Source organism: Acinetobacter sp. 809848 (assembly GCF_000581275.1).
GTDB lineage: Bacteria > Pseudomonadota > Gammaproteobacteria > Pseudomonadales > Moraxellaceae > Acinetobacter > Acinetobacter pittii.
Map to the genome: position 1 here is coordinate 1 of NZ_JEXG01000032.1, position 46,997 is coordinate 46,997.

General features: G+C 39.7%; 41 protein-coding genes. 20 read left to right on the forward strand and 21 right to left on the reverse strand.

Going from position 1 to position 46,997, the window contains the following annotated elements; translation table 11 throughout:
- Positions 1 to 2,007: AAA family ATPase (locus J536_RS19100; protein ID WP_050680447.1), on the reverse strand; the 2,007-nt coding region annotated here is incomplete at its 3' end.
- Positions 2,008 to 2,306: 299 nt separating this feature from the next.
- Here J536_RS19100 and J536_RS19105 point away from each other — a divergent pair.
- The gene (locus J536_RS19105; RefSeq protein ID WP_032056744.1) at positions 2,307 to 3,116 is read left to right on the forward strand and encodes a M23 family metallopeptidase; all 810 of its coding nucleotides are present in this window, start codon (positions 2,307 to 2,309) and stop codon (positions 3,114 to 3,116) included.
- Here the strand turns inward: J536_RS19105 and J536_RS19110 are convergent.
- From J536_RS19110 to J536_RS25430, 3 genes are all read right to left on the reverse strand, one after another.
- Complete coding sequence (locus tag J536_RS19110; protein ID WP_032056745.1) at positions 3,113 to 3,538, reverse strand: GNAT family N-acetyltransferase; 426 nt, start codon at positions 3,536 to 3,538, stop codon at positions 3,113 to 3,115. The two genes, J536_RS19105 and J536_RS19110, sit on opposite strands and share 4 nt — an antisense overlap.
- A gap of 95 nt (positions 3,539 to 3,633) precedes the next feature.
- A complete protein-coding gene (locus J536_RS19115) occupies positions 3,634 to 4,056 on the reverse strand; it encodes an OsmC family protein (protein ID WP_002121528.1) in 423 nt (140 codons plus the stop codon).
- Between the two features lie 78 nt (positions 4,057 to 4,134).
- Positions 4,135 to 4,254 carry a hypothetical protein gene (locus J536_RS25430; protein WP_002121587.1) on the reverse strand — a complete coding sequence of 40 codons (120 nt, stop codon included), beginning with the start codon at positions 4,252 to 4,254 and terminating at the stop codon, positions 4,135 to 4,137.
- Between the two features lie 240 nt (positions 4,255 to 4,494).
- Between J536_RS25430 and crp the strand changes: the two genes are divergently transcribed.
- Together crp and J536_RS19125 are read left to right on the forward strand one after the other, a co-directional pair.
- Positions 4,495 to 5,202, forward strand: a complete 708-nt coding sequence (gene crp / locus J536_RS19120) for a cAMP-activated global transcriptional regulator CRP (protein WP_005070320.1) — start codon at positions 4,495 to 4,497, stop codon at positions 5,200 to 5,202.
- A gap of 159 nt (positions 5,203 to 5,361) precedes the next feature.
- Positions 5,362 to 6,411: an NADP(H)-dependent aldo-keto reductase gene (locus tag J536_RS19125; protein ID WP_032056746.1), complete on the forward strand. Its 1,050-nt coding sequence runs from the start codon at positions 5,362 to 5,364 to the stop codon at positions 6,409 to 6,411.
- 54 nt (positions 6,412 to 6,465) lie between these two features.
- Here J536_RS19125 and J536_RS19130 read toward each other — a convergent pair whose 3' ends face one another.
- From J536_RS19130 to J536_RS19155, 6 genes are all read right to left on the reverse strand, one after another.
- Positions 6,466 to 7,245, reverse strand: coding sequence for a M48 family metallopeptidase (locus J536_RS19130; protein ID WP_002121572.1), 780 nt, complete (start codon positions 7,243 to 7,245; stop codon positions 6,466 to 6,468).
- A gap of 115 nt (positions 7,246 to 7,360) precedes the next feature.
- On the reverse strand, positions 7,361 to 7,678 hold the full coding sequence (locus tag J536_RS19135; RefSeq protein ID WP_002121533.1) for a hypothetical protein: 318 nt from the start codon (positions 7,676 to 7,678) through the stop codon (positions 7,361 to 7,363).
- 122 nt (positions 7,679 to 7,800) lie between these two features.
- On the reverse strand, positions 7,801 to 9,120 hold the full coding sequence (locus J536_RS19140) for an adenylosuccinate synthase (RefSeq protein WP_002121613.1): 1,320 nt from the start codon (positions 9,118 to 9,120) through the stop codon (positions 7,801 to 7,803).
- Between the two features lie 63 nt (positions 9,121 to 9,183).
- A complete protein-coding gene (locus J536_RS19145) occupies positions 9,184 to 10,350 on the reverse strand; it encodes an ATP phosphoribosyltransferase regulatory subunit (protein ID WP_032056747.1) in 1,167 nt (388 codons plus the stop codon).
- Between the two features lie 183 nt (positions 10,351 to 10,533).
- Entirely contained in the window at positions 10,534 to 11,625 is a 1,092-nt protein-coding gene (locus J536_RS19150) for a hypothetical protein (RefSeq protein ID WP_032056748.1), read from the reverse strand.
- A gap of 165 nt (positions 11,626 to 11,790) precedes the next feature.
- Entirely contained in the window at positions 11,791 to 12,810 is a 1,020-nt protein-coding gene (locus J536_RS19155) for a type I glyceraldehyde-3-phosphate dehydrogenase (RefSeq protein WP_032056749.1), read from the reverse strand.
- 269 nt (positions 12,811 to 13,079) lie between these two features.
- Between J536_RS19155 and alaS the strand changes: the two genes are divergently transcribed.
- The 3 genes from alaS (at position 13,080) to csrA (ending at position 17,563) form a co-directional block, all read left to right on the forward strand.
- Entirely contained in the window at positions 13,080 to 15,716 is a 2,637-nt protein-coding gene (gene alaS, locus J536_RS19160; protein ID WP_032037792.1) for an alanine--tRNA ligase, read from the forward strand.
- Positions 15,717 to 15,781: 65 nt separating this feature from the next.
- Positions 15,782 to 17,062 (forward strand): aspartate kinase, encoded by a 1,281-nt coding sequence (locus J536_RS19165; protein WP_002115333.1) that lies wholly within the window; start codon positions 15,782 to 15,784, stop codon positions 17,060 to 17,062.
- 246 nt (positions 17,063 to 17,308) lie between these two features.
- A complete protein-coding gene (gene csrA, locus J536_RS19170; RefSeq protein ID WP_000906487.1) occupies positions 17,309 to 17,563 on the forward strand; it encodes a carbon storage regulator CsrA in 255 nt (84 codons plus the stop codon).
- A gap of 67 nt (positions 17,564 to 17,630) precedes the next feature.
- On the opposite strand, the gene rnhB is transcribed toward csrA, so the two are convergent.
- Both rnhB and J536_RS19180 read right to left on the reverse strand, forming a co-directional pair.
- Positions 17,631 to 18,197, reverse strand: a complete 567-nt coding sequence (rnhB, locus tag J536_RS19175; protein ID WP_002163155.1) for a ribonuclease HII — start codon at positions 18,195 to 18,197, stop codon at positions 17,631 to 17,633.
- Between the two features lie 70 nt (positions 18,198 to 18,267).
- A complete protein-coding gene (locus J536_RS19180) occupies positions 18,268 to 18,657 on the reverse strand; it encodes a hypothetical protein (RefSeq protein WP_002163174.1) in 390 nt (129 codons plus the stop codon).
- 240 nt (positions 18,658 to 18,897) lie between these two features.
- Here J536_RS19180 and J536_RS19185 point away from each other — a divergent pair, with 240 nt between their 5' ends.
- Positions 18,898 to 19,455: a cytochrome b gene (locus J536_RS19185; protein WP_032063651.1), complete on the forward strand. Its 558-nt coding sequence runs from the start codon at positions 18,898 to 18,900 to the stop codon at positions 19,453 to 19,455.
- 44 nt (positions 19,456 to 19,499) lie between these two features.
- Here the strand turns inward: J536_RS19185 and J536_RS19190 are convergent, their stop codons facing one another.
- The 3 genes from J536_RS19190 to J536_RS19200 all read right to left on the reverse strand — a co-directional run bounded on the left by J536_RS19190 (position 19,500) and on the right by J536_RS19200 (position 22,484).
- A complete protein-coding gene (locus J536_RS19190; protein ID WP_032063652.1) occupies positions 19,500 to 20,498 on the reverse strand; it encodes an adenosine deaminase in 999 nt (332 codons plus the stop codon).
- Positions 20,499 to 20,614: 116 nt separating this feature from the next.
- Positions 20,615 to 21,934, reverse strand: a complete 1,320-nt coding sequence (locus tag J536_RS19195) for an NCS2 family permease (RefSeq protein WP_032063653.1) — start codon at positions 21,932 to 21,934, stop codon at positions 20,615 to 20,617.
- 322 nt (positions 21,935 to 22,256) lie between these two features.
- Complete coding sequence (locus tag J536_RS19200) at positions 22,257 to 22,484, reverse strand: hypothetical protein (protein ID WP_002163179.1); 228 nt, start codon at positions 22,482 to 22,484, stop codon at positions 22,257 to 22,259.
- Positions 22,485 to 23,088: 604 nt separating this feature from the next.
- On the opposite strand from J536_RS19200, the gene J536_RS19205 reads away from it, so the two are divergent.
- Complete coding sequence (locus J536_RS19205; protein ID WP_032063654.1) at positions 23,089 to 23,811, forward strand: pirin family protein; 723 nt, start codon at positions 23,089 to 23,091, stop codon at positions 23,809 to 23,811.
- 78 nt (positions 23,812 to 23,889) lie between these two features.
- Here J536_RS19205 and J536_RS19210 read toward each other — a convergent pair whose 3' ends face one another.
- Positions 23,890 to 24,510, reverse strand: coding sequence for a TetR/AcrR family transcriptional regulator (locus J536_RS19210; RefSeq protein WP_002163161.1), 621 nt, complete (start codon positions 24,508 to 24,510; stop codon positions 23,890 to 23,892).
- Between the two features lie 524 nt (positions 24,511 to 25,034).
- Between J536_RS19210 and J536_RS19215 the strand changes: the two genes are divergently transcribed.
- From J536_RS19215 to J536_RS19230, 4 genes are all read left to right on the forward strand, one after another.
- Positions 25,035 to 25,994 carry a metal-dependent hydrolase gene (locus J536_RS19215; RefSeq protein WP_005070390.1) on the forward strand — a complete coding sequence of 320 codons (960 nt, stop codon included), beginning with the start codon at positions 25,035 to 25,037 and terminating at the stop codon, positions 25,992 to 25,994.
- 65 nt (positions 25,995 to 26,059) lie between these two features.
- A complete protein-coding gene (locus J536_RS19220) occupies positions 26,060 to 26,893 on the forward strand; it encodes an SDR family NAD(P)-dependent oxidoreductase (protein WP_017386375.1) in 834 nt (277 codons plus the stop codon).
- A 22-nt stretch (positions 26,894 to 26,915) separates the two neighbouring features.
- Positions 26,916 to 28,439, forward strand: coding sequence for a flavin-containing monooxygenase (locus J536_RS19225; RefSeq protein WP_032063655.1), 1,524 nt, complete (start codon positions 26,916 to 26,918; stop codon positions 28,437 to 28,439).
- Positions 28,440 to 28,551: 112 nt separating this feature from the next.
- The gene (locus tag J536_RS19230; protein ID WP_014206177.1) at positions 28,552 to 29,430 is read left to right on the forward strand and encodes a class I SAM-dependent methyltransferase; all 879 of its coding nucleotides are present in this window, start codon (positions 28,552 to 28,554) and stop codon (positions 29,428 to 29,430) included.
- 56 nt (positions 29,431 to 29,486) lie between these two features.
- Here the strand turns inward: J536_RS19230 and J536_RS19235 are convergent, their stop codons facing one another.
- Complete coding sequence (locus J536_RS19235) at positions 29,487 to 30,407, reverse strand: LysR family transcriptional regulator (protein WP_032063657.1); 921 nt, start codon at positions 30,405 to 30,407, stop codon at positions 29,487 to 29,489.
- Between the two features lie 237 nt (positions 30,408 to 30,644).
- Between J536_RS19235 and J536_RS19240 the strand changes: the two genes are divergently transcribed.
- From J536_RS19240 to ttdB, 3 genes are read left to right on the forward strand one after another with little or no spacing between them, the layout of a single operon-like run.
- The gene (locus tag J536_RS19240) at positions 30,645 to 31,943 is read left to right on the forward strand and encodes an MFS transporter (protein WP_032063659.1); all 1,299 of its coding nucleotides are present in this window, start codon (positions 30,645 to 30,647) and stop codon (positions 31,941 to 31,943) included.
- A gap of 49 nt (positions 31,944 to 31,992) precedes the next feature.
- The gene (gene ttdA, locus J536_RS19245; protein WP_000356537.1) at positions 31,993 to 32,892 is read left to right on the forward strand and encodes a L(+)-tartrate dehydratase subunit alpha; all 900 of its coding nucleotides are present in this window, start codon (positions 31,993 to 31,995) and stop codon (positions 32,890 to 32,892) included.
- Positions 32,889 to 33,497: a L(+)-tartrate dehydratase subunit beta gene (ttdB, locus tag J536_RS19250; protein WP_032063660.1), complete on the forward strand. Its 609-nt coding sequence runs from the start codon at positions 32,889 to 32,891 to the stop codon at positions 33,495 to 33,497. The genes ttdA and ttdB overlap by 4 nt, the downstream gene beginning before the upstream one ends.
- A 42-nt stretch (positions 33,498 to 33,539) precedes the next feature.
- On the opposite strand, the gene J536_RS19255 is transcribed toward ttdB, so the two are convergent.
- On the reverse strand, positions 33,540 to 34,553 hold the full coding sequence (locus J536_RS19255) for an AraC family transcriptional regulator (protein WP_032063662.1): 1,014 nt from the start codon (positions 34,551 to 34,553) through the stop codon (positions 33,540 to 33,542).
- 135 nt (positions 34,554 to 34,688) lie between these two features.
- On the opposite strand from J536_RS19255, the gene J536_RS19260 reads away from it, so the two are divergent.
- From J536_RS19260 to J536_RS19275, 4 genes are all read left to right on the forward strand, one after another.
- Positions 34,689 to 36,176 carry a flavin-containing monooxygenase gene (locus tag J536_RS19260; protein ID WP_032063664.1) on the forward strand — a complete coding sequence of 496 codons (1,488 nt, stop codon included), beginning with the start codon at positions 34,689 to 34,691 and terminating at the stop codon, positions 36,174 to 36,176.
- A 44-nt stretch (positions 36,177 to 36,220) separates the two neighbouring features.
- Positions 36,221 to 37,075 (forward strand): SDR family NAD(P)-dependent oxidoreductase, encoded by an 855-nt coding sequence (locus tag J536_RS19265; protein ID WP_032056760.1) that lies wholly within the window; start codon positions 36,221 to 36,223, stop codon positions 37,073 to 37,075.
- Positions 37,076 to 37,147: 72 nt separating this feature from the next.
- A complete protein-coding gene (locus J536_RS19270; RefSeq protein WP_032056761.1) occupies positions 37,148 to 38,041 on the forward strand; it encodes an alpha/beta hydrolase in 894 nt (297 codons plus the stop codon).
- A gap of 27 nt (positions 38,042 to 38,068) precedes the next feature.
- Positions 38,069 to 39,739: a GMC family oxidoreductase gene (locus J536_RS19275; RefSeq protein ID WP_005077030.1), complete on the forward strand. Its 1,671-nt coding sequence runs from the start codon at positions 38,069 to 38,071 to the stop codon at positions 39,737 to 39,739.
- Between the two features lie 64 nt (positions 39,740 to 39,803).
- On the opposite strand, the gene J536_RS19280 is transcribed toward J536_RS19275, so the two are convergent.
- The 3 genes from J536_RS19280 to J536_RS19290 all read right to left on the reverse strand — a co-directional run bounded on the left by J536_RS19280 (position 39,804) and on the right by J536_RS19290 (position 44,913).
- On the reverse strand, positions 39,804 to 42,002 hold the full coding sequence (locus J536_RS19280; protein ID WP_032056762.1) for an OsmC domain/YcaO domain-containing protein: 2,199 nt from the start codon (positions 42,000 to 42,002) through the stop codon (positions 39,804 to 39,806).
- 252 nt (positions 42,003 to 42,254) lie between these two features.
- On the reverse strand, positions 42,255 to 43,535 hold the full coding sequence (locus J536_RS19285; protein WP_032063666.1) for an OprD family outer membrane porin: 1,281 nt from the start codon (positions 43,533 to 43,535) through the stop codon (positions 42,255 to 42,257).
- Positions 43,536 to 43,566: 31 nt separating this feature from the next.
- The gene (locus J536_RS19290) at positions 43,567 to 44,913 is read right to left on the reverse strand and encodes an MFS transporter (RefSeq protein ID WP_032063668.1); all 1,347 of its coding nucleotides are present in this window, start codon (positions 44,911 to 44,913) and stop codon (positions 43,567 to 43,569) included.
- 375 nt (positions 44,914 to 45,288) lie between these two features.
- Here J536_RS19290 and J536_RS19295 point away from each other — a divergent pair, with 375 nt between their 5' ends.
- The gene (locus tag J536_RS19295; protein WP_032063670.1) at positions 45,289 to 46,974 is read left to right on the forward strand and encodes an arylsulfatase; all 1,686 of its coding nucleotides are present in this window, start codon (positions 45,289 to 45,291) and stop codon (positions 46,972 to 46,974) included.
- Positions 46,975 to 46,997: the final 23 nt, after the last annotated feature.

The window sequence follows — 46,997 nt, forward strand, 5'->3', positions numbered from 1 at the left end:
ATATGGCTTACGGCGAACAGCTTCAGTTAAAACACCACCTTCTTCATAACCGACATATCCTGGAGGTGCGCCAACCAAACGGCTAACAGAATGTTTCTCCATGAATTCACTCATGTCGATACGAATCATGGCATCATCACTGTCAAACAAGAAGTTAGCTAAAGCTTTAGTCAACTCAGTTTTACCAACACCTGTTGGACCCAAGAACAAGAATGATCCACTAGGACGATTCGGGTCAGACAAACCGGCACGTGAACGGCGAACAGCATTCGATACCGCAACAACTGCTTCATCTTGACCTACAACACGGTCATGTAAAAACTCTTCCATATTAAGGAGTTTTTCACGCTCGCCTTGCATCATTTTAGCAACCGGAATACCTGTTGCAGCACTAACAACTTCAGCAATTTCATTTTCAGTTACTTTAGTACGAATGAGTTTTGGCTCTTCGTTCTCCTCTGCAACTTCATCTTGCTCCAGTTGTTTTTGCAACTCTGGAATTACGCCATACTGTAAACGTGCTGCCTCAGCCAAATCACCTTCACGCTGAGCTTTCTCAAAAGCAATACGCGCTTTATCAAGTTCCACCTGAGCCTGTTTAGTACCTTCTACCAAAGTTTTTTCAGACTTCCAGATTTCTTCAAGATCGTTGTATTCTTTCTCGACTTCAGCAATCTGTTTTTCAAGATGAGTGACTTCAGCTTTACTGCCGACATCTTCATCTTTTTTCACAGCTTCCAATTGCATTTTCAACTGGATTAAACGGCGATCGAGCTTATCAAGTGCTTCAGGTTTAGAGTCAATCTCCATTTTAATACGAGAAGCTGCCTCATCAATCAAATCAATTGCCTTGTCTGGTAATTGACGATCAGTGATGTAACGATGAGACATTTTCGCCGCAGCAATAATCGCAGAGTCTAAAATTTGCACACCATGGTGAGTGGCATATTTTTCTTTGAGTCCACGTAAAATTGCAATCGTATCTTCAACACTTGGCTCATCAACTAGCACTTTTTGGAAACGACGCTCTAAAGCTGCATCTTTTTCAATATATTGACGATATTCATCTAAGGTCGTCGCACCCACACAGCGCAATTCACCACGAGCCAACGCAGGTTTTAACATATTACCTGCATCCATCGCGCCATCACCTTTACCTGCACCTACGAGTGTATGTAACTCATCAATAAACAGGATGATTTCGCCTTCGTGTTTTGCCAAGTCTTTTAAAACAGCTTTTAAACGTTCTTCAAACTCACCACGATATTTAGCACCAGCCAGTAATGAACCTAAGTCGAGGGATAAAACACGTTTATTTTTTAATCCCTCTGGCACTTCACCATTCACAATACGCTGTGCCAAACCTTCAACAATAGCGGTTTTACCTACGCCCGGCTCACCAATAAGAACAGGGTTGTTTTTGGTACGACGCGATAACACCTGAATGGTACGGCGAATTTCATCGTCACGCCCAATGACAGGATCAAGTTTTCCAGATAAAGCACGCTCTGTTAAATCAATCGTATATTTATTAAGTGAGTCACGTTGGTCTTCGTGATTATTACTCATGACTTTGTCATTACCTCGAATATGTTCAATTACTTTGCGTAAGCTGTCGGGAGTTACACCTACCGCACTTAAAATATTTTTAGTTTCGCCTGTCTCTGCCAAACCTAATAAAACCCAGTCAGTTGATAAAAATTCATCACCTGCCTTTTGCGCATATCTGTCTGCCAAATTAAGCGCTTTAACGGCTTCTGGGTTTAAGTTGACATCACCCGTTGGGTTGGCAATTGTCGGCGCATCTTTTATAGCCTGTTCAAGTTTTTGTTTAAGTTCAGGTAACCGTGCACCTGCTTGTTGCAACAAACTAATATTTGATGGCTCTTCTAACAAGGTAGACAAAATATGAATACCTGCGATAGCGGTATGGTCTTTACCCATCGCTAAAGATTGAGCATCTGAGAGGGCTTGCTGCAAGCGGTTTGTAAATTTCTCAAAACGCATTCTTGTTATTCCTCACAACAAATTTGTACTTGTCTAATAGATGGGAACACTTCTTCGGATTTCAAATAAATTTTTATATATTTTTCATAATGTTATAAAAATAACAATGAGTAAAACTCCATTATAATATGGGATTGTTTTGTATATATTTCAAGTACAGTTCAGCTACATTTTATTAAAATGATTGAATATTTAGATTCATGCTTATTCTTACTACGCTTTTCACAAACTCTTCATTGAGAATTTAGTGATTAAGCTTTAGTTTATCTTGCTAGTTTCCTACTCGTTTTGAAATGAAAATGCACTTTAAACACATTATATTAACAACAACTTGTCTTTTTACTTCGGCACTAGCAATCGCTCAGCTTCCACAAGACTCCAGACGACCTGGTGGAATTGCAGTTGTTCCTCTAAGTACTGATATTACTCAGGTCACTTTTCAACAAAAGCCTGTTTTAATTAGCCAAGAAGGTCAGCAGCGTTATGCCGTGCTTGGTATTCCTTTATCTACTCCAATCGGCAGTATTCAACTCGACACAAATAAAGCCCCGATTCAAATAGAAGTTAAGTCTTATCCTTACGCAGAACAGCGGATTAAAGTCACGAACCAAGATTATGTGAACCCTAATCAAAGTCAATTAGACCGCTACGCTCAAGAAGCAAAAGAACAAAATGATGTGTATACCTCATTTACACAGAGCTCATGGCAAACCCTACCTACATTTATACGCCCGACTTCAGGGAAATTTAGCAACTCTTTTGGAAGAAAACGCTTCTTTAACGGCGAGGGACGCGCGCCTCACTCAGGTCTAGATATTCCTGCGCCAGTAGGACAAAAAGTTGTTGCTCCCGCAGATGGTGTGGTTATCCAAACTGGATCTTATTTTTTTAATGGACAAACCGTGTTGATTGATCATGGCCAAGGCTTAGTCAGCATGTTCTGCCATTTAAGCGCAATTAAAGTAGAGAAAGGCCAACATATCCGCCAAGGAGAAACACTAGGTTTAGTAGGCAAAACAGGACGCGTGACAGGCCCTCATCTGCATTGGGGCATGAGCCTTAATAATGCTCGGGTAGATCCTCAGCTTTTTCTAAATACAGCTCGTTAATTTAAAGCTTTACGAAAATACTTTGGCGCTTCGACATAGCCTTCTCTTAGGTAAAATCGATGTGCCAAAGGTCTTTGCATTCCTGAATGCAGTTCCATTCGATCACACCCTCGGCGTCTGGCTTGTTGCTCAGCCTCCTTTACGAGTAAATGCCCAACACCTTTGCTACGCATATTCTCATCAACACACAGATAGCATATTTTGGCAAAGTCACCTTGTAAGGCAATTTGCGGAATAAAGTAGAGAGATAAAAAACCATAAATTTTACCCCTCTCTTCAGCAATCAAAATTTGTGAATTAGAGTCATTATGGAGTATCTCAAATTTTTCTTGAATAAGAGCAAAAGGCTGTGGGTATCCCATCTGTTTAAGTAGATCACATATAGCTTGAGTATCTTTTGATTTAGCAGAACGAATATTCATCTTTCTTCTCCCTATTATTTTTTAGTTATTTTTGACAATAAAAAAGCCAACTCTCATGTCAGCTTTTTTTAATTTCTAGTTAGCAAAAAAATGCCTTATTCCGCTTCAATAATTTCGAAGTCATGTGTAATTTCAACACCACCGTCAGAAAGCATTTTACTTGCTGAACAATATTTCTCGGCAGACAATTCAACTGCTTTTGCAACCTGCTTTTCTTTCACAGCTTTACCAGTTACCACAAAATGTAAGTGGATTTTAGTAAACACAGCCGGAATTGCGTCAGCACGCTCAGCTTTTAAATTACATACAACATTCGTCACATCTTGGCGAGATTTCTTTAAAATAGTCACAATATCAAACGAAGCACACCCACCAAGTCCCATTAATATCAATTCCATAGGACGTGGACCACGGTTTTCACCACCATACTCAGGTGAGCCGTCCATGATGACACTATGCCCACTATCCGATTTCGCTTCAAAAGCAACATTCTCTAGCCAATGTACACTTGTTTGCATTGCAACTACCCAAAAAAAATTATAAATTTAAGCAGGGTCTGTTGACATTTCATCTATGGATTGCGTTATAGCTAAAAATTAATCCAAATAAGACGCAAAACCCAGACAATGGCAATCCTTTGTCCAGTTTTGTAATAAAGTTTGTGAAATTTCAGCCATAATCTGAGTTGCAATTAAAGCAGCGCAGGCATAGCGCAAGACCAAGTTATTTTGTACGTTCCATTGTTAAGATCTATTTATTTAGAATGGCTAAATTTCATAGTTCTTATTTGGTACGTCTAAAAGAATTGTCTTATGTTGCAACCATCTGTGAAATGTCAACAGGCCCTTGTTTTGTACACTAACATAAAATGAGTTGATAAGGAATTTCATCTCTTCTGTGTAATAGCTCATCTCGAGCTTGTGTGAATTGTTTACCCTATTCGGAACATATTAAGCATGACTTCAAATTTTTCACAACTCAGCACAGATGCTTTATCTCCGGGGCAACTACCTGAATCCGTTAAAGCATTGTTAAAACGTGCTCACATCAACAGATATCCAAAACGAACCACAATTGTTGATGCCGGAACAGAGTCAAAATCTTTATATTTAATTTTAAAAGGCTCAGTTTCAATTATTTTGCGTGAAGATGACGAACGTGAAATTGTTGTTGCGTATTTAAATCCGGGCGATTTCTTTGGGGAAATGGGGCTTTTCGAACCGAACCCTCAACGTACAGCCGAAGTTCGAACTCGTGATGTCTGTGAAATTGCAGAGATCTCTTATGACAACTTCCACGAACTCAGCAAACAATACCCAGACTTAAGCTATGCTGTTTTTGCACAATTAGTTCGCCGTCTAAAAAATACGACCCGTAAAATGACAGATCTTGCGTTCATTGATGTGTCTGGTCGTATTGCACGTTGCTTAATCGATCTATCTTCTCAACCAGAAGCAATGATTTTGCCGAATGGTCGTCAAATTCGTATTACTCGTCAAGAAATTGGCCGTATTGTTGGATGTTCACGTGAGATGGTTGGCCGTGTACTCAAAACCTTAGAAGATCAAGGTATGATCCAAACTGATGGTAAAGCCATTCTTATTTTTGATGCATCATTAGAAGAAAACACTGTTTCTGATGATGACTACGACGATGAAGAATAATATTCATTAAATTTTTAATAAAAAGCAAACTTCGGTTTGCTTTTTTTATATGCAACAATGAGTTAATACACAAAGCTTACAAACTATTCTAATTTTATGATTTAAGTTGAATACATATTCTCCGTTAGGCTAACTCAAAATTTCCAAGGATTCCGCTGTATGCAATTTAACCCACTTAGTCGCACAGGCCTTAAACTTCCAGAAATTTGTTTAGGCACCATGACATTTGGTGAGCAAAACTCCCAACAAGAAGCTTTTGAACAACTCAATTACGCCTTGGCCAATGGTTTATATTTTTGGGATACGGCAGAGATGTATTCTGTTCCACCAAAACCTGAAACTTATGGCGCAACTGAAACAATTATTGGCAATTGGTTTGCCCAAAATGGACAACGTGACAAAGTCTTTCTCGCATCTAAAATTGCAGGTCCTGGCTTTGGAGGAACACACATCCGAGAAGGCAATACACGCTTTAACAGTGATCATATTGCCAAAGCTCTAGATGGATCACTTAAACGCCTCCAAACGGACTATATCGACCTTTATCAACTGCATTGGCCTGAACGTCATACCAACTTTTTTGGTACGCTCGCTTATGGTAATCACCAAGCTGAAAATGATTACGACACAACACCTCTAGAAGAAACATTACTCGCTCTACAAGAAGAGATTAATCGCGGGCGCATTCGCTATATTGGTTTATCAAATGAAACCCCGTGGGGCACTATGAAATTTTTACATTTAGCCGAAAAGCTAGGTGTCAGTAAATTTGTAAGTGTTCAAAACCCTTATAGTCTTCTTAACCGTACTTATGAAATAGGTATGTCAGAGATTGCTAAATATGAGGATGTCGGATTGCTCGCCTACTCTCCTCTGGCTTTTGGTTACCTAACTGGCAAGTTTAGAAATGGTGCACGTCCCGCTAATGCTCGTGTGACACTATTCCCTCGCTTTAGCCGCTACAGTAACCCTCAAAGTGAGTGGGCAACTGAACAATATGCACAGCTAGCAGAAAAGCATGGACTAAGCTTAACTCAGATGGCCTTAGCTTTTATTAAACAACAGTTCTTTGTGACCAGCACAATTATTGGTGCCACTAATTTAGATCAACTCAAAGAAAATATTCAGGCATTTGAGATTGAATTACCAAGTGAAGTTCTAAAAGGTATTGAGGCCATCCATACTCAACAGCCCAACCCTGCTCCTTAAATAAAAAACGGATGCTTAAGCATCCGTTTTCTTTATCTATATAAAATTTACATCTTATTTACGGCTATTATAAACTGCCATTGCCGCAGGTAAGTTTTTACGCATATCACCAATACGTTGTGAGTTAGATGGGTGAGTAGACAAGAAGGATGAACCACCGCCACCTTCAAGCTTATTCATTTTTTCCCAAAGCGTAATCGCTGCATTTGGATTATAGCCTGCACGCGCCATCAACATTAAACCACCTTGGTCAGCACGACTTTCCAAGCTACGAGAATATGGTAAGCCCACACCCACTTGTGTACCTAACTGAGCAGCAGCAGTACCGAGTTGGCCTACATTATTACCCGCATAGCTTAAACCGATACCTAGAGCTAAATCAGTTAAAGCTTGTGCACCGATTTTACTTTTTGCATGCTCTTCTAAAGCATGTGTCATTTCATGTCCCATAACAGCTGCAATTTCAGCATCTGTCAGGTTCAATTTATTCACAATACCTGTATAGAACACGACCTTGCCACCAGGTGCAACGTAAGCATTAATCGTATCTGATTTCAACACCGCTAACTGCCAGCTAAATGGTTGACCAGTCTGATTCATCTGGTTGGCATATGGTTTTAAACGGTTGAATACAGCATTAATACGGTTATATGTACTAGAGCTTGTATCGAGAGCACCCTTACCACGTGCTTCCTGCACCATCTTATTAAAACCTTGAGCAGATTGAGCATTTAAGGTTGCAGTATCTGCACCAGCCATGTCCGCTACTGTTGCACAGCCAGAAATGGTCATCACACTTGCTGCACACAAGCTTAAAAAGAGTTTTTTATTCATAACACGGATCACCTAAATCGATAAAAAGCTGTTTATTCTTTTGCACTTATTATAAGAAATACCACTCATGCTTTGAATGTCTCATTTCTCCATGATCATAGTATTTATGTAACGATCAAGTAGATAAAGTCATCAAATAAATCCAGAAAATTAAACAGATTACATTTAAACCCAGATAAACATGACTTAAGGTTTTAACTTTCTCTTCAAGATTAGGACTTTCCCTTTTCCAGAGTAAATAACTATTTTGTATGAGTACAACAGGAATTAACACACATGCGAACAAAACCGACAAGCTCATAAAAGCTGTCATAAAGAAATCTTCATGATATTCCTGTCCATAAATAACCAACATCGCCAGCGTGGGTGAACCACCAATAGCAAATAAAAAAGAATAAAAAATTGTTTTTGAAATAGTTGGTTGCAGCTTCATCCTGAGCCCATCCTTCCTTATCTATATATAATGTTTTAATCTGAATCTAATAAAACGAAAACTGCACTTTAGTCGGGTATAAAAAAAGCCCCCTTTCAGGAGGCCTTTTTAATCTTTGCTAATTAAGCAGAGAATGGATGACGTAAAACAATTGTTTCTGCACGATCTGGACCAGTTGAAACGATATCAATCGGACATTCGATTAATTGTTCAATACGCTTAACATAAGCCAAAGCATTTGCTGGTAATTGATCGATACTAGTTAAACCAACAGTCGACTCGCTCCAACCAGGCATAGTTTCATAGATTGGCTTCAAGCATTCAAAAGAAACCGCATCTGAAGAACCTACACAACCTGAATCTGTATTTTCATAACCTACACAGATTTTTACTTCTTCCAAACCATCTAAAACGTCAAGTTTAGTTAAGCAAATACCTGAAAGTGAGTTTACATCTACAGAACGGCGAAGAATTTCAGCATCAAACCAACCACAACGACGTTGACGGCCAGTAGAAGCACCAAATTCATGACCAACTGTACCAAGGTGTTTACCAATTGGGTCACCAGAATCAGCAGCGGCATCGTAAACCAATTCAGTTGGGAATGGACCAGCACCTACACGTGTTGTATAAGCCTTAGTAATACCTAATACATAATCTAGATGTAAAGGTCCCATACCTGAACCAGAGCTTACGCCACCAGCAGTTGTATTTGAACTTGTAACATACGGATAAGTACCGTGGTCAATGTCTAGAAGTGAGCCTTGAGCTCCTTCAAACATTACAGCCTTACCTTCTTTGCGATAGTCGTGCAACACTTTAGTAACGTCAATCACTAATGGAGCAAGCACTTCACGCCATTGGTTGCAAAGAGCCAATACATCTTCAAATTTAACAGCTTCTACACCGTAGAACTGAGTTAATTGGAAGTTATGTAACTCAAGCATTTCTTGAAGTTTTTCTTCTAACGCTGCACCACCACGAACAAGGTCAGCAACACGCACTGCACGGCGAGCCACTTTATCTTCGTATGCAGGACCAATACCACGACCTGTAGTACCGATTTTAGCATTACCACGTTTCTTCTCACGTGCCTGATCAAGTGCAATGTGGTTAGGCAAAATGAGTGGACAGTTTGGAGAAATACGTAGACGTTCTTTAACAGGAACACCTTCCGCTTCCAAAATTCCCATTTCTTCAATTAACGCGGCTGGTGAAAGTACTACACCATTACCAATTAAGCACAATACGTTTTCACGTAAAATGCCTGATGGAATGAGGTGCAATACAGTCTTTTTACCACCTACGACAAGAGTATGACCTGCGTTATGTCCGCCTTGATAACGTACTACCGCAGCCGCCTGATCTGTGAGCAGGTCGACGATTTTACCTTTACCTTCGTCGCCCCATTGGGTACCAAGTACCACAACATTTTTGCCCATAATAGCCTCATTACATCATGCTGTTAAAATTGGAAACCACCAGTAAAAATTTACCGTTGGCGATTAAATCTTTTCAATATTCCATTGTCCATTTTGCGACACGAGTTGATGGGTCGCATATGGAATAGAACTTAAATCATCATTACCTAACAATTGAACCACACGTAAACCTTGAGCACGTGCATTCGAAATTGCTGAGAGTAAATCCTGTTCTGAGCCTTTTGGAGCAACAACAGTTTCGATTTCCGCGAACTGATTTGCACCTAAGGCATATAAATCACAACTAAAGCCAGTAGCAGGACGTGCGCGGCCAAAGTGCTCACCAATACCATCATAACGGCCACCCTGTGCTAAAGGCGCAGCTCGATTCGGTGCATAGACCGCATACATTAAGCCAGTGTGATAGTGATAACTACGTAGCTCTACAACATCAATACCGATATTGAGATTTGGCCAACGGCCTTTAATTTGCGCAAGTGTCGTTTTAAGTGCATCTAACGCTGATTTAAACTCAGCATCTTGTAAGATGTTTACACTTAAATTCGCCTGCAATGCTTCTAGATCACTAGAATAGCGGCCAAGTGCATAGAAATCAGAACCCATATTGAGGTTTTGAGTAAATTCAGCTAACTCTGGTAACGCTTTTCTTTGATAAAGATCTGAAAGCTCATGCTCTTCATTTTTTGACAGTCCAGCACACTTTACTAAACTGCGGAACAACCCTACATGGCCCAAATCTAAATGCGCGCCTTGTAAAGTATAGATGTTCTCGATCAACCCCAGCATAACATCGACCATTTCGACATCAGCTTCGATACTGTCATGCCCGTATAACTCTGCACCTAATTGTAGAGGTGCACGTGTGGCATTGAAATTTTGTGGTTTAGTATGTAATACAGTCCCTGAATAACAGTAACGTGCAACACCTTCAACTGGTCTTACATGTGCATCGATACGTGCAACTTGTGGCGTCATATCAGCACGAACACCGAGTAAACGGCCTGAGAGCTGATCAATGACCTTAAAAGTTACTAAATCTAAGTCTTGATTTGATTCTGATAATGAAGACAACGATTCGATGTATTCGATAAATGGTGTATATACCAATTGATAACCTCGTACCGCGAGGAAATCTAAAGCTTCACGGCGAAGTTTTTCAATGACTTGCGCCTGTTCCGGCAATACATCTGCTACCCCGTCAGGCAGCAACCATGTCTCTGAAATGGTCATATTTCAAGCCTAAAATCTGATCAAAGTGGAACGACCCCACATAAAAAAATCGGGAACACACCCGATTTCTCTTAGTGTAGCATGATACTTTGTGCCATGCACCTGACAATTTGCATAAATCTTTCTTAATAAACTCTAAAGTCAAAAAGAAGATTTCATGAATTAATAATAATATTCAACATCTTATTCTAATTCACTCATATCATAGACAAAAGTTCTTCGACCAAAGAATGGGCCAATATCTGAACTATCACCTGGTTGCCAGTTAACTAAATTTAATCTTTGAATAGCTTGAGCTGCTTGAGTATTAAAAGCAAAGCAACCTTTTTCAAGATTTGCGATTTTTAGCTTTTGTCTGAAAGCAATTAATGAATGCACATTATTAAGCGGGTTATCTTCTATAGAATACAGATGAGACTTTTCATACGCTAAATTTCTATCAGCATCCCACCGACTACTTGATATAAAATTAATAAAAAAAGCAGACTGGTTATTATTATTTCCCAATGCGCTTTGAATATCACCAGTTTCTAAGTTTTCTAAAACAGTTAAGTTATAACCATACCACTGCGAATTTAGAAGCCTAAAATACTTTTTATCTTGGCCTAAGTTATTATATCTTTCGACAATTGACTGCTTTTTCTCACTAAACGAAGGATTTGAATTAAAACTAGATATATCTGAAATATAAGATTGATTCCATTGAGTTTCTTTTAAACGATAACAATAACTATTTTTTGGAAACCTAACATTCTTATAATTTTGGTAGAAGTCTATTAAATTTTTATCAAGTTGATTGTGAAGGCCCGTTTCTAAATTTTTATTTTCTTTATAGCCCGGTAATACACGATCAAAGATATTTTCACCCTCTAAATTCACAATTTCAAATTTTAAATTTTCTTTCAAATCAGGCATTAATTCATACGTCCAACTGCTCGGTGTTAACCTTTTCACAGTATGTGTTTGTAAGGTCCCTTTATTTAAAACTTTCTGTTCAGTTAAAAGTTCAGTTTCTAGCGGTTGGTTATGTGACTTTGCAAAAAAGATTTCATTATTCTTAATTGAATATTGAGTAATTTCAAAAGAATCACGATAGATACTTGAAGAAATATCAGAAGATTGATAATAGACTTGGTAAATTTTGTCTTCTTTTTCTAAATTATTTTCGGCTTGATCATGGGTATTTTGATCTGAGCCTTCACCACCGCAAGCAGCTAAAATAATAGTAGATGTAAAAATTAAAAAACCACTTATTCTTTTTGAGTTAAATTTCATATGAACTCTATAATTAAAATTTTAATGTTTGCGAATCATACAAATAGATATAATTTTACACAACACTAATATTTAGAATTTTAATTATTTGAACTTTTCATATTAGAAATTAACAACCATAAAAAGGGTATTAATTTAACACCCTTAAATGATTTAAAATCATATTTAGAAAGAATCACACAGATCCAATAAACGATTTGCATAGCCCCATTCATTATCGTACCAAGCGAATACTTTAGCTTGATGCCCTACAACCATAGTTTGAGTTAAATCAACGATGAGCGAATAAGGTGAATGATTGAAATCACTCGAAACTAATGGCTCATCTGTTACCGCCATAATTTCTGCATAGTCTGTTTGAGATGCTTTAATTAGCAACTCATTAATGTGATGCACAGTAATTGGAGATTGCGCGATAAAAGTTAAGTCAATTGCAGCTACATTAATAGTCGGTACCCGAATTGAATAACCATCAATACGGTCTTCCATTTTAGGCATAACACGTTTTAATGCGCCGAGTGCACTTGACGTGGTCGGGATAATATTTTGCCCTGAAGCTCTAGCACGACGTAAATCACGATGTGCGTGGTCAAGAACAGATTGGTCTGCCGTCACTGCATGAATTTCTGTCATAAGTGCTGTTTCAATACCAAAAGCATCATCAATGATTTTGACTAATGGAACCAAAGCTTGAGTAGTACATGAAACGCTTGATATGATCTGATCAGTCACTTTGACTTCATTATGGTTCACACCATAAACAATGGCTGCGTCAACATGATCAAAAGGTGCCGCCCCAATAATGACCCGCTTCGCCCCTGCTTGTAGATGACGTGTCGCATCCGCATGAGAACGGAACAGTCCTGTACACTCAAGTACCACATCAATATCTAAACTAGACCATGGTAAAAGTTCAGGTTGTTTCTGCTTTAAAACCTCAACTTTTAGCGTTCGTTGATTTGACTGAATATTCAAAAAAACTTTTTCATTTTCAATGAATATATCTACATTTCCATTGAAGCGGCCGTGCGTAGAATCATATTTAAATAAATGCACTAATGTCTGGACATCTGCTATATCGTTAATCGCCACGATTTCAAAATGAAATTGTTTTGGGCTTTCGAACCAGGCGCGTAAAACATTACGTCCAATCCGACCAAACCCATTAATGGCGATACGTTGCATGACCTATCCTTATCAACAAAACTACAAACTAAAGAAGGCATATAGTAAAGCACGTCAAGGCCAATTGAATATAGATTTTTAGCCAAATCACAGTTTTGTAAGATATTCCTTTTAAAATCGTTGGTTCGGTGGGGTTTTTCCGCTACAATTTAGCGTTTTTAAAAAATAAGCCCCGTATCACATGCAAGGTTTGGCATAAAACAAACAGGCATTGATACATTTAGCCAAATTCGAAAATATGGAGTGACTTGGTTGTGAGTACTCGTTTAATGACATCTGCTGAAATTCGTGAAGCATTTTTGCGCTACTTTGAAACGCAAGGGCATACACGTGTCGCGTCGAGTTCTCTTGTTCCTGCCAACGACCCAACTTTATTATTTACAAATGCTGGGATGAACCAGTTTAAAGACTGCTTTTTAGGTCTTGAGAAACGTGACTATGTGCGTGCAACTACATCTCAAAAATGTGTACGCGCTGGCGGTAAACACAATGACTTAGACAACGTTGGCTACACTGCACGCCACCATACATTCTTCGAAATGTTAGGTAATTTCTCATTCGGTGATTATTTCAAACGTGATGCACTTAAATTCGCATGGGAATTTTTAACCAGCGAACAATGGCTTGCTTTACCAAAAGATAAACTTTATGCCACGGTTTACCACACCGATGACGAAGCTTACGACATCTGGAACAAAGAAATCGGTTTAGCGCCAGAACGTATTATCCGTATTGGTGATAATAAAGGCGAAAAATACGCATCTGATAACTTCTGGGCAATGGGTGATACTGGCCCATGTGGTCCATGTTCTGAAATTTTCTTTGACCACGGTGATCACATTTGGGGTGGCTTACCTGGTTCTCCTGAAGAAGATGGCGACCGTTTCATTGAAATCTGGAACAACGTTTTCATGCAGTTTAACCGTACTGCTGATGGCGTGCTTCACCCTCTTCCTGCTCCGTCTGTTGATACAGGTATGGGCTTAGAGCGTATCTCTGCTGTATTGCAACATGTTAATTCAAACTATGATATTGACCTGTTCCAACACTTATTAAAAGCTGCTGCCAACATTATCGGTATTGAAGACCAAGGTCAGCCTTCTTTACGTGTTGTTGCAGACCATGCGCGTTCATGCTGTTTCCTCATTGCTGATGGTGTAAACCCAAGTAATGAAGGTCGTGGTTATGTACTTCGCCGTATTATCCGTCGCGCTGTGCGTCACGGTAATAAACTTGGTGCAACTGGTACGTTCTTCTACAAAATGTTGCAACCTTTAATTGAAGTTATGGGTGATGCATATCCAGAGCTTGCAGCTCGTAAAGATGTGATTGAAGCAACTTTAATTCGTGAAGAAGAACAGTTTGCAAAAACACTTGAGCAAGGCTTGAAACTACTCGAAGGTGAGCTTGCTCAATTAAAAGATAAGACAATTCCTGGTGCGACTGTATTTAAACTTTACGACACTTACGGCTTCCCGACAGACTTAACTGCTGATATTGCACGTGAACGTGACTTTATTATTGATGAAGCTGGTTTTGAAGTAGAAATGGCAGCACAGCGTCAACGTGCTCGTGATGCTGGTAAGTTTGCAGTTGATTACAACAATATTGTAAAAGTTGATGGCGAAACTCAGTTTGATGGTTACATCAACACCACTGGTCAAGGTCAAATTGTAGCGATCTATAAAGATGGCGTACAAGTTGATGAAGTTTCTGAAGGTGATGAAGCGCTTATCGTTTTAAACCAAACTCCTTTCTATGCTGAAAGTGGTGGTCAGATTGGCGACACTGGTATCTTCAAAAATGAAACTGGTATTTTTGAAGTTCAAGATACTAAAAAGTCAGGTGGTGCCTTTGTTCATCAAGGTATTGTGACCGTTGGTAGTCTTAAAGCCGATCAAAATGTTGAAGCGATTGTTAAAGCAGACATTCGTGAAGCAACTGCACGTAACCACTCTGCAACTCACCTATTACATGCTGCCCTTCGTCAAATCTTAGGTTCACATGTACAACAAAAAGGTTCTCTAGTTGCAAGCGATATCTTACGTTTCGACTTTGCTAATGACCAACCTGTAACTTTTGAACAGTTACAACAAGTTGAACGTTTAGTGAATGCAGAAATTATTGCAAACAGTGCTGTAACAACCGAACTTCTTGATATCGAAGCTGCAAAAGCTAAAGGTGCCATGATGTTGTTCGGTGAAAAATATGGTGATGAAGTACGTGTACTTTCTATGGGTTCAATTATTGATGAGAAAAACTTCTCAATTGAACTTTGTGGTGGTATCCACGTTAAACGTACAGGTGATATTGGTTTATTCAAAATCACTTCTGAAGGTGGTGTAGCTGCTGGTGTACGTCGTATTGAAGCTGTTACAGGTACTAAAGCGCTAGATGTAGTACAAAAAACTGATGCTGATATCCAGCACATTAATGGCTTATTAAAAGCACAGAAAGACCAAACTGTTGAGCGTGTACAAGCCAATGTTGAATTGGTTTCTGCATTACAAAAGCAGATTGAACAGCTCAATCAGAAATTGGCAAACTTCCAAGCGTCAGAATTGATTGACCAGGTACAAACCATTGCTGGTCGTCAAACGCTTATTACCACTGTTCAAGGTGTAGATGCAAAATCACTTCGCAACTTACACGACAGTGTTAAATCGAAATTAGAGAATGCAGTTATTGTGTTAGCTGGTGTAGAGGGTGACAAAGTCAGCCTACTTGCTTCAGTTGCATCACAATACACTGCAACTCTAAAAGCAGGTGACATCATCAAACATCTAGCAACCGAGTTAGGTGGTAAAGGTGGTGGCAAACCTGACTTAGCACAAGGTGGCGCGCCACTTAACGAGAAGTTTGGACAAGTTATCGCAGCATTGCCTGCATGGCTTGAACAAAAATAAGACTTCACTTTTTGTGTAACTGACCCTGAAAAGCCTCTCAGGGTCATGGCTTATATGGAACAACTATGGCATTAATCGTTCAAAAATATGGCGGTACTTCTATGGGTACCCCCGAGCGCATTTTAAATGTTGCTCGTCGTGTGAAGCGTTGGCATGATCACGGTCACAAGGTTGTTGTGGTCGTATCTGCAATGAGTGGTGAAACAAACCGCTTACTTGCTCTCGCTAAAGCCATTACCGAAACACCTGACCCACGTGAGTTAGACCAAATGGTTTCAACCGGTGAACAGGTGACGATTTCCATGTTAGCTATGGCACTTAATTCGATTGGTGTGGAAGCTAAATCCTATACCGGACGTCAAGTCGGTATTAAAACTGACAGTGCATTTACCAAGGCGCGTATCGAGTCTATTGATACAGATGTCATGACCAATGACCTAGATGCAGGCCGTGTTATTGTGGTTGCTGGTTTCCAAGGCTTTGATGCTAATGGAAATACCACAACACTAGGTCGAGGTGGTTCAGATACTTCTGGTGTTGCTCTTGCTGCTGCTTTAAAAGCTGACGAATGCCAGATTTACACTGATGTAGATGGTGTTTACACCACTGACCCTCGCGTTGCTCCTAAAGCCAAAAAAATCGACCGTATTTCTTTTGAAGAAATGCTAGAAATGGCATCATTAGGTTCTAAAGTTTTACAAATTCGCTCAGTAGAGTTTGCCGGGAAATATCAAGTTCCTTTACGTGTATTATCAAGCTTTGATAATGACGACGACGGCGTTTTTGACGACGAATTTAAAGAAAATGTTGGTACACTCATTACTACTGAGGCAGAAGATACTATGGAACAGCCAATTATTGCAGGTATTGCTTTTAACCGTGACGAAGCAAAATTAACGATTTTAGGTGTACCTGATGAACCAGGTATTGCTTCTAAAATCTTATCACCAGTAAGTGATGCCAATATCGAAGTCGATATGATAGTGCAAAATGTTGAAGAAGATGGCACAACAGATTTCACTTTCACTGTAAACCGTGTTGATTTAGCGAAAGCTGAAAAAATCTTAAACGAAACTGCTAAAAATATTGGCGCACGTGAAGTTTCAACACGTGACGACATCGTTAAAGTGTCTATCGTTGGTGTAGGTATGCGTTCACACGCAGGTGTAGCGAGCAAAATGTTCACTGCCCTTGCTGATGAAGGTATCAACATTCTTATGATTTCAACTTCTGAAATTAAAGTTTCTGTGATTATCGATGAGAAATACCTTGAACTTGCTGTACGCTGCTTACATACCGCTTTTGGTTTGGATCGTGAACATGGTGAAAGCAGCGCTCGCGCTTAATTTTACCAACCGGTCAAGAATTCATTAAAAAATGTTTACTTGTCCGACAATAATCAAAGAAAACACAGAGCCGCTATAGTTTTTTTTATAGCGGCTCTGTTATATTAAACGGAAAGTTTTTTGGCAGAGATTATCAAAATATGACTTTGTTCTCATATTTCTGTTAGAATCTGACTGAAAACTGAGGTTGAGCTTTTTATTTGGGTACCAATATTGCAGTTTTAAGCGTTTAGCAAGGAGATAAACATGCTGATTCTGACCCGCCGTGTCGGGGAAACATTAATGATTGGGGATCAAGTCAGTGTTACTGTGCTTGGCGTCAAAGGAAACCAGGTTCGTATTGGTGTGAATGCACCAAAAGAGGTTTCTGTTCATCGCGAAGAAATTTATCAACGTATTCAACATGAACGTGCAATGCATGAACACCTTCAACATCTTGATCAAGATTATCAAGTTTCTTATGAAGATGATAATTATGCACAGAAAAACTTCAATCGTTAGTATGAAGTTGTTCTCTCCCTAATTAAAGCGACTTTATAGTCGCTTTAAATTTTTTAAGTGGTTGTATTTATAGACCTAAAGCACGTTTAACAGGTGCGTAACTACGACGATGCTGATCAATCACGCCATGCACGGCAATCGCTTCAAAATGTGCTTTGGTTGGATATCCTTTATGTTTGGCAAAACCAAATAACGGATATTGCTGATCTAATTCTGCCATCTGTCGATCTCGTGTCACTTTTGCCAAGATACTTGCTGCACTAATTTCAGCATGGCTTGCATCTCCACCAACAATGGCTTCACAAGGAATAATAATTCCTTTCGGAATTTGATTACCATCAACGATCACTTTTTGAGGTTGAGTTTTCAAGCCGTCAACAGCGCGTTGCATAGCCAAAAAAGTCGCCTGTAAAATATTTAGTTCGTCAATTTCAGCATGAGTTGCTTCAGCAATTGACCAAGCTAAGGCTTTTTCTTGTATTTCAATAAACAACTTTTCACGTTTCTTTTCAGTTAATTTTTTAGAATCATTTAATCCTAAAATTGGATTATTCGGATCTAAAATAACGGCTGCTGCCACAACCGAACCTACTAAAGGTCCCCGTCCCGCCTCATCTACACCAGCAATAAACATCAACTCACTACCTTTAAACAAAAGAGGCTGATCAATAGTAATCAGCCTTCTTTAACACATAATTTATTAATTACTTTTGTAAAGCTTCTGCCACACAAGCATTTACAGTTTTAGAAACCACTTGGTTTACGATTGTAGCACGTGTATTTACATCAAGTGCAGCTGCAGCTAATTCTACTGCTGTCACACTGTTTGGAGCCTTTTCGCTCACACAACCACAAACATTGGTTTGGATGCTATCACGTTGCTCAGCAGTCATATATTTTGTTGCTGTTTTCCAAGCTGCGACATTATTAATCTCTGTAATACATTTCGCATTTACAGCAACCTTTAACGCAGCAACTCCCAATTGTTGAGTTGTGGTTTGTGCAGAAGCAGCACCTGTAGCAGTGCCTGTAGTTGTTGCACATGCTGTTAAAGCTAAAACAACTGGTGCTAGAGCGAGCATCAATTTTTTCATCATTTTTTCCTTTGATTGAACGTTGGCAGCGCGTATTGTGCCTAAACTCAACTTTAGAAGAAACAAATAATTTGATGCATTTATGCAAACTATTTTGCCGACCGAAACTCAGCTCATCAAATGCTTTTTTATGCAGTAAAACGTTCTGTTTTTAGCACGCTCTGTCACATTTAAAACATTTCTCAAAATCTGCGCTTTCCCCTAAAATCACAAATCAAAACGACAAAAAAAGGGTCTTTTATGCCTGCTGCTTCCTCTCACTATTACACCCGTACCGCACAAATTCTGCATTGGGTGATGGCAATCATTTTCATCGTCGCATGGGTTATTGGCTTTTATAGTGGAAATTTTTTAAGCTATGACGTTGATGGCAGCTTTAAAGGTGATGTGATTACGTTGCACAAGAACATTGCAACCACAATTATCTTTTTAGTAATTATCCGGATTTTATGGCGCTATACACATCCAGCTCCAAAACTACCTGACACCATGTCACCGATGATGAAAACTCTGGCACACGTGGGTCATCTATTCCTTTATGTAATTTTAGTGGCTTTACCTGTCACTGGTTGCTTGTTTAGTTGGAGTGCTGGTCACCCTGCCCCTGTTTTATATTTATTTGAAATTCCGCGTTTAGTGCAAGATAACCCAGAGCTTTTAGCTGTTGTTAAACCATTACATATTTATATTTCTTGGTTTGCAGGTTTTCTTATTGTTGGGCATGTACTTGCAGCTTTAAAACATCACTTTATTGATAAAGACAATATTTTAAATAGTATGACTAAACAGCCTAAATAAACCTGATGTATAAAAAAACCGCCTATCACAGGCGGTTTTTTTATTTAGATTTTTTGGATTTCTGCAATCCACTTTTGTTTCTCTTCATCTGAAATGAAAGAAGCCTCAAAAGAATTAATTGCGAGTTGTTTCAACTCATCATTGGTTAAATCTAATGCCTGTTGAATGGCAAAGAAATTATCATTCATATAACCACCAAAATATGAAGGATCATCTGAGTTAACCGTCACATGTACGCCTTTTTGTAAAAGACGGCGGATATTATGATCTTTCATATCCTTAACAACACATAGCTTTAAGTTACTTAAAGGACAAACCGTTAATGGCATTTTTTCATTAATTAAACGCGTCATTAATTGTTCATCCTCTTCAGAACGCACACCATGATCAATACGATTCACTTTAAGTAGATCTAAAGCTTCCCATACATATTCAGGAGGACCTTCTTCACCAGCATGAGCAACGATTAAGAAACCTTCTTCACGCGCCTTAGCAAAAACACGTTCAAATTTAGCTGGCGGATGCCCTACTTCACTTGAATCAAGGCCTACAGCAATAATATCTTGCTTAAACGGCAGCGCTTGTTCAAGCGTTTCAAATGCAGCTTCTTCACTTAAATGACGTAAGAAACACATAATCAGTTGAGAGCTGATACCAAACTTAGCTTTGGCATCTGCACACGCACGCTTTAAACCATTAATCACAGTTGAGAACGCAACACCACGGTCTGTGTGGGTTTGCGGATCAAAGAACATTTCTGTGTGAACGACATGATCTTCGGCACATTTCTCAAAATAAGCCCATGCTAAATCATAGAAGTCTTGTTCATGTACAAGAACATTCGCGCCAGCATAGTAAATATCTAAGAATGATTGAAGATTATGAAAGTTATAAGCTTGCTTTACTTCTTCAACAGATTTGTAAGGAATCTGAATCTGATTGCGCTGGGCAATTGCAAACATTAATTCAGGTTCGAAAGTCCCTTCAATATGCACATGCAATTCGGCTTTTGGTAAGGCGCGAATCAGCTCGACTTGATTCATATTAACTCCACGTCTAAAGAAAAAAGGGTGTGGTCAAAATCACACCCTTTTATAATTTTCTTCTTATTGAAAACTATGTCTAAGATAGCTCAAGAAGAAAATTATAAAAAATCATATTAACCGCCAAACACGATAAATTTAAATACCCAAAGCGCAGCAATAATCCATACCATGTACGGTACAGTTTTTGCCTTACCCGTGAATAATTTAACTAATGCATAGCTAATAAAGCCCATTGCAATACCATCAGCAATTGAATAGGTGAATGGCATAAATACAATGGTTAAAAATGCTGGAACAGCTTCAGTAATATCATCCCAATCAATGTGAGTGATTCCTTGGATCATCAACACACCAATGAACAATAAAGCTGGCGCCGTTGCAAAACCTGGTACAGATTGAGCAAGAGGTGCTAAAAATAAACAGCAGATAAATAAGATTGCAACCACAACAGCAGTTAAACCAGTACGTCCGCCTGCTGCTACACCTGAAGCTGATTCGATATATGGTGTAGTTGAAGATGTACCTAATGCGGCACCTGCAACGATGGCAGTAGAGTCTGCAAATAATGCTTTCTTCAAACGAGGTAATTTACCGTCTTGTAAAAGACCTGCACGGTGTGAAACACCAACCAAAGTACCTGTACTGTCAAACAAGTCGACAATAAAGAATACGAAAATGACGCCGACCATACTTGCTGTAAATAGACCTTCAAAGTCCATTTGTATGAATGTTGGTGCAATTGAAGGAATTTGACCCACTACACCCTTAAATTCATTTAAACCTAAAGCAGTAGCGATGGCCGTAACAACTAAAATACTAATAATGATTGCGCCACGAACTTTTAATTGGTGTAAAACCACAATCATTAAAAATCCGAATAGCGCTAATAATACTGTAGGCTGTTTGATATCGCCCAAACCGACTAATGTCGCTTGGTTATCAACAATGATTCCAGCATTTTTTAGTGCAATCAGTGCTAGGAACAAACCAATACCACCGCCGATTGCAAACTTAAGTGACATTGGAATCGCATTAACAATCGCTTCACGAATTTTAAAGAAGCTGATTGCAAGAAAGACAAGGCCTGAAACAAAAACAGCGGCTAAAGCTGTTTGCCATGGCACGCCCATTCCCATACAAACCGAGTAGGTAAAGTAAGCGTTTAAACCCATACCAGGGGCCAGTGCGATTGGATAATTAGCAATGATCCCCATTACTAAACATCCGATTGCTGCTGCCAAACAGGTTGCAACGAATACGGCACCATGATCCATGCCGGTTTCAGATAAAATGAGTGGATTGACAATAATGATGTAACACATCGTTAAGAATGTAGTTACACCAGCAAGAACTTCAGTTCGGAAAGTGGTTTTATTGTCGCTTAGCTTAAATAAACGCTCTAACCAGCCTGCCGAAGAATTGGGCGCCGCCATAAGTAGCCTCTATGCAAAATCTGAACTGTGGAATATTTACGTCTATGTAGGTCGCTGAACAATATTGTTTTTCTGTTCAGTCCTATAAACAAGAATCTCAAATTTAAGAAGCAACAAATATGCCACTCATTTGATTTCTAGCTTTATACATAGCAAACAACCACAGCCCCTCTTGAAACACAAAAAAGCTGCATAACCCCTATGCAGCTTTTTTACTATACGTTCAATAAGTTTAACAGATTCAACAGAAACATGATCAAAATTTATGAAAAGATATGACCAATGACACTGTAAAAAGTTAGAAATTTATAGCTCGTTATTGCTAGAAAATAATTTTTTTCTCGCCTATATATTGTTGCATATGAAAAGAAGCTAAATTGCTGTGATGAGCATGATTCGGATTTCGTTCGATACTTTGCAGGTTTTTTTCAGCTTCTTGTATGATCTGCATTAGCTCTTGATGTCTTTTATTTTGAGTATCTAAATAAGCCCAATACCCTAATACAAAGACGATACCCACACACAACACTATTAATACTTTATTGATCATTATTATTATCTCTATGTTTTTAATGTTAATGATCTTAACAAAAAATTATAGCTTTGTGAATATTTTCACATTTATTTACAATAACACACTCTTATTCAAATTATTGAAAATAAAAGTTATTTTAAAAATATCATTAAAAAACCTACTAAATACTAAACTTTTCCATTGAAAAGTAATTTTATTTAATAAGAGCTTATTTTAGTTATTTTTAATATTATCTTTTTATCGGTTTTAACTCTTAAGTTATTTTAAAGATAGTGCATAGACAAATGTGTATATGGCTTGAAATTTGTTTTTCTTTGCTAAGCTTTAAATGAGATAAAAAGGAGCTATTTTCGTTAATGTACTTTTCTTTAAAATTGTTTCTTTAGCGACTAATTTCTATGTTGCATGTTTAGCATGGAAAGTAAAAATTCATCTCAAAGAAATCTTCATCTTATTTAAAAATATTTTTCTCCTTTAACTCTATTGGTTGACTAGCAAAATTACGTCCAAGTTTCATCGTTCTATAAATCGCACCAAGCTTTCTATTTTCATAGCTTCACTCCAATAAACGCTACGATAAACTGTACTCAGATAAAAAATTAAATCAGGAGAATACATCATGTTTGATATGCGTTTATCTCACGAGCGTGGTGCAGCACATCATGGTTGGTTACAATCAAAACATAGCTTTTCATTTGCTAACTATTGGGATCCTAAACAAGTTGGTTTTTCGGACCTCCTTGTAATTAACGATGATAACGTTGCTCCATCTAAAGGCTTTGGTACTCACCCTCACCGTAATATGGAAATTATTTCCTATGTACTTGAAGGTGCATTAGAGCATAAAGACTCGATGGGTACAGGCTCTGTGATTGTGCCGGGTGACATTCAGCTGATGAGTGCAGGTCGTGGCGTTGCTCATAGTGAATTTAACCACTCAGCTCAAGAAGGCGTTCATTTCTTGCAAATTTGGGTTGTTCCAAATGAAGTGAATACAGAGCCAGGCTATCAACAAGTTCATATTGATGAAGCAGACAAACGCGGTAAATTGCATTTGATCATCTCACCGAAAGGTGGCGAGAAAACTTTATCGATCAAACAAGACATTAATATTTACTCAGGTCTTTTTGATGGTGAAGAAACTGCTGACTTTGTGATTCCTGATGGTCGATATGTGTACCTACACGTTGCTAAAGGTCGTGTTGATGTAAATGGTAAAACCTTTAACACCGGCGATGCTGCACGTATTCGTGACGGTGGAAGCTTATCGTTTACCAATGGTGATAACGCCGAAATTTTGATTTTCGATATGCGTCCTGAAGAAGTTCCAACCATGCCATAAGATCAATCAAGCCCTCACATAAACTTTTATGTGAGGGCTTTTTATCGTTACTTGGACTTATAAAAATTCTAACTCTGCTCAATGCTCTTCTGAACGTGCCATCTCTGTATTGATATAACTCATGATCATAGTAGTTAGCCCCTGTACCATCTCATCAAAACTAATATAAGGGTTTGGCAAAATAAGATGCCGTGCGACATTAAAAATTCCACTATTGATACAAATATAGGTAATTACAGGCAAATTATTAATTTTTAGGTATTTTGGATTATGCATCATATATTTCATGATGACTTCCATTAAAGCCTGTTCAATTTTGGGAATGTATTTGTCGTACTGCAATTCTCCTGCATAACGTAAAACAGTCAAATAACGGTCATTATTTTTCTTTAATAAATCACTAAAAGTATAAAAAATCATTTCGATGACAGGCTCTAACTCCAACTGTAAAATTGTCGGTGTAAGCTCTGTAATCATGTCCAGAATTTCCCGAACAAAAAAGTGATTCATTGCATCATAAATTTCTTCTTTATTTTTAAAATATTCGTATAAAGACCCGACACTCACTCCTGCAATTTCTGCAATATGACGTGTCGTGGTTCCACTCGGTCCATGAAGTGCCACCGCAATAAAACCTGCTTCAATAATCGTGTCGACAGTGACTTTGGCTCGAGTTTGACGAGGTTTACGCGTAGTCATACGATCTAATCAATAATCCGAACATAAAGTCAGATTAGCATGTAATTTGACTGGGTAGAAATAAAAAAACAAAATCCGAATAGTTGTCAAACTTAAGTGAAAAAACTGAGAAAAATAGATCTCAATTTATCAATCAATTGATGTTTTAATTCATTATTTCCAGAGATTAGAAATAAATTTAATTTATTATTTTTCAAAAAGATAAAATCAATTTATTTAGAAAAATTATTACAAGAAATGTCTATAAAATACTTTTATATGTTTAAGAATTTACCCGAATTGAATCCGAACATAATGTCAGATTAATATGAAAAAATTAAAGAAGAGTCATTCAGCAGCTCTTGTCTGCCTCGGTTCTTCTTCCGTTATTCAGCCAAATAATCAAACAAATAACGGAGCAACAACACCGTAGTCAATGCAGAAAATCATCTGTTTTTGAAAATGGAATTTTACAGTGCTTTGTTGATCATTGAGTTTATTGATTTTCATCAAAATGCACCACTACTTTGCCTCAGGGTGTCGCCATGATCTCGACCGCAGTTAAAAAATCATTCAACAAGCTTAAATTTCAGCGTGAAATTGAGCTACCAGATTTTGCTAGCAAAAGTTCAATTCCAATCAGACATTTAAATATTGGTTTTGATGGTAAAGAAATTGATGTCAGATTCTATATGGACAATCAATTTGCTACTTTGTTTTTTGCCACACTTTCGGTGTTTTTAACTTACGGTGAAGATCTGGTTATTGAAACCGCTCGCCATCACCGTGAATTTATCAAAGATCCAATATTAAAGCAGCGAGTAACGTCGTTGATTGGCCAAGAAGCAATTCATTCTAAATTGCACAATGAATATAACGATGCCCTTCAAGATGCTGAATATCCTGTCGCGCTGTATCGTTTTCTTGGCTCAAACTTCTTTAAGTATGTTTTCTTAAAGTTTCCACAGCCACTCAAATTATCAATGATGGCGGGTATTGAGCATTTTACTGCGGTACTTGCTGAATACATGATGAAGCACGAAAAGAACTTCTATTATTCAGATGACGAAAAAAGCCGTGCACTTTGGATGTGGCATATGCTTGAAGAATCTGAGCATAAAGATATCGCCTACGATGTATATCAACTTTTAAATGGTAGTTATGCACTACGTGCGTCTGGTTTCTTCCTCGCGCTATTTACCATTTTAGGTTTAATCCCTGCGACTACATTATTTGTGCCTGTGTTAAGAAAGCCACAAGAGATGCTGACTTTGAAATTCTGGAAAGATGCTCGTCGCGGTGTAGGCTTAATCTTTGGTCCAAAAGACGGAGTTTTCGGCAGTACGATTGGTCAAATTCTTGACTACTTACGCCCAGACTTTCATCCAAATGATCATGATACAACTGAATATCTTGAGTATTACAAAAAGAAATTGCTGACCGAAGGCGGCGCAATTGCTCCTTACTTTGTTAAAGAATTTACCCCACCAGTACGCATGTCTTAATCGTCCTGCATTTCCAGCTATCAAAGAGGTAGCTGGTATCTCTTCAAGCTATTTATGGATGAATCATGATTTTATTTGGCAAAAAGAAAGTTAAACCAAGCCAAAAAGCTTATGCCGTAGTGACGGGTGCAGGCAGTGGGATTGGTAGAAGTTTTGCAATTGAACTTGCGAAACGTGGTGGCAGCGTAGTGTGTGCAGATATTAATCTGGAAGCTGCTGAAGAAACAGTAAAACTTCTTGAACAAGAAGGTGCAAAAGCTTTTGCTATGCGCTGTGATGTAGGTAATGCTGAACAGGTTAACCATCTCGCTGAAACTGCTGAAATCTTGCTTGGGCACCCTGTAACTCTTGTCATTAATAATGCTGGAGTAGGTTTAGGCGGTAAATTTGACGAACTCAGCCTAGAAGACTGGAACTGGGTCATGAATATTAACCTTTGGGGTGTTATTCATGGTTGTCACGCATTTGTTCCCAAGTTTAAAAAGTTAGGTTACGGCGCGATTATTAATGTGGCATCTGCGGCATCTTACACGGCTGCCCCAGAAATGACTGCTTATAACGTGACTAAAGCGGGTGTGCGTGCGCTTTCAGAAACGCTTTCTGCCGAACTACGTAAGTTTAATATTAAGGTAAACGTGCTCTGCCCGACGCTGGTACCCACCAATATCATTAAAAATGGTCGAATTCCAGGACGCTATTCAAAGCTTGCAGACCATGCACTGATGAACTATGCGCTGACCACAAGTGATGATGTTGCAAGATTAACCCTTAATCGCCTTGATCAGGATGAGATGTATACCATTCCTCAAATTGATGCGAAGTTATTCTGGCTTATGAAACGAGCATCCCCAAGCTTGTATACCAAGTTCCTTGGTACATCGTACAAATTATTTAAATAAGAAATTTATAGGTAGTACACATATGACTGCGCAAATGAAAACAAATGCATCAGCAAAAAAAGCTGTCAAATCACCAAGTCATATTTTCGATACTTTTATTGTGGGTGCGGGCATTTCAGGGATCGCTGCTGCCATTCGCCTAGATCAAGTTGGTTATACCAATTATAAAATTATTGAAAAAGCTGGCCGCGTGGGTGGAACATGGCGTGAAAATACCTACCCAGGTTGTGGGTGTGATGTACCTTCTGCTCTTTATTCTTACTCATTTGCACCAAGTGCAAAATGGAGCCATTTATTTGCGCGCCAACCAGAAATATTAAGTTATCTGGAAGATGTGAGTAACGAATTTAATGTTACCTCTAAAATCGAGTTTAATAGCGAACTGCTCAACGCAGCGTGGGATGACTCACGTCATGTGTGGGTACTTGACACCACTACTGGTCAATATTTATCTAAAACCGTTATTTTTGCCACAGGTCCAATTACCGAAGCTCAAATTCCACGTCTTGAAGGCTTAGAAACATTTAAAGGCGAAATGTTCCATTCAGCGAAATGGAACCATGATTATGATTTGACAGGTAAACGCATTGCCGTGATTGGTACTGGCGCATCTGCCATTCAGTTTGTGCCACAAATTCAACCAAAAGCGAAAGAACTGTTTGTGTTCCAACGTACAGCACCTTGGGTATTACCAAAACCAGATACAGACTTGGGCGAGTTTAGTAAATCAGTCATTGCTAAATATCCGGCTATTCAGGCGAGCTGGCGTAAAAGTGTAGCACTAACGCTAAATGCAATTAACTTTGGTTTACGTAATCCACTTGCCCTAAAACCAGTCAATGTGTTAGGTAAGCAATTACTTAAATTGCAAATTAACGACCCAGTGCTACGTAAAAATGTAACGCCAAACTTTGACATTGGTTGTAAACGTATTTTATTCGCTAATAATTACTACCCTGCACTACAAGCATCGAACACGACCCTGATCCCTCATGGTTTAGTGAAGGTTGAAGGCAATACAGTGGTTGCTGCTAATGGTGAACGCCACGAAGTTGATGTGATTATTTGGGGTACAGGTTTTGAAGTATCTCACCCACCAATTGGTAAACGTGTCCACAATGAAAAAGGTCAATGTTTACAAGATATATGGAAAGATAGTTCACCAGAGGCTTACTTAGGAACCAACATTGAAAATGTACCAAATGCATTTTTAATTTTAGGACCTAACGTACTGGTTTATGATTCTTTCATTGGTTTAGCAGAGGCACAGCTCGACTATATCGTAGATGGCTTATTGAAAATTAAAAACAAAGGAATTAGCAAGTTAAATGTTAAATCTGATGTGATTAAAAAGCATAATGATTTAGTACAAAAGCACTTACAAACAACGGTATTTAATAGCGGCGGATGTAAGAGTTATTACCTTGATGCCAACGGTCGTAACTTTGCTGCATGGCCTTGGTCATTGAAAAAACTTAAACAACGTTTGAAAAAAGTAGATTTGAAAGATTATGAAGTGACGTATCAAACGACAAAAACTCACTAATTTGTATTTTCGATCAAATCAGTTGTAAGAAATAGGCAGTGTATTTTAGTTTTTCATGAAATACACTGCCTTCTTCGTTGAATATCTTCAAGAAATAAAAAAACAGGATAAAATGAAAGAAGGACAATCAAGCCGTACTGCTGAAGCCGCTGCTGCATTACGGGCCAATCATTTTCAAAATACACAGAACCCTGTATTTTCAGATCCTTATGCTTTTGAACTAACCAGTAAAGGCTGGAAAAAACTTCTCTCTAGTTCACTGATTATTAAAGTGATGAATTCTGCGGTTTTAAACCGTACTTTAGGTCTACTTACTGGACAAGTGGTCGGTCGCTCTCGCTATGCCGAAGATTTACTTGCTCAGGCAGTTCAACAAAATACTCAACAATATGTATTAGTGGGTGCTGGCCTAGACTCTTTTGCACTACGTGAATCACACCATTATCCTACTTTGAAAATTTTTGAAGTTGATCATCCTGATACTCAAGCGGCCAAACAAGCCAAGCTAAAAAAGTTAGGAAATATTCCTACTACCGTTGAGTTTGTCGCGATTAACTTTGAAAAAGAGTCTATTTCGGAAGCTCTGATCAGAAGTCTCTATGATCAATCTGCTCCTGCATTTTTTTCATGGTTAGGCACAACGCACTATTTAAACCCCGAAACCACGCTGCAAACTTTAAAAAGTATTGCTGAATTTGCCGCAAACGGTAGCGAAGTGGTACTCGACTATTCGACCGATTTTCAGGAATTAAACGGTATTGAGCGACTTGGAAGTATAGGCGTTGCACAATTTACCCATTTGCTGAAAGAGCCTTTACTAGGTCAATTTAAACCAATAGATTTACATCAGGCCGTGGAGCAGATGGGATTTGAAGTAGTCGAAGACTTATCAGGTGAAGCCATTACTGAACGATATTTTAATGCACGGACCGATGAAATTCGCCACACCTCAGCAACACGGTTATTGCATTTGCGTTTAAATAGAAACTAATGTTAAAGCCAACTTAAACTTTAAGTTGGCTTTTTTAATTGAGGTTAATACCATCGTTACCAGCTTGAACGCGGCTTTGGCCCATCGACATGCTGATTTAAAAATTGGCGTAAATGATCTAGAAAATGCGCGACTTTAGGTGACAGATTCAGTCTCTCTAAATACACCGCATAGACATCTGCTGGTGGTGTCTCATAATCTTCAAGCACTTGAACTAATCTACCACTTCTTAAATATTTTGCTACGTCCCACTCTGCTCGCATCAAAATACCATAGCCTTCTAATGCCCAATTTAATGCGACTGCACCATCATTGGTACTCAGTTGCCCATGAACTTTAACGGTTTCAACTTGTTTGCCATGACTTAACCGCCAATTGCCATAAGCAGAATCATTTTGCCGAATCACAATACACTGATGCTGCGTTAAATCATGGGGAGTGAGCGGTTGCCCTGCCGTTTTTAAATAGCTAGGTGAGGCACATAATAAACGGCGGTTGGCTACCAATTTTTTTGCAATTAGACGTGAATCGGGTATTTCGCCAAAGCGGATTGATACATCAATGGCTTCATCTGGCAGATTAATCGGGCGGTCTGTTAAATGCAGTTGGACATCGACATCAGGATAGATTTTGGCAAATGTAGAAATCGCTGGCGCAATATAAGAACGACCAAAGCCTAAAGGAGCATTCACACGCAATACCCCTTTGGGTGCTGCCCGACTACTTGAAACCAAACGCTCCATTTCATCAATCTCTTTTAAAATACGAACCGCATTTTCAAAGTAGACCTCACCTTCACTGGTTAAACTAATTCGCCGTGTTGTTCTATTTAAAAGCCTTACTCCTAAACGCTCTTCAAGTTGAGTTAAACGTCTAGAAACCGCAGGTGGAGTCAAGTTTAACTCTCGTGCCGTCGCGACAAGACTTCCTTGTTTGACCAATAAACAAAAGAAAGCTAATTCCGTATCTGCATTCATGATTATTAAGTTTTTTGCAATAGTGATTTAACTTTATATCGATTCATCAGTTTTTTAAAGGGTTTAACATCCATTTCAATGTTTCCCGACATAAGCCATCTCTTGTTTAAGAGCATAACAATGTCCGCAGAAGGAATGCTGTGGATCAACGGGAAAAGCCATCTAGCCGAATCAATAGCGGTAAAGAAAGCGAAAACTACCAATCAGGATTGGTAGTCATGAATATGGAGTCATGACATGGAAATGGATATTGAAAAGCGAACGTTACGTCGAATTACTTGGAGAATCGTACCGTTTATTATGTTGTTATACCTTATAGCCTATATCGACCGCGTCAATATTGGTTTTGCCGCACTCACCATGAAAGAAGACTTAGGCTTTACCGCCTCGGTTCTCGGGTTTGGTGCCGGAATTTTCTTTTTGGGCTATTTCTTATTTGAAGTCCCGTCCAACATTATTTTGCATAAAGTCGGCGCCCGCATCTGGATTGCTCGAGTCATGGTGACTTGGGGTCTGATTGCAGCTGGCATGGCCTTTGTAGAAAGCTCAACTAGCTTTTACGTTATGCGATTTTTACTCGGTGTTGCCGAGGCTGGCTTCTTTCCCGGCATTATTCTGTACTTAACTTACTGGTTTCCTGCACGACATCGCGCTGGTGTGATTGCTTTATTTATGGCAGCCGCCCCAATTGCCACAGCAGTTGGTTCACCAATCTCTGCCGCGTTACTTGAAATGCATGGAATTTGGGGTCTCGCTGGCTGGCAATGGATGTTCATTATTGAAGCAATACCCGCACTCATCTTAGGCGTTGTGGTTTTTAAATATATGACTGACCGCCCTGAACAAGCCACTTGGTTAAAACAGGATGAACGCGAATGGCTTGTAAAAACCATGAAGGAAGAAGATGTAGGAAAAAATGCTCATCAGCATCACAGCATTTTTCGCGGTCTTGCCAACCCACGAGTACTTGCCCTTGCATTGATTTATTTTGGAACATCAGCTGGGCTTTATACGCTCGGTATCTGGGCACCACAAATTATTAAACAGCTTGGCGTAACGTCTATGACTGTGGGGCTTTTAAATGCCATTCCACCAATCGTTTCTGTCATTGCCATGGTTTTATGGTCTCGACACTCTGACCGCACCAATGAACGTACATGGCATGTTGCTCTCGCGTGTTTAACCGCAGCAGTTGGTCTCGCAATTGCAGCAGGCACACACAATATCATTGGATTAATTGCAGCACTTACTATTGTGAATGTCGGTATTAGCTGTGCCAAGCCACCGCTATGGAGCATGCCAACCATGTTCTTGTCAGGATCAGCCGCAGCAGCAGGCATTGCCACGATTAACTCAATCGGAAATTTAGGCGGGTTTGCAGGACCTGCCATGATCGGCTGGATTAAAGATCAAACTGGAGATTTCACAGGCGGACTCTATTTTGTTGCGGGCTTACTGATTATCTCGACCTTACTAACACTAGTGCTGAGCTTCTCCCAAAAAGTGAAAGTAAACGCTGCCAAAGCAACCCAATAACCCTTTTTACACCAATTAGATCTGAACAAGTTTCTTCAAGGAGCACAACATGGACAAAGATATTGCAGTCCAGTCCCTTACGGACACCATGGCCAAATTTACGGCTTATATTGGAAAACGCCTACCTAAAGATGTGAAAAGCAAGTTAATTGAACTGCGTACTTTAGAAACCAATCCATTGGCTAAATCAGTTTATGACTCGATGGAAGAAAATCAGCAAGCTGCGGATAAACTCAACCGCCCAAGCTGCCAAGACACGGGTGTTATTCAATATTTTGTTGAAGCAGGTGCTAACTTCCCTTTGCTTGGTGAACTTCAAGATATTTTGAGCGAAGCAACTGCTGAGGCAACTCGTATAGGTCCTTTACGTCACAACGCTGTGGAAACCTTCGATGAAAAAAATACGGGCACAAATACAGGTACTCAAATTCCATGGTTAGACTGGCGCATTGTGCCTGAACTCGACACTTGTACCATTGATGTCTATATGGCGGGTGGCGGTTGTACACTACCGGGTGCGGCAAAAGTTTTAATGCCAGGTCAAGGCTATGAAGGTGTTGCTGAATTTGTGATGGATGTTATTACCGAACGCGGTGTAAATGCCTGCCCACCGTTACTGGTTGGTGTAGGCGTATCAACTTCGGTTGAAACCGCAGCTCGTCTTTCTAAACTCGCGATTATGCGTCCGGTTGACTCAACAAGTGAGAACCCACGCGCTGCCTTAATGGAACAACTGTTAGAACAAGGTCTTAATGAAATTGGTATTGGTCCTCAGGGGCTCACAGGGAATAACAGCGTAATGGGAGTCAATATTGAATCTTCTGCACGCCACCCATCAACCATTGGGGTTGCCGTAAATACAGGTTGCTGGGCACATCGCCGTGGCAAAATTAAGATTAATCCAGATATGTCGTATGAAATCTTGTCTCATGAAGGAGTTGTACTATGAAAAAAATTCTGACAACTCCTATTAAAGATGAAGATCTTTTAGACCTTAAAGTTGGTGATGTGGTTTATTTGACTGGCCGTTTGGTAACTTGTCGTGACGTTGCCCATCGCAGACTGATCGAACAAGGTCGAGAACTACCAGTTAATCTTGAAGGCGGAGCGATTTTTCATGCTGGCCCTATTGTGCGCAAAAAAGGTGAAAACGACTTCGAAATGGTTTCGATTGGCCCAACAACCAGTATGCGAATGGAAAAATTTGAACGAGAATTTATCAAACAAACTGGCGTTAAGCTTATTGTGGGTAAAGGCGGCATGGGGCCAGAAACAGCTGCCGGCTGTCAGGAAAATGTTGCGGTTCATGCCATTTTTCCAGGTGGATGCGCAGTGCTCGCAGCAACTTTGGTTGAAGAGATTGAAGGCGCTGAATGGCAAGACCTAGGTATGCCAGAAACCCTTTGGATTAACCGTGTGAGAGAATTTGGTCCGCTCATTATTTCTATCGACACCAAAGGCAACAACCTGATTCAACAAAACAAAGTTGAATTTCAAGCCAAGAAAGCACCGATTTTAGAAAAAATCAGTAAGGAACTAAGCTTTATTAAATAAACTGCTCTTTAATGAAGGGAAAGCAAAAGCACCCTTCATTTTTTATTTTTGTACTAAACGCATGGCATGAGGTGTTTTCCCATGCCATCTTTTATAAGCATGAATAAAGCTGGCAGGTTCTGCATAACCTAACCACTCGGCTATTTGCTCAACCGAAGCTTTTGGTAATGCCAAATATTGCTCAGCTAGAACTTGCCTGACTTCTTCACGTATCTGAATAAAAGTCATCCCCTCTAATGCCAAATGACGGCGTAAGGTTCGTGCATTTAAATGCAATCGGTCAGCCACGATTTGCATAGAAGGCATTTCCCCTCGCACGTTCATCAATTGCTGTTGCACTAAGGTTGTAAATTTATTTTGTGATTGGCGTTTCTCTAATATTTGTCGGCACTGTTCTTCAGCTGTATGTAAAACCAATTCATTTGCCATAAGCAACTTTTGGTCTACTTTTTGCGGATCCAGAATTACAAAACTTTTCGCAGCGCCAAATTCAGGCATGACTCCAAATAAATTCCGATATGGCTCGGCATCACCTTTGAGTTGAAAAGAAAAAGCCAAATACTGGCAAAAATTGTCCTGCACCAAATCTCGCTGTACCGTAATGAGTGCAGCGGCATCGCGTTCAATAATGAATTGACGCACTGAAGATGGAATATCTTGCTCATCAATTTCGATACGGATTCCTTGCGGTGTATCCGACACATCAAAGCGGGTAAAAGCAAAGGTTAAAGTAAAATAGGTTAAAGCCAAATCCAGTGCTTCACGAATGCTCGCACTACTCATCAGAGCCATACCTAATGGTCCAAATGTGGTGAAATGATAGCGTGTGCCCACTTCTAAGCCTAATGTCGGTCTGCCTCCTAGTTGCTCAACCAAGTTATGAATCAGCTGTAATTCCTGATGGCCTGTCACCACCATATTAGGGTCGAGTAATTGTTGTTGGCTAAGCCCTGTCCCTTGCAAAATCGTCTGATAAGAAATGCCTGATTCCACCGCAAAATCAGCCATTAACCGAACACTATGTACACTGCGTTCAAAAGCCCATGCATACTTCACTATATTGCTCAGAATGTCCTCGAATCACAATATTTTGTCCTCATCCATCCTCTAAATCAAGCAAATAAACGTCTATTCTGCATACAGGAAATTGCGATTTTTTCGCTCACTGTTTTTAAGGATTTAGAGCAGCCCATGTTTAATTCGTCGTCTAATTCAAATAAAAATGTACGCATCGCTATTATTGGCACTGGTTTTGGAGGCTTAGGTTTAGCCATTCGACTCAAACAAGCAGGTTTTGAACAATTTACCCTCTTTGAAAAAGCTGCTGATGTTGGCGGTGTCTGGCGTGACAATACTTATCCGGGCGCTGCCTGTGATGTGCCTTCTCATCTGTATTCCTTTTCTTTTGAGCAAGAGCTAGGCTGGAAAAATCGCTATGGGACATCTCAAGAGATTTATCAATATTTACGCCACTGTGCGGATAAATATGATATTCGTCCACATGTTCAATTTAATACTGAAATTGCCAGTGCTGAATTTGATGCCCTGCAAGGTGTATGGCACATTCAAAGTACGACTGGCGAACAGTTTGAAGCTGAGTTTCTAGTCGGTGCGGTAGGCCAACTTAACCGCCCTGCCTATCCAAAACTTAAAGGCATTGAAAACTTCAAAGGTAAGGCATTTCACTCAGCACGTTGGGATCATGAGTATAACTTAACTGGCAAACGTGTTGCAGTGATCGGTACAGGTGCAAGCGCAATTCAATTTGTACCTGAAATTGCAAAACAAGTTGCCCATCTCGATGTTTATCAACGTTCAGCACCTTACGTGATTCCAAAACCGGATCGGGTTTACCAGCCTTTAGAGAAAAAGGCTTTCCGCAAACTGCCAATTTTGCAAAGTCTAGACCGCGCCTTGCAATATGGACACCATGAAATTCGCCTACTTGCTTTTACAACTTCACTCAATGAAATGCCGTTGGTGGAATATTTATTCCAGCGTCACATCCGTAAAGTTGTTAAAGATGGGAAGTTACGCCACCGCCTAATGCCGGATTACCCAATTGGCTGTAAACGTATTTTAATCTCTAACCATTGGTATGAAACACTGACCCAGCCTCATGTCGATGTGATTAATACGGGCATTCAAGAAATTACTGAAAACGGTATTTTAGATACAGACGGAAATCTGCGTGAAGTCGATACCATTATTTATGGTACGGGCTTTGCCGCAACGGAATTTATGGCGCCAATGCAGATTACAGGTCTTGATGGCCGCACCTTAAAAGACACATGGAAAGATGGTGCAGAAGCTTATCTCGGTTTAACTGTGAGCGGCTTTCCAAATTTCTTTATGCTCTATGGTCCAAATACCAATCTTGGGCACAACTCAATTGTGTATATGATTGAAAGCCAAGTGAATTATATTTTAGATGCCATTCAAACAACCCTACAAAACAAACTTCTGTTCACCAATGTTCGTGCAGAAGTTCAACATGAGTTTAATCAAAGCATTCAAGAAAAAATGAAAAAAACTGTCTGGGCACAAGGTTGTACCAGTTGGTATCAAACTGCGGATGGCAAAAATACCAATAACTGGCCAGGTTTTACTCTTGAATATCGACAACGTACTCGTCGCTTCGATATTGAAAACTACACTCAGGTTTCGGCTATTTCTTAAACAAGCTTCACCATAGGAAATGAGAAAAATAAACGGAGAATTTTATGAAGTCTTTTAAAAATAAAGTCGCAGCTGTGACAGGTGCGGGTTCTGGTATTGGACAAGCACTTGCCATAGCACTCGCAAAACAAGGTTGCCATCTGGCACTTTCCGATATCAGTGAAGCTGGATTAGCGAAAACAGTCGAGCTGTTGGCACCCTATTCTGTCAAAGTCACCACTCAAAAAGTTGATGTGGCTAAGCGTGATGAAGTTGCAACTTGGGCAAAGACAGTAGTAGATGAACATGGCCAAGTTAACCTGATTTTTAATAACGCTGGTGTCGCAATTGGTAGTACGGCTGAAGGTGTGAGCTACGAAGACCTTGAATGGCTGATTGGTATCAATTTTTGGGGCGTAGTTTATGGAACCAAAGAGTTTTTACCTTACTTAAAGCAAAGTGGTGACGGGCATATTATTAATATTTCCAGTATGTTCGGCTTAACAGCTCAACCAACTCAAAGTGCTTATAACGCTAGTAAATTTGCCGTTCGTGGCTTTACTGAATCATTGCGCCAAGAACTTGATATGCAAAATGCTGGAGTGAGTGCGACCTGTGTGCATCCGGGTGGTATTCGTACCAATATTGCCAAAGCTGCCCGCATGAATAATAGCGTCCAGTCTTTAGGAATGGATCCTTTAAAAAGTCAGGATGCTTTCGATAAATTACTTCGCACCCCTGCTGATGATGCCGCTCAACAAATTTTAGAAGCTGTTCGTAAAGATCGTCGCCGTTTACTTATTGGAGCCGATGCGAAAGCCGTTGATATGATTCAACGTATTCTGCCACAAGGCTACCAAAAGATTTTTGCAACTGCCACTGCCTTGCAAACTCGCCTACTCAACAAATCAGCAAAATAAAAATAGTGGTCAGCATACTCTTCATTTTAAGAGATGCTGACTGACATTAAATGCTTAGTATGAGTCCTTATTATGAAGCAGCTTCTTGCATGGACTATTCGTACCACACTACGTCCAGCTTTATCCCCTAAAACACCACTAAAGCTACAACGTTTTTGTAGTGATGCAGCCAGTGCAATTGTGCTTGGGCCACGTGGCTATAAAACAAAAAAGCAAACCATCGCTCAAGTACCGACAGTCCATATTCAGCCCAAAACGACTCAATCAGGCGTCGGCATCTTGTATTTACATGGCGGAGGCTATGTGGTGGGTAGCTCAAAAAGTCACACCAAACTTGCGGCGCAAATCGGACATGCAGCTCAAGCACAAGTCTGGTTACCTGAATATCGCCTAGCCCCTGAGCACCCAAGCCCTGCTGCTATTGAAGATGTCGTTGCAGTCTATAAAGCTTTACTTGCCCAAGGACAAAACCCGAAAAAACTCGTGATTGCTGGCGATTCTGCGGGCGGTGGACTGAGTTTAAGTACTGCAATTGTAATACGAAATGTAGGGTTACCGTTACCAGCGGCATTAGTTTTACTTTCACCTTGGGTTGACTTAAGCCTCTCTGGAAGCACGATGAAAACTCATGCTGCTCAAGATGCGATGCTATCAGAGGACTGGTTAGCTTGGTGTGCAAAAAACTATTGCGGACAAAAATCGCTAACCGATCCAATCTGTTCCCCACTCTATGCTGACTTAACTGGTCTACCTCCTATTCTAATTCATGTCGGTACCGAAGAAGTCTTATTGGACGATGCAAAACGTCTCGCTGAACAAACCGAAAAGTATGGTATTCCGACGAACTTGAAGGTTTATGACCGAGTCGGGCATGTTTTTCAGTTTCACGCGGGTATACTAAACGAATCTAATGACTCGATTGAGCGCATTGGGCAATTCATTGATAAACATACACAGTCAATATAAAAATATCGCCAGAGAGGAGTCCTCGGCATGACAACAAACAATTATGACTATGATTACCTCATTATTGGTTCAGGCTTTGGTGGTAGTGTTTCTGCCTGCCGTCTAACCGAAAAAGGCTACTCTGTTGCTGTAATGGAAATGGGACGACGCTGGGAAGCTAAAGATTTTGCTAAAAATAACTGGAATACCCGTCGCTGGATTTGGCGTCCGGGCATGAAACTTTTTGGTTATTTCAACATGCGTTTTTTTCGCCATGTCACCATTATTTGCGGTAATGCTGTAGGTGGCGGTTCAATCACCTATGCCAATACCTTACTGGTTCCACCTGAACATATTTGGGATGAAGGCACGTGGGCAGATGCAGCGGACTGGAAAAATGAAATGCCACAGCACTATGCTGAAGCAGAACGCATGCTTGGGGTGACTGATAATAAAATTTTCGGTCCTGCCGATCATATGCTAAAAAAAATGGGTGAAGCAGTCGGTGTTGGTCATACATTTAAACCCACTCGTGTTGCCACTTTCTTTCCACCCGAAGGTGAACAAGGCGGCAAGACCTACCCTGACCCATATTTTAACGGCGAAGGTCCAGACCGCGGAACCTGTACCGCATGTGGCGGTTGTATGACAGGTTGTAAACACAACGCAAAAAATACCTTAGATAAAAACTATTTGTACTTTGCCGAAAAAAATGGTGCCAAGGTTTACGAAGAAACCAAAGTTGTTGATGTTAAACCACTTAATGGTAAAGCCGATGGCAGCGATGGCTATGAAGTTACGACTGAATGTTCAAGCTCATGGTTTAACAAACAACGCCGTACATGGTGTGTTCGAAATGTGATTTTCTCTGCATCTTCTTTGGGTACGCAAGAGATGTTATTCCGTTTAAAACAGTCTGGTTCTCTGCCAAATGTTTCTGATGATTTGGGCAATCGGGTTCGTACTAATGCTGAGTCAATTTTAGGTGTTCGTTTTTTTGGTAAAGATGTCGACATGAGTAAAGGTGTGGCCATTGGTTCAAGTATTTACATTGACCATGACACCCACATTGAAGCAACACGTTACCAAACTGGTTCAGATGCCATGGGTCTTATGTGTACTTATATGGCGAAAGGTAAACCGGGTTGGACACGTATCTTCTTTTGGTTATGGGCACTCATTTGCCATCCATTTATTTTTCTTCGCATGAGTAATCCGGTCAGTTTTGCACGTCAGACTTTAATTTTCTTGGTGATGCAAACAGCAGATGCCTCCATCAACATGCGCTTGAAACGTAATTGGTTCTGGCCTTTTGGCAAGGTGTTATCGAGCGAAGGTAAAAAACTACCTGTGTATATTCCACAGGCCAATGCTTTTACCGAAAAAGTTGCCAAAATGTTTAATGGTCACCCAATGACGACCATTACCGAAATTTTGTTTAACGTACCTTTTACAGCCCACTGTATGGGTGGTTGTGCAATTGCTTCAAGTCCAGAGCGTGGCGTGGTAGATGGACAAAACCGTGTCTTTAACTATAAAAACTTATACGTTGTGGATGGTTCAATGTTAGGTGCCAATTTGGGCGTTAACCCAAGTCTTACCATTACAGCACTTGCAGAACGCGCAATGTCTTATATTCCGGCTAAACATACTTTGGATGAGCAGCAAGATCATAGAGTAGATGCAGAAACCATAGAGACCACCAAAGCTTCTGCTTAAACTAGCGAGTCGTTTTATAAAAAAAGCCTATTTAAAAATAGGCTTTTTTATTTCGCTTTTTAAATTACATCGCTACGGCTTTAGCGCGAGCTGCATGCAATTTTTTATAGCTCTCGATCAGACGTAAATGGCGATCAAGCCCTTCTAGTTTCATGCTTGTTGGTGTTAAACCATAGAAACGAACGCTACCATCGACAGAACCTAATACCGCGTCCATTCGTGTGTCACCAAACATACGGCGGAAATTCGTAAGGTAGTCTTCAAGCTCTAGTTCTTCATCTAACATCACTTCAAGCACCACGTTCATGCACTGATAGAACAAGCCACGCTCAACGGTGTTGGTGTTGTATTGCAAGTAAGTTTCTACAAGCTCTTTTGCTTCTTCAAACTGTTGTAAAGCCACATAAATTAGCAATTTCAGTTCTAAAATGGTGAGCTGTCCCCAAACTGTATTGTCATCAAATTCAATGCCAATCAGCGTGGTGATTTCAGTGTAATCGTCTAGCTCGCATTCTTCTAAACGCTCAACTAATGCCTCAAGCTGTTCATCATCCAAACGATGTAGATTTAGAATATCTTCACGGAATGAAAGTGCTTTATTGGTATTATCCCAAATCAAATCTTCAACAAGATAAATTTCTGAATAATCTGGTACTAAAATACGGCAAGCAGTCGCACCTAAATGCTCATAGACTGCCATATATACTTCTTTGCCCATCTCTTCGAGAATGCCGAACAATGTTGCAGCTTCTTCTGCGTTCGACTCTTCGCCTTCGCCAGAAAAATCCCATTCAACAAAGTCATAGTCAGATTTAGAGCTAAAGAAGCGCCAAGATACCAAACCGCTTGAATCAATAAAGTGCTCAACAAAGTTATTCGGTTCGGTCACTGCATTACTTTGGAAAGTCGGTTGAGGTAAATCATTTAAGCCTTCGAAACTACGGCCTTGAAGTAATTCAGTCAGACTACGTTCTAACGCAACTTCAAAACTTGGATGCGCACCGAAAGATGCAAACACCCCACCCGTGCGCGGGTTCATTAAAGTCACACACATTACAGGGAACTGACCGCCTAATGATGCATCTTTAACTAATACAGGGAAGCCTTGCTCTTCTAGACCTTTAATACCAGCAACAATACTTGGATATTTTGCTAATACGTCTTCAGGAACATCTGGAAGTGCGATTTCACCTTCTAAAATTTCACGTTTAACAGCACGTTCAAAAATTTCTGATAAGCATTGAACTTGGGCTTCTGCCAAAGTATTACCCGCACTCATACCATTACTTAAGTACAAGTTTTCAATTAAATTTGATGGGAAATAGACAACTTCACCATCAGACTGGCGCACAAAAGGTAGCGAGCAAATGCCACGCTCTACGTTGCCTGAGTTGGTGTCATATAAATGCGTGCCCAGTAACTCATCATCTGGGTTGTAAATCTCAAGACAATATTCATCTAAGATTTCTTTAGGTAATTCACCATTTGGACCCGGTTTAAACCATTTTTCATCTGGATAATGCACAAATTCAGCATTCGCAATATCTTCACCCCAGAACTGGTCGTTATAGAAGAAGTTACAGTTTAAACGCTCAATAAACTCGCCCAATGCAGATGCCAAAGCACTTTCTTTAGTTGCACCTTTACCATTGGTAAAGCACATCGGAGATTGTGCATCACGAATGTGTAATGACCATACATTCGGCACGATATTACGCCAAGATGCGATTTCAATCTTCATGCCCAAATTTGCCAAAATGGCAGACATATTGGCAATGGTTTCTTCTAATGGCAGGTCTTTACCTTGAATATAGGTATGGCTTTCTGAAGTTAGACTTGGCAATAACAATGCTTGTGCATCTGCATCGATGCTTTCCACTTCTTCAATAATAAATTCAGGACCAGTTTGAATCACTTTTTTAACAGTACAACGGTCAATCGAACGTAAAATCCCTTGGCGATCTTTCTCTGAAATATCGGCTGGTAATTCAATTTGAATTTTAAAGGTTTGCTTATAACGGTTTTCAGGATCAACAATATTATTTTGCGATAAACGAATGTTATCGGTTGGGATATCTCGAGCTGCACAATACACTTTTACAAAGTACGCTGCACACAATGCTGACGATGCTAAAAAATAGTCAAATGGGCCCGGTGCCGAACCGTCACCCTTGTAGCGAATTGGTTGATCGGCAATTACCGTAAAGTCATCGAACTTAGCTTCCTGTCGAAGATTGTCGAGATAATTAACCTTGATTTCCATGCTGGCACCTAAATATTTTTATGTGTCAGCACAGACACATAAAATTCTAAATATTGAAAAATAAGCCGAATCACAGCGAAGAAATTGACTTAAAAAAATGAGAGATTAAAGCCATGTGTTTAATGAACGACTCAATTGGCTTTAATAAGATTGGCGGTATTATAGAGGGATTTTGTGAAGTTGATAACTAAAGTTAAAACATTGCTGCTCACAATGTTTTAACTGGTCTTGAATTTAGTTAAATATTGAACGTTAAAATTTAAAGGTATAGTCAACATTCAACCGCGTTTCATTTGTCGAGTGAAAGGTCATATTGGTAGGCATATCGTTGCGATAGTGAGAAAAACGAGCTCGCATTCCCAAACCTTTTAGCTTACCTTCAGGAATTTTATAGCCTAAATCAAATTCCATCGACTCCTCTTTAAAACGCTGATCGCCATATTGCAGTAAATCAATGTCTTCACCTTTTGCATAGCGAGTCATAAAGCGCAGTCCGTTTAATGAAACATCACCTACCCGCGCATTTTTAAAGTCATATTCATAACGAATCGAATAGACTTTTTCGTCTTTATTTGAATAGTCCGAACTCATAAAATCAAGCGCAACCGGACTTTCGGTTCCCGACAAAAATGGTAAACCAGTCGAGCCAAACGACTGCATGTAGCCCAAAGAAATCGTATGATTTTGATAGTTCAAACCAAATAAGCCACTAATATGGCGGTTATCGACCTCTCCTATTTTTTTGCTTCCCGTTTCCTCACTATTAAAAAAACGCACGTCGCTTAAAAAATTAAGTTGATCATTTAAAGGTTGTTTGCCGTTAAAACCTAAAAATTGTTGCTGGTAAATGTCTTTGAGTTCAGCATGGTAAGCCCGTAGACGATAATCCTTTAACTGATAGCTTCCACCTAATGTATAAAAAGAATCAGTAGTTGCCGCTTTGTCAAAACGATGGTTGATATTGTCTGTTCCCACATCGGTATAACGAATTGAATCACGTTGACGTACTTCATCGACATAAAAGCCTTCGAGTTGAAGATTTGGAATTTCATTTGAAACAAAACGGATACCACGGTAAGTCTGAGGGAACAAACGCGCTGGCGATGAAAAAATGGTCGGCAATTGTGGAACTAAGTCCCCCACAAAAAGTTCATTTTTCCTAAATTTAGCCTTTCCTGTAATGCCTATTTTTCCATAATAATCATCACGCGAGTTATCGGTATTCACTGGTAATAAGCCACTACGCGCATAGTCATCAGCACGGCTTCCCAACAGGTTAAAACCTGCCATTGCCAGTACATCAACACCAAACCCAACCGTACCCTCAGTATAGCCAGACTGTCCTTTAAAAATTAAACCCTGCGCCCAATCTCTGGCTGCTGTATAAGGATAGGGATCTTTTTTATAGTCTCGGTCAAAGTAAAAATTACGTAGTGTTAGCTCAGCTTTGCTGTCTGCAAGAAATTCAGCATGCACAACTTGACTAAATAATGGGCACAAGCATACCCCCACCCACAATGGCGTCTTCTTCATTTTTTATCTCAACTATTTAATTTTTAATGGATTAAGGTGCTGTTTTAAGCGAATAGTTCTGCTCTTTCTTACTTCGGTAAAAAGCACTACCCAAACTTAAAATGAGGAAAATAGCCAAAATAAACACCACACCGTAATAGGCATAAAGCGTTGCGGGTGCTATACCTTTATCCAGGAAGATGCCTGCAACCGTTGGCGATAAAATTGCCCCAATTCGTCCAAAACCAATTGCATAGCCCACGCCGCGACTACGGATTTCAGCATCATAAATTGTTGGAGAAATAGAATATAAACCTGCCACACAGCCATTAATGAGTGTGCCAAGTAATAACCCCACCATGAGTGCAATGCTGACTTGAGATGAGACAGCGACAAATAGGAAAACACATGCCGAGGTTAGTCCTAAAAACAGGCTTAAGGCATAGAAGATTTTCATACGTGATGCCAATAAACCAATAATGGCTGCCCCGAAAATCCCACCAATACTAATTAAAATACCGGTACTTACGCCTTGCTCTGGTGACATTCCCATTGAAATTAGAATTTTTGGTGTCCAGCTCATGACAAAGTAAAAGCCAAACATCACTAAAAAGAATGCAAACCACAAACAAAGCGTTTGAAATCCAAGTTGTCCAGCAAATAATTTGCCCAGTTCACTGCCATTTTGCGTGCTGATTTTTTCATAACGCGGCATAACTGATAGTTGATTAAGACCCATACGATTTACAGTTGCATTAATACGTTCTAGTGCCTGTTTTGGTCGTTTCGCGAGTAAGTAATCTAAAGATTCAGGTAATAACCATCCGCTGATTAGCAGCATTGCAATAGTAGTAACCCCTCCTGCTAAAAAGATTGAGCGCCAACCCAAATGCTCAATCAATGCCAGTGATAGTACCCCGCCAAGTGTCGCGCCAATTCCATAACCAGTAGACATTAAACTAACAGCAAGACTGCGCCAGCGAGCATTGGCATATTCACTTGCCAATACATTACTACTCGCAAGGATGCCCCCCACCCCAATTCCAGTAATAAACCGAAGTGCAGCTAACATGCCGTGGCTTTGTACAAAAGCACAGCCCAGCATGCTAAGACCTGCAATTACAAGACAAACTAAGATGAGTAAACGGCGACCGATTTTATCGGCTAAAGGCGCGAGAAAAATTGAACCGGCAGCCATTCCAAAAAGGCCAGCACTTAACAACAAGCCAATTTGTGCGCCTGAAAGTGACCATTCTGCTGACACGGATGGAGCAGTAAATGCCATTACCATCACGTCAAAGCCATCAATAATATTGAGACAAATACAGATCAAAATGACGAACCATTGATAGCGGCTCATATTGTTTTGATTGATCTCACTTAGAACGTCTCTTTCCATTTGTGTATCTCCCTTGGATAAGACATACACACGACATTGCTGATATGAGCGATTGGGTGGTTATGCACATCCGTATCCATAATGACCTAGAGGAATATTTGTTTTTTGAGCATCCTGCTCTTTTTCTATACTGAATATTTGGATCCAAAAAATCAACTAAAATTATAAACGGATTATTAAAAAGTATATAAACACATAAATTATATAAGTATAAAATTATTAAAAACATAAAATTAGAATGCTTGAATATTTTTATGGATCCATATTAAAAAATCTATTATGATCGATTCCAGAGCATTTTTTAGCCAAAAAAAAAGCTCAGTTTATTTCCAGGAAATGCAAGATGCATTTTTAAAACATCAAAGGATTGTTGTTATGAAACTCAAAAGAGCAAGCCAGCTTACATTGGGACTTTTTTTTGCCAGCCAATTGTTTTACACAACGCAAGCAGCACCTCCAAAAAATCAACAATCACCTAATATCATGATTATTTTGGCCGATGATCTTGGATTTTCAGATATTGGTGCTTATGGTGGCGAAATTAAAACTCCTCATATTGATAGTTTGTTAAAGCAAGGAAAAATGCTTTTTAATTTTCATGCTTCATCAATGTGTTCACCTACTCGTGCACAGCTTATGACAGGTGCAGATAACCACTTGGTAGGTTTAGGTGCCATGTATGAAACATCAAAACGACAAGAAAAATTGGTTGGAGCCGATAGCCCGCGTGCACTACTCAAAATTGATGGCTATTCAGGACACTTAACGCAAAATGCTTACACACTCGCAGAGATTTTGAAGACAAAAGATTATTACACCTTCATGGTTGGTAAATGGCACTTAGGCTATGCTCCCGACCAAAACCCTAAAGCCCGTGGTTTTGATCAATCTTTTGCTCTGCTCGATGGCTTCGATTTACACTTTAAAGACCAACCTAAAAACTATCCGCGCAATACTCAATACACAGAAAATGGTCAAAAGGTCACATTGCCAGACAGCTACTACTCGACCGACTTTTTTACACAAAAAGCTTTTGAGTACTTAGACAAAAATAAAGCGCAAAAACCATTTTTTGCCTACCTAGCCTATACCGCTCCACACTGGCCGCTACAAGCACCCGCTCATTATAGAGACTTATATAAAGGTAAATACGATCAAGGCTATGATGCGATTCGCAAACAACGCTTTCTTAGACAAAAGCAATTAGGATTAATTCCCGCAAACGCAGAATACCCAGTCGAGCGTGGCAACCAAGCTTTAGGCACCAAAAGCTGGAATGAACTCACCCCCCAAGAGCGCAAATACGAAGCACGTAAAATGGAAGTTTATGCGGGCATGGTTACCCAGTTAGACGACCGCGTGGGTGATGTCATTCAATATCTTAAAAAGCATCATTTATATGACAATACTTTGATTGTGTTTATGTCAGATAACGGCGCTGAAGGTGGTGATCATAATTTCCCAATGGGTGATGCCGACAATCGCTATGAAAATATAGGCAACGCCAGCTCATATGTTTATATGGGACCACGCTGGGCCGAAGTGAGCAGCACACCATTTACCCACTGGAAGTCAGCTGCTTCAGAAGGCGGAGTACGAGTCCCATTTATTGTTAAATCACCTGTTCAGATTTCTAAACAACATGGAATTAACAATAACTTTGCGACAGTCAGAGATATATTCCCAACTGTGATGGAGCTAGCTGGTATTCAAAATAATCAGGTTTATCCAACTTCAAGCACCAAAATTAAACCATCTGGTTTTAGTCTGATCCCTGCGTTTAAAGATAATACTGCCCGTATTCGTCCTGTTAATTATTATGACTTTAAAGAACTGCATGGCAGCCGCTACGCTAAAACTGACGAATGGAAACTTGTTGAAAACTCACCTTCTAAATTTAAGAGCCATGGCTGGGAACTCTACAATTTAAAAACAGATTTTAATGAGCAACATAATGTTTATGCAGCCCATCCTGAGATCGTCAAAGTCTTAAATGATAAATATTTAAGATATGCCGATGAAAATGGTGTTGTGGATTTTGAGCAATACAACAAAAAGTAGAGAAAACCAGATGAAACAGATCA

Excerpts from the sequence above, each read along its gene's own strand:
- J536_RS19105 (WP_032056744.1), top strand. The coding sequence starts at position 2,307 with ATGCACTTTAAACACATTATATTAACAACAACTTGTCTTTTTACTTCG.
- J536_RS19110 (WP_032056745.1), bottom strand. The coding sequence starts at position 3,538 with ATGAATATTCGTTCTGCTAAATCAAAAGATACTCAAGCTATATGTGAT.
- J536_RS19115 (WP_002121528.1), bottom strand. The coding sequence starts at position 4,056 with ATGCAAACAAGTGTACATTGGCTAGAGAATGTTGCTTTTGAAGCGAAA.
- crp (WP_005070320.1), top strand. The coding sequence starts at position 4,495 with ATGACTTCAAATTTTTCACAACTCAGCACAGATGCTTTATCTCCGGGG.
- J536_RS19125 (WP_032056746.1), top strand. The coding sequence starts at position 5,362 with ATGCAATTTAACCCACTTAGTCGCACAGGCCTTAAACTTCCAGAAATT.
- J536_RS19130 (WP_002121572.1), bottom strand. The coding sequence starts at position 7,245 with ATGAATAAAAAACTCTTTTTAAGCTTGTGTGCAGCAAGTGTGATGACC.
- J536_RS19135 (WP_002121533.1), bottom strand. The coding sequence starts at position 7,678 with ATGAAGCTGCAACCAACTATTTCAAAAACAATTTTTTATTCTTTTTTA.
- J536_RS19140 (WP_002121613.1), bottom strand. The coding sequence starts at position 9,120 with ATGGGCAAAAATGTTGTGGTACTTGGTACCCAATGGGGCGACGAAGGT.
- J536_RS19145 (WP_032056747.1), bottom strand. The coding sequence starts at position 10,350 with ATGACCATTTCAGAGACATGGTTGCTGCCTGACGGGGTAGCAGATGTA.
- J536_RS19150 (WP_032056748.1), bottom strand. The coding sequence starts at position 11,625 with ATGAAATTTAACTCAAAAAGAATAAGTGGTTTTTTAATTTTTACATCT.
- J536_RS19155 (WP_032056749.1), bottom strand. The coding sequence starts at position 12,810 with ATGCAACGTATCGCCATTAATGGGTTTGGTCGGATTGGACGTAATGTT.
- alaS (WP_032037792.1), top strand. The coding sequence starts at position 13,080 with ATGACATCTGCTGAAATTCGTGAAGCATTTTTGCGCTACTTTGAAACG.
- J536_RS19165 (WP_002115333.1), top strand. The coding sequence starts at position 15,782 with ATGGCATTAATCGTTCAAAAATATGGCGGTACTTCTATGGGTACCCCC.
- csrA (WP_000906487.1), top strand. The coding sequence starts at position 17,309 with ATGCTGATTCTGACCCGCCGTGTCGGGGAAACATTAATGATTGGGGAT.
- rnhB (WP_002163155.1), bottom strand. The coding sequence starts at position 18,197 with ATGTTTATTGCTGGTGTAGATGAGGCGGGACGGGGACCTTTAGTAGGT.
- J536_RS19180 (WP_002163174.1), bottom strand. The coding sequence starts at position 18,657 with ATGAAAAAATTGATGCTCGCTCTAGCACCAGTTGTTTTAGCTTTAACA.
- J536_RS19185 (WP_032063651.1), top strand. The coding sequence starts at position 18,898 with ATGCCTGCTGCTTCCTCTCACTATTACACCCGTACCGCACAAATTCTG.
- J536_RS19190 (WP_032063652.1), bottom strand. The coding sequence starts at position 20,498 with ATGAATCAAGTCGAGCTGATTCGCGCCTTACCAAAAGCCGAATTGCAT.
- J536_RS19195 (WP_032063653.1), bottom strand. The coding sequence starts at position 21,934 with ATGGCGGCGCCCAATTCTTCGGCAGGCTGGTTAGAGCGTTTATTTAAG.
- J536_RS19200 (WP_002163179.1), bottom strand. The coding sequence starts at position 22,484 with ATGATCAATAAAGTATTAATAGTGTTGTGTGTGGGTATCGTCTTTGTA.
- J536_RS19205 (WP_032063654.1), top strand. The coding sequence starts at position 23,089 with ATGTTTGATATGCGTTTATCTCACGAGCGTGGTGCAGCACATCATGGT.
- J536_RS19210 (WP_002163161.1), bottom strand. The coding sequence starts at position 24,510 with ATGACTACGCGTAAACCTCGTCAAACTCGAGCCAAAGTCACTGTCGAC.
- J536_RS19215 (WP_005070390.1), top strand. The coding sequence starts at position 25,035 with ATGATCTCGACCGCAGTTAAAAAATCATTCAACAAGCTTAAATTTCAG.
- J536_RS19220 (WP_017386375.1), top strand. The coding sequence starts at position 26,060 with ATGATTTTATTTGGCAAAAAGAAAGTTAAACCAAGCCAAAAAGCTTAT.
- J536_RS19225 (WP_032063655.1), top strand. The coding sequence starts at position 26,916 with ATGACTGCGCAAATGAAAACAAATGCATCAGCAAAAAAAGCTGTCAAA.
- J536_RS19230 (WP_014206177.1), top strand. The coding sequence starts at position 28,552 with ATGAAAGAAGGACAATCAAGCCGTACTGCTGAAGCCGCTGCTGCATTA.
- J536_RS19235 (WP_032063657.1), bottom strand. The coding sequence starts at position 30,407 with ATGAATGCAGATACGGAATTAGCTTTCTTTTGTTTATTGGTCAAACAA.
- J536_RS19240 (WP_032063659.1), top strand. The coding sequence starts at position 30,645 with ATGGAAATGGATATTGAAAAGCGAACGTTACGTCGAATTACTTGGAGA.
- ttdA (WP_000356537.1), top strand. The coding sequence starts at position 31,993 with ATGGACAAAGATATTGCAGTCCAGTCCCTTACGGACACCATGGCCAAA.
- ttdB (WP_032063660.1), top strand. The coding sequence starts at position 32,889 with ATGAAAAAAATTCTGACAACTCCTATTAAAGATGAAGATCTTTTAGAC.
- J536_RS19260 (WP_032063664.1), top strand. The coding sequence starts at position 34,689 with ATGTTTAATTCGTCGTCTAATTCAAATAAAAATGTACGCATCGCTATT.
- J536_RS19265 (WP_032056760.1), top strand. The coding sequence starts at position 36,221 with ATGAAGTCTTTTAAAAATAAAGTCGCAGCTGTGACAGGTGCGGGTTCT.
- J536_RS19270 (WP_032056761.1), top strand. The coding sequence starts at position 37,148 with ATGAAGCAGCTTCTTGCATGGACTATTCGTACCACACTACGTCCAGCT.
- J536_RS19275 (WP_005077030.1), top strand. The coding sequence starts at position 38,069 with ATGACAACAAACAATTATGACTATGATTACCTCATTATTGGTTCAGGC.
- J536_RS19280 (WP_032056762.1), bottom strand. The coding sequence starts at position 42,002 with ATGGAAATCAAGGTTAATTATCTCGACAATCTTCGACAGGAAGCTAAG.
- J536_RS19285 (WP_032063666.1), bottom strand. The coding sequence starts at position 43,535 with ATGAAGAAGACGCCATTGTGGGTGGGGGTATGCTTGTGCCCATTATTT.
- J536_RS19290 (WP_032063668.1), bottom strand. The coding sequence starts at position 44,913 with ATGGAAAGAGACGTTCTAAGTGAGATCAATCAAAACAATATGAGCCGC.
- J536_RS19295 (WP_032063670.1), top strand. The coding sequence starts at position 45,289 with ATGAAACTCAAAAGAGCAAGCCAGCTTACATTGGGACTTTTTTTTGCC.